Origin of the sequence: Pseudonocardia acidicola (assembly GCF_012911935.1) — a bacterium.
In the GTDB taxonomy this organism is placed as follows: Bacteria; Actinomycetota; Actinomycetes; order Mycobacteriales; family Pseudonocardiaceae; genus Pseudonocardia; species Pseudonocardia acidicola.
The window spans coordinates 1-57,671 of the sequence record NZ_JAAXLA010000032.1 but is presented as its reverse complement, the minus strand read 5'-3'; the positions used below and the strand labels follow the sequence as shown (position 1 = coordinate 57,671).

Annotated in this window: 49 protein-coding genes and 1 riboswitch (1 of these 50 running past the window's edge); of the genes, 21 read left to right on the top strand and 28 right to left on the bottom strand. The window is 72.9% G+C overall.

Annotated features, from left to right (window positions below; translation table 11 throughout):
• Positions 1 to 583, bottom strand: partial view of a CapA family protein gene (locus HF526_RS17940; protein ID WP_169382615.1) — the 5' portion only. The gene continues 383 nt to the left of window position 1, outside the view; the window shows 583 of its 966 coding nt (coding positions 1-583); it begins with the start codon at positions 581 to 583; its stop codon lies beyond the left edge, outside the window.
• Between the two features lie 366 nt (positions 584 to 949).
• On the opposite strand from HF526_RS17940, the gene rpoZ reads away from it, so the two are divergent.
• Positions 950 to 1,222 (top strand): DNA-directed RNA polymerase subunit omega, encoded by a 273-nt coding sequence (gene rpoZ / locus HF526_RS17935; RefSeq protein ID WP_169382643.1) that lies wholly within the window; start codon positions 950 to 952, stop codon positions 1,220 to 1,222.
• Positions 1,223 to 1,850: 628 nt separating this feature from the next.
• Here the strand turns inward: rpoZ and HF526_RS17930 are convergent.
• Together HF526_RS17930 and HF526_RS17925 are read right to left on the bottom strand one after the other, a co-directional pair.
• Positions 1,851 to 2,540 carry a hypothetical protein gene (locus HF526_RS17930; RefSeq protein ID WP_169382614.1) on the bottom strand — a complete coding sequence of 230 codons (690 nt, stop codon included), beginning with the start codon at positions 2,538 to 2,540 and terminating at the stop codon, positions 1,851 to 1,853.
• Between the two features lie 213 nt (positions 2,541 to 2,753).
• The gene (locus HF526_RS17925) at positions 2,754 to 3,614 is read right to left on the bottom strand and encodes an NmrA family NAD(P)-binding protein (RefSeq protein ID WP_169382613.1); all 861 of its coding nucleotides are present in this window, start codon (positions 3,612 to 3,614) and stop codon (positions 2,754 to 2,756) included.
• A 369-nt stretch (positions 3,615 to 3,983) separates the two neighbouring features.
• Here HF526_RS17925 and HF526_RS17920 point away from each other — a divergent pair, with 369 nt between their 5' ends.
• A complete protein-coding gene (locus HF526_RS17920) occupies positions 3,984 to 4,814 on the top strand; it encodes an IclR family transcriptional regulator domain-containing protein (protein WP_169382612.1) in 831 nt (276 codons plus the stop codon).
• 9 nt (positions 4,815 to 4,823) lie between these two features.
• Here the strand turns inward: HF526_RS17920 and HF526_RS17915 are convergent, their stop codons facing one another.
• The 6 genes from HF526_RS17915 to HF526_RS17895 all read right to left on the bottom strand — a co-directional run bounded on the left by HF526_RS17915 (position 4,824) and on the right by HF526_RS17895 (position 11,802).
• Entirely contained in the window at positions 4,824 to 6,542 is a 1,719-nt protein-coding gene (locus HF526_RS17915; RefSeq protein WP_169382611.1) for a PHA/PHB synthase family protein, read from the bottom strand.
• A gap of 114 nt (positions 6,543 to 6,656) precedes the next feature.
• Positions 6,657 to 7,763: an NAD(P)/FAD-dependent oxidoreductase gene (locus HF526_RS17910; protein ID WP_211177408.1), complete on the bottom strand. Its 1,107-nt coding sequence runs from the start codon at positions 7,761 to 7,763 to the stop codon at positions 6,657 to 6,659.
• The gene (locus tag HF526_RS36435; RefSeq protein WP_211177407.1) at positions 7,697 to 8,092 is read right to left on the bottom strand and encodes an FAD-dependent oxidoreductase; all 396 of its coding nucleotides are present in this window, start codon (positions 8,090 to 8,092) and stop codon (positions 7,697 to 7,699) included. The genes HF526_RS17910 and HF526_RS36435 overlap by 67 nt, the downstream gene beginning before the upstream one ends.
• Before the next feature lie 110 nt (positions 8,093 to 8,202).
• Positions 8,203 to 8,475, bottom strand: coding sequence for a hypothetical protein (locus HF526_RS17905; protein ID WP_169382610.1), 273 nt, complete (start codon positions 8,473 to 8,475; stop codon positions 8,203 to 8,205).
• A 575-nt stretch (positions 8,476 to 9,050) separates the two neighbouring features.
• The gene (locus HF526_RS17900) at positions 9,051 to 9,800 is read right to left on the bottom strand and encodes a class I SAM-dependent methyltransferase (protein WP_275404070.1); all 750 of its coding nucleotides are present in this window, start codon (positions 9,798 to 9,800) and stop codon (positions 9,051 to 9,053) included.
• A 616-nt stretch (positions 9,801 to 10,416) separates the two neighbouring features.
• Complete coding sequence (locus HF526_RS17895) at positions 10,417 to 11,802, bottom strand: GAF domain-containing protein (protein ID WP_169382608.1); 1,386 nt, start codon at positions 11,800 to 11,802, stop codon at positions 10,417 to 10,419.
• A 209-nt stretch (positions 11,803 to 12,011) separates the two neighbouring features.
• Here HF526_RS17895 and HF526_RS17890 point away from each other — a divergent pair, with 209 nt between their 5' ends.
• On the top strand, positions 12,012 to 12,491 hold the full coding sequence (locus HF526_RS17890) for a CBS domain-containing protein (RefSeq protein ID WP_169382607.1): 480 nt from the start codon (positions 12,012 to 12,014) through the stop codon (positions 12,489 to 12,491).
• A 124-nt stretch (positions 12,492 to 12,615) separates the two neighbouring features.
• Positions 12,616 to 13,500 carry an alpha/beta fold hydrolase gene (locus tag HF526_RS17885; protein ID WP_169382606.1) on the top strand — a complete coding sequence of 295 codons (885 nt, stop codon included), beginning with the start codon at positions 12,616 to 12,618 and terminating at the stop codon, positions 13,498 to 13,500.
• A 93-nt stretch (positions 13,501 to 13,593) separates the two neighbouring features.
• Here HF526_RS17885 and HF526_RS17880 read toward each other — a convergent pair whose 3' ends face one another.
• Entirely contained in the window at positions 13,594 to 13,962 is a 369-nt protein-coding gene (locus tag HF526_RS17880) for a hypothetical protein (RefSeq protein WP_169382605.1), read from the bottom strand.
• Positions 13,963 to 14,810: 848 nt separating this feature from the next.
• Between HF526_RS17880 and HF526_RS17875 the strand changes: the two genes are divergently transcribed.
• The gene (locus HF526_RS17875) at positions 14,811 to 15,212 is read left to right on the top strand and encodes an anti-sigma factor antagonist (RefSeq protein ID WP_169382604.1); all 402 of its coding nucleotides are present in this window, start codon (positions 14,811 to 14,813) and stop codon (positions 15,210 to 15,212) included.
• Between the two features lie 103 nt (positions 15,213 to 15,315).
• Here HF526_RS17875 and HF526_RS17870 read toward each other — a convergent pair whose 3' ends face one another.
• The gene (locus HF526_RS17870) at positions 15,316 to 15,504 is read right to left on the bottom strand and encodes a DUF6131 family protein (protein WP_169382577.1); all 189 of its coding nucleotides are present in this window, start codon (positions 15,502 to 15,504) and stop codon (positions 15,316 to 15,318) included.
• 613 nt (positions 15,505 to 16,117) lie between these two features.
• Complete coding sequence (locus HF526_RS17865; RefSeq protein WP_169382603.1) at positions 16,118 to 17,830, bottom strand: PucR family transcriptional regulator; 1,713 nt, start codon at positions 17,828 to 17,830, stop codon at positions 16,118 to 16,120.
• A 268-nt stretch (positions 17,831 to 18,098) separates the two neighbouring features.
• On the opposite strand from HF526_RS17865, the gene HF526_RS17860 reads away from it, so the two are divergent.
• The 5 genes from HF526_RS17860 to ctaD all read left to right on the top strand — a co-directional run bounded on the left by HF526_RS17860 (position 18,099) and on the right by ctaD (position 23,234).
• Positions 18,099 to 18,887 carry a PAS domain-containing protein gene (locus tag HF526_RS17860; protein WP_169382602.1) on the top strand — a complete coding sequence of 263 codons (789 nt, stop codon included), beginning with the start codon at positions 18,099 to 18,101 and terminating at the stop codon, positions 18,885 to 18,887.
• Positions 18,888 to 19,035: 148 nt separating this feature from the next.
• Positions 19,036 to 20,103 (top strand): DUF6292 family protein, encoded by a 1,068-nt coding sequence (locus tag HF526_RS17855; RefSeq protein WP_169382601.1) that lies wholly within the window; start codon positions 19,036 to 19,038, stop codon positions 20,101 to 20,103.
• Between the two features lie 87 nt (positions 20,104 to 20,190).
• A complete protein-coding gene (locus tag HF526_RS17850; protein WP_169382600.1) occupies positions 20,191 to 20,886 on the top strand; it encodes an MEDS domain-containing protein in 696 nt (231 codons plus the stop codon).
• 1 nt (position 20,887) lies between these two features.
• Positions 20,888 to 21,256, top strand: a complete 369-nt coding sequence (gene trxA / locus HF526_RS17845) for a thioredoxin (RefSeq protein ID WP_169382599.1) — start codon at positions 20,888 to 20,890, stop codon at positions 21,254 to 21,256.
• Between the two features lie 211 nt (positions 21,257 to 21,467).
• Complete coding sequence (gene ctaD / locus HF526_RS17840; protein ID WP_169382598.1) at positions 21,468 to 23,234, top strand: aa3-type cytochrome oxidase subunit I; 1,767 nt, start codon at positions 21,468 to 21,470, stop codon at positions 23,232 to 23,234.
• Between the two features lie 10 nt (positions 23,235 to 23,244).
• Here ctaD and HF526_RS17835 read toward each other — a convergent pair whose 3' ends face one another.
• Positions 23,245 to 23,577, bottom strand: a complete 333-nt coding sequence (locus HF526_RS17835) for a cupin domain-containing protein (protein ID WP_169382597.1) — start codon at positions 23,575 to 23,577, stop codon at positions 23,245 to 23,247.
• A 532-nt stretch (positions 23,578 to 24,109) separates the two neighbouring features.
• Here HF526_RS17835 and fdh point away from each other — a divergent pair.
• The 3 genes from fdh (at position 24,110) to nrfD (ending at position 29,465) form a co-directional block, all read left to right on the top strand.
• A complete protein-coding gene (fdh, locus tag HF526_RS17825) occupies positions 24,110 to 27,409 on the top strand; it encodes a formate dehydrogenase (protein ID WP_211177406.1) in 3,300 nt (1,099 codons plus the stop codon).
• On the top strand, positions 27,406 to 28,443 hold the full coding sequence (locus HF526_RS17820; RefSeq protein ID WP_169382595.1) for a 4Fe-4S dicluster domain-containing protein: 1,038 nt from the start codon (positions 27,406 to 27,408) through the stop codon (positions 28,441 to 28,443). Before fdh ends, HF526_RS17820 begins: the two co-directional genes overlap by 4 nt.
• Positions 28,444 to 28,523: 80 nt before the next feature.
• A complete protein-coding gene (nrfD, locus tag HF526_RS17815) occupies positions 28,524 to 29,465 on the top strand; it encodes an NrfD/PsrC family molybdoenzyme membrane anchor subunit (protein ID WP_239028820.1) in 942 nt (313 codons plus the stop codon).
• A gap of 155 nt (positions 29,466 to 29,620) precedes the next feature.
• Here nrfD and HF526_RS17810 read toward each other — a convergent pair whose 3' ends face one another.
• The 3 genes from HF526_RS17810 to HF526_RS17800 form a co-directional block, all read right to left on the bottom strand.
• Positions 29,621 to 31,132 carry an ABC transporter substrate-binding protein gene (locus HF526_RS17810; RefSeq protein WP_338051549.1) on the bottom strand — a complete coding sequence of 504 codons (1,512 nt, stop codon included), beginning with the start codon at positions 31,130 to 31,132 and terminating at the stop codon, positions 29,621 to 29,623.
• A 127-nt stretch (positions 31,133 to 31,259) separates the two neighbouring features.
• Complete coding sequence (locus HF526_RS17805; RefSeq protein ID WP_211177405.1) at positions 31,260 to 31,769, bottom strand: universal stress protein; 510 nt, start codon at positions 31,767 to 31,769, stop codon at positions 31,260 to 31,262.
• Between the two features lie 5 nt (positions 31,770 to 31,774).
• Positions 31,775 to 33,010, bottom strand: coding sequence for an SLC13 family permease (locus HF526_RS17800; protein WP_338051553.1), 1,236 nt, complete (start codon positions 33,008 to 33,010; stop codon positions 31,775 to 31,777).
• Between the two features lie 304 nt (positions 33,011 to 33,314).
• Between HF526_RS17800 and HF526_RS36430 the strand changes: the two genes are divergently transcribed.
• Positions 33,315 to 33,449 (top strand): sortase family protein, encoded by a 135-nt coding sequence (locus HF526_RS36430; protein WP_275404067.1) that lies wholly within the window; start codon positions 33,315 to 33,317, stop codon positions 33,447 to 33,449.
• 83 nt (positions 33,450 to 33,532) lie between these two features.
• Positions 33,533 to 34,654, top strand: a complete 1,122-nt coding sequence (nicT, locus tag HF526_RS17795) for a Nickel transporter NicT (protein WP_169382593.1) — start codon at positions 33,533 to 33,535, stop codon at positions 34,652 to 34,654.
• A gap of 3 nt (positions 34,655 to 34,657) precedes the next feature.
• Here the strand turns inward: nicT and cobN are convergent, their stop codons facing one another.
• The gene (gene cobN / locus HF526_RS17790) at positions 34,658 to 38,314 is read right to left on the bottom strand and encodes a cobaltochelatase subunit CobN (RefSeq protein ID WP_169382592.1); all 3,657 of its coding nucleotides are present in this window, start codon (positions 38,312 to 38,314) and stop codon (positions 34,658 to 34,660) included.
• Between the two features lie 116 nt (positions 38,315 to 38,430).
• Positions 38,431 to 38,557: riboswitch (cobalamin riboswitch) on the bottom strand.
• A gap of 170 nt (positions 38,558 to 38,727) precedes the next feature.
• Between cobN and cobG the strand changes: the two genes are divergently transcribed.
• From cobG to HF526_RS17775, 3 genes are read left to right on the top strand one after another with little or no spacing between them, the layout of a single operon-like run.
• Positions 38,728 to 39,930 carry a precorrin-3B synthase gene (cobG, locus tag HF526_RS17785; RefSeq protein WP_169382591.1) on the top strand — a complete coding sequence of 401 codons (1,203 nt, stop codon included), beginning with the start codon at positions 38,728 to 38,730 and terminating at the stop codon, positions 39,928 to 39,930.
• A complete protein-coding gene (locus HF526_RS17780; RefSeq protein WP_169382590.1) occupies positions 39,927 to 40,550 on the top strand; it encodes a precorrin-8X methylmutase in 624 nt (207 codons plus the stop codon). The genes cobG and HF526_RS17780 overlap by 4 nt, the downstream gene beginning before the upstream one ends.
• 17 nt (positions 40,551 to 40,567) lie before the next feature.
• Entirely contained in the window at positions 40,568 to 42,121 is a 1,554-nt protein-coding gene (locus HF526_RS17775; protein WP_338051552.1) for a precorrin-2 C(20)-methyltransferase, read from the top strand.
• Between the two features lie 89 nt (positions 42,122 to 42,210).
• Here HF526_RS17775 and HF526_RS17770 read toward each other — a convergent pair whose 3' ends face one another.
• From HF526_RS17770 to HF526_RS17755, 4 genes are all read right to left on the bottom strand, one after another.
• Positions 42,211 to 42,948, bottom strand: a complete 738-nt coding sequence (locus tag HF526_RS17770; protein ID WP_211177412.1) for a cobalt-precorrin-6A reductase — start codon at positions 42,946 to 42,948, stop codon at positions 42,211 to 42,213.
• Positions 42,945 to 43,688 (bottom strand): precorrin-4 C(11)-methyltransferase, encoded by a 744-nt coding sequence (gene cobM, locus HF526_RS17765; RefSeq protein WP_169382588.1) that lies wholly within the window; start codon positions 43,686 to 43,688, stop codon positions 42,945 to 42,947. Before cobM ends, HF526_RS17770 begins: the two co-directional genes overlap by 4 nt.
• Entirely contained in the window at positions 43,685 to 44,902 is a 1,218-nt protein-coding gene (cbiE, locus tag HF526_RS17760) for a precorrin-6y C5,15-methyltransferase (decarboxylating) subunit CbiE (protein WP_169382587.1), read from the bottom strand. The genes cobM and cbiE overlap by 4 nt, the downstream gene beginning before the upstream one ends.
• Before the next feature lie 80 nt (positions 44,903 to 44,982).
• Entirely contained in the window at positions 44,983 to 47,283 is a 2,301-nt protein-coding gene (locus tag HF526_RS17755; protein ID WP_169382586.1) for a molybdopterin-dependent oxidoreductase, read from the bottom strand.
• 115 nt (positions 47,284 to 47,398) lie between these two features.
• On the opposite strand from HF526_RS17755, the gene HF526_RS17750 reads away from it, so the two are divergent.
• From HF526_RS17750 to HF526_RS17740, 3 genes are all read left to right on the top strand, one after another.
• Entirely contained in the window at positions 47,399 to 48,070 is a 672-nt protein-coding gene (locus HF526_RS17750) for a haloacid dehalogenase type II (protein WP_169382585.1), read from the top strand.
• Positions 48,071 to 48,154: 84 nt separating this feature from the next.
• A complete protein-coding gene (locus HF526_RS17745; protein WP_169382584.1) occupies positions 48,155 to 48,871 on the top strand; it encodes an ATP-binding cassette domain-containing protein in 717 nt (238 codons plus the stop codon).
• A 4-nt stretch (positions 48,872 to 48,875) separates the two neighbouring features.
• Complete coding sequence (locus HF526_RS17740; protein ID WP_169382583.1) at positions 48,876 to 50,816, top strand: YhgE/Pip family protein; 1,941 nt, start codon at positions 48,876 to 48,878, stop codon at positions 50,814 to 50,816.
• A 19-nt stretch (positions 50,817 to 50,835) separates the two neighbouring features.
• Here the strand turns inward: HF526_RS17740 and HF526_RS17735 are convergent, their stop codons facing one another.
• From HF526_RS17735 to HF526_RS17705, 7 genes are all read right to left on the bottom strand, one after another.
• Complete coding sequence (locus tag HF526_RS17735) at positions 50,836 to 51,066, bottom strand: hypothetical protein (RefSeq protein ID WP_169382582.1); 231 nt, start codon at positions 51,064 to 51,066, stop codon at positions 50,836 to 50,838.
• Between the two features lie 9 nt (positions 51,067 to 51,075).
• Complete coding sequence (locus tag HF526_RS17730) at positions 51,076 to 51,849, bottom strand: ATP-binding cassette domain-containing protein (RefSeq protein WP_169382581.1); 774 nt, start codon at positions 51,847 to 51,849, stop codon at positions 51,076 to 51,078.
• A complete protein-coding gene (locus HF526_RS17725) occupies positions 51,842 to 52,561 on the bottom strand; it encodes an ABC transporter permease (protein WP_338051547.1) in 720 nt (239 codons plus the stop codon). Before HF526_RS17725 ends, HF526_RS17730 begins: the two co-directional genes overlap by 8 nt.
• Before the next feature lie 65 nt (positions 52,562 to 52,626).
• A complete protein-coding gene (locus tag HF526_RS17720) occupies positions 52,627 to 53,685 on the bottom strand; it encodes an ABC transporter substrate-binding protein (protein ID WP_338051546.1) in 1,059 nt (352 codons plus the stop codon).
• A gap of 162 nt (positions 53,686 to 53,847) precedes the next feature.
• Positions 53,848 to 54,687, bottom strand: a complete 840-nt coding sequence (locus tag HF526_RS36965; protein WP_169382580.1) for an ANTAR domain-containing protein — start codon at positions 54,685 to 54,687, stop codon at positions 53,848 to 53,850.
• Between the two features lie 156 nt (positions 54,688 to 54,843).
• On the bottom strand, positions 54,844 to 55,911 hold the full coding sequence (locus HF526_RS17710) for an Ldh family oxidoreductase (protein WP_169382579.1): 1,068 nt from the start codon (positions 55,909 to 55,911) through the stop codon (positions 54,844 to 54,846).
• A gap of 87 nt (positions 55,912 to 55,998) precedes the next feature.
• Positions 55,999 to 56,892: an alpha/beta fold hydrolase gene (locus HF526_RS17705; protein ID WP_169382578.1), complete on the bottom strand. Its 894-nt coding sequence runs from the start codon at positions 56,890 to 56,892 to the stop codon at positions 55,999 to 56,001.
• Between the last annotated feature and the right edge of the window lie 779 nt (positions 56,893 to 57,671).

The window sequence follows — 57,671 nt, the reverse complement described above, 5'->3', positions numbered from 1 at the left end:
CGGTCACGAAGCTCGGGCCCCAGCGCGGCGCCACCACGACCACATCCGCGCTGATCTCACCGACGATCTTGAGCAGCTCCGCGGGCGGCCCGTCGACCAGGTCGGCGAAGGCGACGCCCGGCCGGTGCGGCCCTGCCGCACCCTGCGCCGGCTCGTCGGTCACCGCGACGACACCCACGCTGACCCCGCCCCGTTCCAGCATCAGCGGCGACCACGCGGCCGCGCCGTCCGCTCCCGCCCCCACCCACGGGATCCCGGCGGCCTCGAGGTAGCGGAAGGTGTCGAGCAAGGCGTCGACACCGAAGTCGAGCATGTGCTTGCTGGCCAGCGTCACGCAGTCCACGCCCAGGTAGCTCAGCACCTCGGCGGCGGCGGGCGGCGCGCAGAACAGGAACGGCGCCTGCGCGTCGGACCTCGGTCTGCCGTGCCCGGAGATGGCACAACCCAGGCTCAGCAGCAGGAGGTCGGCCTCGCGGGCGATCGCGACGACCTCCTCGGCGATCAGAGCGGAGGGAGCCCGCGCCGCGAGCCGCTCCCCTGCCCTGCCACCCAGCACGGTCTCACCGGCCAACGCCAGTTTCATGGCACTGCCTTCATGACACAGCCGTACCGCGACACTGCCGCACCGCGGCCGCTCCCCGGGCGCTACCCGGCGACACGATCCGCGAACGGCATGCCGCTACCTCTCGCACGCCGGCGTTCACGCTGCGCCAGGACACGGACCGCGGAACAGGGGCGTTGGTCCCGGCTGGGCCTGAGAACGGCCTCGGGGCCCGGCGGGGTGGGAGGCAGACCTGGCGCAGGGGCCCCGCTTCGCGATCGGCCGTCCGGGGAAAGCGGGGACTTCCTCCCGGCCGCCCACGACGAAGGTCCCTACGCCCGCCGGGTGTCGGCGGGCAGCGTGGGGCACGAATCCCGACCTCTCCCCACAGGAGTCCGTCCGGTGAGCATGCCGTTGACCGGCGCCGTTGCCGGTTCCGCCCCCGAGGGCATCACCAACCCCCCGATCGACGAACTGCTCGACAGGGTGTCGTCGAAATACGCGCTCGCGATGTTCGCGGCCAAACGGGCGCGTCAGATCACCGACTACTACTCGCAGCTGGGCGAGGGCCTGCTCGAGTACGTCGGACCGCTCATCGAGCCCGGCCCGCGGGAGAAGCCGCTGTCGATCGCGATGCGCGAGATCCAGGGCGGCCTGCTCGACTACACCGCGGGCAGCTAGCCCGGCGGCCGACCCGGTCCTGCTACGTGTCGGTGCGGTGCGCGGCCGGCAGGGCGGATGTCAGGAGGCGTTGCCGCGCGAGACGCTCGACGAGCTCCGGGAGTGCGCCCTCGGGTGAACCGCTGAGATCGTGACGGCAGCCGAAGACGACCCGGCTGACGACGTGTGGCCGCAAACGGCCGTGGAATTCCGCGGTGAGGCGGCCGATGGCTCCGGCGACCGATATGTCGTGTGTCCGGCCGGATGGTGGGGCCAGCGTCATGGGTACCTTTCATGCAGACTGTCACCGAGTGACAGTGACGGCGATGTTCGGGTGCGCGGCTGCACTCGACTCCGCCGTCGGCGTACGGGGCTGCCCGCACTGCCGGAGTGGACTCGCAGCCGGCTTTGCGCCACCGTCGTGCACCGCCCGGTGAGGCGGTAGGGGCGAAGGTCCCGGCGACGCGGGCGTCCGGGGTCCGGACCGTGGCCGGAGCACTGACGACGACACGACCGCCGAGGAGACACTGGGGCGTGCTCATCGTCGTGGTGCTCGTCGTGCTCTTCGTCGTCGTGGGCGGACTCATCGCCTTCGGATGGATCAGCAGCGCCCGACGATCGGGCTAGTACCGTGCCGAGCCCGCCGGCACTAGCCGTCGACACGCTGGTAGTTGTTCTCCAGCTCGTCGAAGACGATGTGCGCGTCGCCGCCTCCGCGTTGCGCACGTACGACGAGGTCCTCGTCGAGCGTGCGCACCCGGTACTGCCATCCTTCGGGCAGTTGCAGGCGTTCCCCCAGCGTGGGCAGTTGCTCGAGGGTCAGGCTCGGATCGACATGCTGAGAACAGCTCTGCATGACATGGACGTTCCCCGTGGGAGCGACCAGTTCATACACCTGCTGCCCGCGGGCGAACACCCATTCCGTGGTCCGCCCGACCGTGAGCTGCGTGTAGGGCGGCCGCTCGCTGCCGAGGAACAGGTCCAGGTCGGGGACGTGGACCGTGGCCACGGTTCGCATGGGGATGTCCCCCACCGGGGTGACCTTGCCCTCGTCGAGAACCTCGGCCGTTGCGCTGTCCATCACAGCGCGGCGCGGACCGTTCATCCACACGGCGTCTCCATGGAACGCGACCTTGAGCACATCGGGGTCCAGGGCCCGGAATCGTGCGTCGAATTGCGTGTCCGACATGTCGTCAGGAAGACCGAGATTGTTGTAGCAGACGCCGATCGCCCCGGCCCCCTGCGCATCCTTGGTGAACACGACGATCTCGGCATGGTGCGTTCCACGGAGATCGTCCGATGTCAGACGGACGGTGCCCTGGCCGGTCGGCGTCGTCATCGCGTTGCCTCGTCTCCGGATCGATCGTGTCGGACGACGCTGACGCCGGACGTCTGGAGGTCCGGCGAGGCGAGAACCGTCCGTGATGTCCGCATCCCGTCTCGGGGCACCCTCGCCCACCGCGGCTCCGGGTACATCACCCCGACCGGATGAGCAGGTGGCGGATCCCGTGCGAACCTCGCACACTCCCCGATCCGGCGACGAGCGCCTCCCTCACGGGCGCGGCTCGTCGTGGAAGACCTGGCGCGCCCAGGTCGCGAAGGAGGTCCAGCCGATGCCGGGCAGCTCGCTGCGCAGGGCCGCGAGGTCGACCTGAAATCCCGGTCCGCGCAGGAACTCCCACATCGCCCGCATGTCGGGGTTGCCGATCGCGCTGATCGGGACCTCTTCGTGGCGGACCTCCCGGCCCAGCGCCGCGGTCAGCGCGGCCGCCATCTCGGTGGCGGTGGGCTCGTCGCCGGCCAGTTCGATCCGCCGGCCGGTGAACTCCGCGGGCGCCGCGAGCACCTGCGCAGCGACGCGTCCCAGATCAGGTCTGGCCAGCTGCTGCAGGCGCCGGTGCGGTGGCAGCGGTAGTGGGAGTACCCCGGCGCGGATCTGCTGCCCGCCGGCGAGGGCGTTGTCGAAGAAGTAGGTCGGCGCGATGATCGTGTACGGGATGGCGCCGGCGGCGAGTTCCCGCTCGATGATCGCCTCGCTCTCGAAGTGCGGCACACCGGTGCCCTGGTCGGCCGCGGCGACGGAGGCGAACACCAGGTGCCCCACGCGCGCCTCGCGGGCTGCGGCGAGGATCGCCCGGCCCTGCGCGACCTCGGCGTCGGGCCCGGACTCGAAGGGCGTGGTGAGCGCGAAGACCCCGGCGACCCCGTGCATGGCCGCGGCGAGCGCCTCCCGGTCGTCGAACGCGCCCGCGACGACCTGCACTCCGCGCCCGCCGATCCGTCGGGCGGAGGCCGAGCCGGGATCGCGGACCACCGCCCGCGCCGACATGCCGTCGGCCAGAACGGCGTTCAGGACCGCACCGCCCTGCCCGCCGGTCGCGCCCAGGACCAGCACGGGCGGCTCCCGGTTCACGATCTCTCCTGGTCAGCGCCGGGCGCGGGCGTGCTCCGGCCGGCGAGGAAGCATCCGACCGGGATGGCATCGGCCCGCCCGCGGCCCGGCCGGATCGGCGGAGGAGCCACCGGCGCGACCGCCGGACCACACATGGCCCAGCCCGGCGGCCGGCATTACTCCGGTACCCGGCCTCGTACCACCGCCGGCAGCAGTGCGGGTGGTGCCGGCGACCCGGCCGGATGGGTGCATGCGAAAAGCGGATCGTGCCCGCCGAATGACGCTCTGGTCCCGCACCCCTCCGTGTGATTACTTGTGTGAGCCCGATCACGCGGCCGCACTGGAGCGACTTCCCTCGCGGCTGCTCCACGCGAGCACAGGAGGGACCGAGTGGCCGGCAACTCCACCGAGTCGGGGCGATCCGTCACCAGCAAGATCACCTCGATCCTCATGACCTTCACCGAGGGCAGCGAGCACTCGCTGACCGAGATCGCCCGCCTCGCCGGGCTCCCCCTCTCCACCGCGCACCGGCTCACCTCGGAACTGGCGTCACGGCGCCTGCTCGAGCGCACCGAGGACGGGCTCTACCGCGCCGGGCTACCGCTGCGGATGATCGGCACCGGCGACCCCTGCCCGCCCAGCGTCGCCGAACGCGCGCCGTGCGTGCTGGAGGACCTCGCCGAGGCCACCCGCAGCCGGGCCCGGCTGGGCGTGCTGCACGAACTGGACGTGGCCTACATCGAGAAGCAGCCCGGGCACCGGCCCGTCTCGGGCTTCACTCCCGCGGCCGTCCTGCCCGCGCACCCCACCGCGCTCGGTCGCGCGCTACTCGCCTTCTCCCCCACCAGCACCGTCGAGATGACGATCATGCGGGGTCTGCGGCCCTACACCCCGCACACCGTGACCTCACCCGACCGCTTCCGGCGCGCGCTGGCGACCACCCGGCTGACCCGCGTCGCGGTCACCCGATGCGAGCCGAACACCGCCGAGGTCGCGATGCCCGTCTTCGGCCCGGGCGGCGAGGTCGTCGCGGCGCTCGAACTGGCGGTGCATGACCTCGGCACGGAGTTGCAGCCGGTGATGGTGGCGCTGTCCATCGCCGCCCGCAGCCTGTCGCGCGAGCTGGCGGGTCCGGCGCGACCGACCCCGACGGCGCCGCACCGATCGTCGCTCCAGCCGGTCGTGCCGCGCCGGCCCGCCGTGCTCGCCGCCAGGGACTGAAGCGGCAGGTCAGGTCCGGACGTAGTCGCCCGGCCCCTCGCCCAGTACCGGGTGCACCCGGCTCCCGATGGGTGGCGGCTCGCCCAGCGGCCCGGAGTGTTCGGCCGACCAGGCGGCCCAGTCCTCCCACCACGACCCGCCCCGCCGCGAGGCCGCGGCGTGCCACTGCGCGGCGCTCGCCGGGGTGTCCTCGGCCAGCAGGTGCCACACCTTCGGCCCCGGCGGGTTGACGATCCCGGCAATGTGCCCGCCGCTGCTCAGCACGAACCGCACCGGGCCGCTCAGCAGACCCGTCGTCTTGTAGGCCGACTCCCACGGGACGATGTGGTCGTTGATCGCGCTCACGACGTAGGTCGGCGACTTGATCACGCTCAGGTCGATCACCTTGCCGGCGATCTCCAGCGTGCCGTCGGCGAGCTTGTTCCGTATGTAGAAGTTCCGCAGGTAGAACGCGTGCATGGCAGCCGGCATCCGGGTGCTGTCGGCGTTCCAGGCGAGGATGTCGAACTTCGGCGGGTCCTGGCCCATCAGCCAGTTGGACACGACGTAGTTGAAGATCAGGTCGTTGGCGCGCAGCACGTCGAAGGTGCCCGCCATCGTCCTGCCCTCGAGCGTGCCCTCCTTGCGCATCTTCCTCTCGAGCCGGTCGACGGTGCGCTGGTCGGTGAAGGCGCCCAGCGCCCCGGGCTCGGCGTAGTCGAGCATCGTGTTGAGCAGCGTGAGGGCGCCGATCCGGCCGTCCCCGGCCTGCGTCAGGTAGGCCGCGGTGATCGCGGTCAGCGCGCCGCCGAGGCACAGCCCGACGATGTCGATCGTCTGGGCGCCGGTGATGTCGGAGATGACGTCGAGCGCCGTCTGCGGGCCGTACACCAGGTAGTCGTCCATCGTGGTGCCGGACATGTCCTTCGACGGGTTCTTGTAGCTGATCGCGAAGACGGTGCGGCCGTGCTGGACCGCCCACTCGATGAAGCTGCGCCCCGGGGCCAGGTCCATCACGTAGTACTTGTTGATCCACGGTGGGCTGCACAGCAGCGGCGCGGCGTGCACCTTCTCCGTCTGCGGCTCGTACTGCAGCAGCTCCATGAGGTCGTTGCGGTACACGACCTTGGACGGCGTGACCGCCAGGTTGCGGCCCACCTCGAAGCCGCTGGTGTCGACCTGCCTGGGGCGGCCGTCGTTGTGCATCAGGTCGTCGACGAAGTGCTGGGCACCCCGGGCGAGGCTCACGCCCAGGGTGTCGAACGCGCGCTTGAGCGCAGCCGGGTTGGACGGCAGGAAGTTCGTCGGGGCGACGGCGTCGAGCAGCAGGTCCAGCGCCATCGCCGCCTTCCTCGCCGTGTCCGCCTCGAGCGCCGCCGACCCCACGACGTCACGGGCGAAGCGGCACGCGGCCAGGTAGGACAGCCGCATCGACCGGAAGACGGGGTTGCCCGTCCAGGCCGGGTCGCTGAACCGCCGATCCTTCGGGTCGACCGGGACCGGCAGCTCGACGTCGCGGCCCAACCACTGCGACGTCACCGCCACGGGGATCCGCGCCAGGTCCGTCGCGAGCTGGAGCGCGGCCCTGGCCAGCACCGTCGGGCTGGTGAGGCTGGACTGCAGGGCTCTGCCCAGTGCGGCGCCGAACCCGGCGGCGTCCAGGTCCTCGAACAGGGCTGACTCCGGTCCCAGCACGCCCGCTGCGCGCTCGGCGACCTCTCGGGGTGTTTCCGGCGACTCCTGGGCCATGCCCCCATCCTGACGCGCGATCGGCCGGCCGCGGCCGTCGTCCCGCTGGCCGGAAGCCCGGACCGTACGGGCCGGCGGCAGCCCACCGCCGATCGCGATCGGCGGGCCGCAGGGTCATCGGCCCGGTTTCCGTCGGCCCGGGCCGACGGGCTGGGAACGGTCCGTGTGCGTGGCGGTGTCGAGGTGCGACGATTCGGCGCGGGGCCGGTCGGGGGTCGCGGGGCCGCCACCCGAGGGCGGTCGTGGATGGTCGAGGGCCTGCTCGTGGGCCTGCTCGAAGGTGATGATCCGGTGGCCGCGGTTGTGCGAGAACCACAGCGCGCGGGCCCAGGTGTAGAGCGTCCCGAGCCGGTTGCCCCAACCGATCAGGTAGGCCACGTGGATGAAGGCCCATATCACGTATCCGACGAAGCCGGTGAACCTGAACCCGAACGCGTCGGCGACAGCGCTGCGGTGGCCGATCGTGGCCATCGACCCCTTGTCGAAATATCTGAAGGGCTCGATCTGCTGGTCGCCCGCCAGCCGGGTCTTGATCACCTTGCCGACGTACCTGCCCTCCTGCATCGCGGGCTGGGCGACCCCGGGCAGGTTGTTCAGCGACACCATGTCACCGATCGCGAAGACCTCCGGATGCCCGGCGAGCGTGCAGTCCGGGTTCACCGGGATCCGGCCCGCCCGGTCGGTCTCCACGCCCACCTGGCCGGCCAGTTGCGCGGCCAGCGGCGAGGCCTGCACCCCGGCCGCCCAGATCCGGGTGCGGGCCCTGATGACCTCCTCGCCGTCGGGTCCCTCGGCCGTCACCGACTCGTCGTCCATGTCCACCGCGAGGGTGTGGAGCCGGATCTCGACACCCATCTGCTCGAGCCGCCGTTGTGTGTACCGCTGCAGCTTCGGGTCGAACGGACCGAGCACGGCTCCGGCCCCCTCCAGCAGCAGGATCCGGGCCTCGGTGGTGTTCACCGATCGGTAGTCCTGGGGCAGCACCGTGTGCGCCAGCTCGGCCACCTGCCCGACGAGCTCGACACCGGTCGGGCCCGCCCCGATCACGACGAACGTCAGCCACTCCGCGCGCTCCTGCGGGTCGGTGGCGAGCTCGGCCATCTCGAAGGCCAGCAGGATCCGGTCGCGCAGGTGCCGCGCGTCCTCCACCGTCTTCATCCCCGGGGCGTACTGCGCGAACTCGTCGTGGCCGAAGTAGGAATGGGTGGCCCCGGTCGCCACGACGAGCGTGTCGTAGGGCAGCTCCAGCGCCCGACCGTCCGGCCCTCGGCGCGAACGACCTTGTTCGCCAGGTCGAGGTCGTGCACGTCGGCGAGCAGCGCCCGCGCGTTCTTCTGCTTCTTGATCACGCTGCGCAGGGCCGGGGCGATCAGCCCGGGCGGCAGGATGCCCGTCGCCACCTGGTAGAGCAACGGCTGGAACAGGTGGTGGTTCGTGCGGTCCACGACGGTGATGTCCACGTCGGCGCGCGCCAGCGCGCGGATGACGTTCAGACCGCCGAACCCACCGCCGACCACCACAACCCGGTGCCGCCGGTCCTCGGTCGTCATCTGGTGACCTCCTGCTCCGGGTCAACGGTCAGGGCCGAGTTCGCGGGCCGCCCATCGCGAAACGGCGCTGTGCGCCGGTGGGACGCGGTCGGGTCGCTGCAGGGCCGCGATCAGCTCTTGAGCTGCTGTTGCAGGGCGCCGAAGACGACCTCGGAGGTCTCGCGGACGAAGTTCGCGTGGGCGGTCGCGAGCGTGCTGACCCATTCCTGCCCGGTGTTCTTCGCCGCCTGCTCCTCCAGGTCGAGCATGTTCCTCAGCATGCGCTCGTAGCCCTCGAGCCAGGCCAGCCCGTTCTTCTTCGCCTGCTCGGCGACGCGTTCGCCGAGCTCTCGGACGCGCTGGGCGGCCGCTTCGATCTCCGCACTGACGTCGGGTGTGGTCATGCGAGTGACTCCTCGGGTCGGGTGCTCTGCTCCTCCGCGGTCGCGGCGGGCGTGCCGGTTGTGCTGCCTCTTCCCGCGCCGTACCTCTGGTCGGTTCCGGCCGACTCGAGGCCGAGTCAAGCACCGCCCACCGGCGGCACGGGCTCGCCCGCGCGGGTTTCCTGCTGAGTGGGAGTGGCCGCCCGGCCGTGGCCACGACCGCGCCGCCGCGGGCACCATGACCTCGTCCCCACCCGGTCGTCGCCGAGCGCGGCACCGGCGAGAAGGGCGCGGATGGCGGGCGGCGGCACGCAGTGGCGGGGACGGTCGGTGATCAGCACGGTCGTCTCGCTGCTCGACGCGTTCACCCCGCCACCCGGCGCTGTCGCTCGGGGACCTGGCCCGGATCACCGGTCTCCCGGTGTCGACGACCTACCGGCGGGCCTCGGAACCGGTGGCGTGGGGCCGCCCGGCGGCGCCGCGGGCGGCGGGCGCGCTCCCGTTGAGCGAGAGCCGTCCCCCGCTGCGCCACCGTCTTCGGGACGAGCGAGGAGGCCTTTCGTGGCGGGTGGAGCGATGCAGTCCGGGCGGTCGGGCTAGCGTCCACCGGAGTGCACGCGCCCGGCGGCCAGGTAGCCGCCGCCCATCGCCACGTCCTGCACGGCGAGTCCCGGCACCCGGTCGGCCAGGTGCGACCACGGCCGGTCGAAGCCGGTGAAGTCGCGCACGAACGGGGCGTGCAGCGCCAGCACGCCGGCGTTCACCGCGACCGCCCAGGCCGGTGCCCACTTGCCACCGCCGGCCGCCACCCAGCCGCCGCGCAGGTGCGCGAGGACGTTGTCCAGCGCGGCGCCGGACTGCAGGACATCGTGCACGGCGCAGAACAGGGCGTGATCGGCGACGGCCGGCAGCTCGGCGTCCTCCACCGCGGACTCGACGAGCACCACGTTGTCCCAGCCGTGTGCGGCCACCCGCTCGGCCGCCACCTCGAGCATGTCCCGCGAGGCGTCCACGCCGATGATCATGCCGCTGGGCCCGATCCGCTCGTGGAGCAGCGCGAAGCACAGGGCGGTGCCGCAGCCGACGTCGAGCACCACGTCGCCGCGTTCCAGCGGGAGAAGATCGACCAGGCGGCGGCGATACTGCGCGAAGGCGGCGGTACGGGAGTCGTAGATCGCGGCGTCGCGCCCGTAGGCGGACAGCATGGACCGGGTGGTCTGGGGCATGTGGCCCCTCTCGGTGGCGCGGGCTGCCCGGCAACGGCGGACAGCGGGCGAACGAGGTACGGACGCGCGCCGCAACGGCGACCGACTCGATGGGCACGGCACGACGGTGTGCCCGGCCATCGTTACGGGCTACGCCCCGGTACGGAAGCCCCGCAGCGCGTGTCCGCGGACAACGCGCGATGGAACTGCTCGAACCGGCGGCGCCACGGCCGTACGCGGCAGCACCGGAACGTGCGGCATGATCCCCGACGCACCGTCGTCACGCGATCCCGGGTAGTTGATACGGCACGCACTCGCTTCGTTACCCTGCGGAATCTCAACCCCGCGGAATTCGACCCGATGAGGACTTCATGGCGCTCGCAGTGGTCCTGGCCAGCATGCCCGACCTTCTACAGCGGACCTTGTCCGAACACGTCCCCGACTCGCAGGGGCGGTGCCGGGAATGCCGAGCACCATCGGGCCATTCGGCGGCCTGGCCGTGCGTCATGCGTCAGACGGCCGAAGAGGCGCAGGACATCCGGGCCGGCGGTCTTCCCGGCGCCCACCGCTCCCGCCGGTGAGCGGTCCGGCGTAGGCCCGCGACCACTGCGGCGTCCCTCTGGCGATGTCGGGACGGTTCGCCGAACCGTTTCCGCGGCGATTCGACGCCGAAACCTCGGTGATACCGCATAACGCGCCGGGCACCCGGCTGGTGCGGGGTCGCGAGCGAGGTGGAGGACGCAGACGTCCACGTGAATCACCCCGTTGTCCGCCCGCGACGGCCGACATCGAAGATCGACGAACCGATACTGCGAGCGATCTGATGCACCTGGTCGGCCTCGCGCAGCAGATCGAGAACGGCGTCGCCGTCGCTGATCCGCGACGCGATGCTGTTCAACGACGTGCTGACGGTCAGCAGTTGGTTCATCACGTCGGGGCTCAGCTCGCGCGCGATGCGATCGCGGTCGGCCTGCAGCAGCCGCAGCTCGTCGTTCAGCCGGGCCCGGGCCAGCTCCAGCGCCAAGCCGGCGTGACCGGCGAAGGCGTCCATCATCTCGACCTCGCCGGAGCTGAACGGGTCGCGCCTGTGAGTCCGGCAGACCAGCAGCACTCCGCGGACCTCGTCACCACCGAGAAGCGGAGCCGCCACGGCCGGCCCGACCGCGGGCGCGCGGACCGCCGTGTTCGACGTGCGCGGATCCGTGGACGCATCGACCACCAGCATGGTGCGCCCGGCCTCCACGGCCAGGCCCGCCACCGTGCGTGCCACCGGGATGACATGGCCCTCCCAGCCTTCCAGAAGGCTGCCCTCGGCCACCGCGAACTGCAGGGTGCCGGCCTGCTCGGTGGGCAGCAGCAGGGCAGCGGCGTCGCTCCCGCTGAGCCGGTAGGCCATCAGCACCAGGCGCTCCAGCACCTCGGACGGTTCACAGCCGCCCAGCAGATCGGTCGTCATCTGGGTGGAGGCCGCCTGCCAGGCCTGGCGGCGCTCGGTCTCGGCGAACAAGGTGGCGTTCTCGATCGCCACGCCCGCGGCCGAGGCCAGCGCCAGCACGAGTTGCTCGTCGTCGTCGTCGAACTCCCCACCCCCATGCTTCTCGGCCAGGTAGAGGTTGCCGAACACCTCCTCGCGGGCCCGGATGGGGACACCGAGGAACGACCGCATCGGCGGATGATGTTCGGGAAAACCCACCGACGCCGGATGATCCGCCAGACTGCGTAACCGCAACGGCCGCGGATCGTCGACCAGCAGGCCCAGCACGCCCTTACCCGCGGGCAACGGCCCGATCCGCTCGACCGTCCCGGCGTCCATCCCGGTGTGGATGAAACGGGTCAGCCGGCCCTGGCTCACCACACCGAGGGCGGCGTAGCGGGCATCGACCAGCTCACCGGCGGCGGTCACGATGTGGGTGAGAACCTCCTCGAGGTCAACCCCGCGCGCCACCTCGTGGTTGGCCCGCAACAGGCCGCGCAGCCGGCCCTGGGCGGCGAGCACCTCCTGGGCACGCTCGATGAGCTGCTCGAGCAACTGGTCCAGCTCGAGCCGGGCTGCCGCGAACGGGCGGTCGGCGGCACCCGCGCGCGGCCCCTGCAGTGATGCCCCGGTCGCATCCATCTGCATCGCCACCAGCCCCCCAGGCATATCGGCATCCGGGCGCAGTCAGGCCTGATCGCGGCAGTCCCTCAGCGTGGGGTCACGTTAAGGCGCCGCGCCCGGCATGAGGAAGCGTTCGGCTGCCGGATACTGCGAGACGCGCCGGGGCGCGGCCGTCGCGAAAGAGGACTTCGGGGCGGGTTCGACAGACCATCAGACCCCTTTCGAGCGCCGGAGCCGGGGTCGAGGCTCGGATGATGACCGAGCACGACAACGAGCGGGCACCGTCCGCCCCGCACACCCGCCTCGCGACCCCACCGCCGACCAGGAACGACGATCCACTGCTGAGCGAGATCATGACCACCCGGCTGGTGGCCATCGTCGCGACGGCACCGCTGTCGACGGCGATGCAGGTGATGGCCTTGGCGGGGGTGCGACACCTCCCCGTCATGGACGGGCACCGGTGCCTCGGATTCGTCATCGAGTCCGATGTGGTGCGCTGCCTCGCCCGCGATCCCGAACCGCGGACCAGCTTCCTACCGGTGCTCGTCGGCCACATCTACCGGCAGACGGACCCGCTGCCTGCCGGGATGCGCCGCTCCCACGCAGCCCGGCGGATGTTCGAGACCGGCCTGGACGCGGTGCTCGTGGCCGATCAGGGCCGCTTGCTCGGGATCGTGACCGCGACCGACCTGATCCGCTCGCTGGCCCGGCAGACACCGGAGGCCCGCGGGTAGCAGTACGGCCGATCGGCCCATCATCGGCCGGCGTGACGATTGGACACGAAACCCCGGGGTAACTTGGGGGAAACAATCCAGCCGGATCGCAGGTCCGAGGGTCCGGTTTCGGTGCGGAGGGCGGATGGACCGAGCGGGCTCGAGTGTGGCGCCGGGCCGGGAACACGTGATCACGCTCCCCGGCCGCGGGCAGACCCGTGTCTGGGACTCTCCCGGCCCGCCGGGCGCAGCCACCCTGGTACTGCTGCACGGGGTCACGCTGACCGCGGCCCTCAACTGGTCCGGCGTCATCCCCGCCCTGCGCCGGCGCTTCCGGGTGCTCACACTCGATCTGCCCGGACACGGCGACGGGCTCCCCGGCTCCCCCCCGTACCGGCTGGAGGACTGCGCCGATGACGTCGCCGGGATCGCGGCCGAGCTCGGCATCGACCGGCTGATCCCGGTCGGGTACTCCATGGGCGGGCTCGTCGCGCAGCTGATGTGGCGCCGGCACCGCGAGCTCACCGCCGGGCTGGTGCTGTGCTGCACCGCCCGCAACGTCTCGGGTTCACCGTGGGAGCGGTCCGCCGCGCTGATGCTGCCGGGCGTCACCGCCGCCGCGGCGTGGATCCCGGCCGTGCACACGCTGGGCGCCGACGTCGTCGGCGCCGGCCTGCTCGACCGGGGCACCGAACCGATGGCTCGGCACTGGGCCCTCGCGCAGATGCGGCGCACCCGGCTTCTCGACGCAATGGCCGCCGTGCAGGCGGTGTGCGGGTTCACCTCACACGAGTGGATCGGTTCGGTGGACGTCCCCACCTCGGTCGTCATCACCCGGCACGATCGGGTCGTGCCGCCGCGCCGGCAGTGGAAGCTGGCCGCCGCGGTGCCCGGCTGCGTCGTCCACGAGATCGACGGCGATCACGGAGTCTTCCTCGGTGCTCCGGCCCGATTCACCGCGGTGCTGCTCCGAGCGTGTGCAGCGGCCGCCGGCAAGGACGCACCATCCCGCAGCGCGTCCTCGGCATAGCGGGCGGGTCCCCGGCGGAGGCGGCGGCCGAACGGCCCGGCCGCGGGCGGCCACCACGAGGAAGGCGATGCGCCGTCCGCCACCGCCGCGCGCTCAGCCGTCCTTGCGTGCCGCGTTCGCCCGCCCGGCGCGGGTCGCCTCCTGTGCTGCGTCGGTCGCCTTCTGCGTTGCCTCCTGGACCGTGTCGGCCGTGTGCCGTGCGGCGCGGCCCATGGCGTCGAGCATCGGAGTGCCGACGGTGAGCAGCGCCTTGGTGAACTCGCGCTGTGCGGTGAGCGCCTCGCTGGCGGCGTCGAACCACACGTCGACCAGGTGATCCGGGCTCGGAACCTCGCCCCGGCCGGCGCCCATCCCCAGGACCGTCTGCACGGTCTCACCCCAGCTCCGCAGCGCGGTCGACATCGCCTCCTGGCCTGTCTTGGCGGCGGAGGTGAAGTGCTCCTGGGATGTCGTCGCGGTCATGACTGGACTCCCCACTGCAGGGTCGTGTGCTGTCGCGGGTCGGGCCGCTGCCGGATCGGGTCGGGATCACCGGCCCCGCCGACGCGGACCCTGCGACCGGCGCGCCGGAGACCTCGACGAAGCTGCAGGGATCTCGGCCACGTCCACCCGTACCCCAGACCGTACGGGCCGGCCGGTCTCGCACAAGCCCGGTGACGACACGTCACGAGAACGCAGCACGCTGTTGCTCCGCCCGCCGCGCGTTCGGGCCTGCGACGTGATCCGGCCGGGGTAGCCATCCGTCGCGACACCGCCGATCGGGCCTGCGGCCGGCGCGCTCGGATCCACGATACCGGCGTTCGGCGGCCGCCGTGCTCGTCCGGGCGGTGGTCGACAACCACCCGGACGAGCGGGCACGGCTGCTGCGCCCGCAACCGAGAGACCGGCGGACCGAGAGTAGGGGCGCCGGCCCGGGACCGGGGCGACGCGAACGTGAACGGCGGCGGTCGAGTCGACACCGGCGGGGCCACGTTCGGGACTGCCGGCCGGACGACCGCTCGGGGGCGGTGGCGGTCATCCGGCCGGCAGCGACACTCCCGTCGGAACCACCACGTTCCGGCGGGAGTCACGCCGGGGAGCGCACCCTGTGCAACGCACGGCCCACCTCCAGGTCACACCCGTTGTTGATCAAGGCGCCGAGCGGTTGCGGAGGGCCGCCCAGCGGCAGGGGCCCTGGCGCCGGATCCAAGCCCTTCCGCGGTGCACACACCCTGCGGACACACCTGGTCCCGCAACCGCTGCGCCGGCATCCGAGCAGGTGGACGGCCCGATTCCCACCGTCCGCCGGGCGCGGTCGCTACCGTGTCCAGGTGAGCTCACACAATGATTCGTCGCGCCCGGCGGAATCGCTCACCGTCACCGTCCGCGTCCGCGAGGACGGCATCTGCGTGGTGACGGTCGCCGGCGCGGTGGATCTGCTCACGGGCCCTCGGCTGCAGGCCGCGGTCAGGGAGGCCCTACTCGGCTCGTCGGCGGTGTCGGTGGTCGATCTGACCGACGTGTCGTTCTTCGGCTCGCACGGGGTGCAGGTGCTGGCCGAGGCCGTTCGCGTGGCTCACCGGCTGCGCGAACCGCTGCGCCTGGTGGTGGACGGCAACCGGCCGGTCATCCGGCCGATCCAGCTGACCGGGTTGGACCGGATGCTCGCGCTGTACCACTCCCTCGACGACGCCATCGCCGGGACCGGGCGGATTCCCCCGGGATCGGCATAGCGCCGAACGGAGTGCCTCCCACGACGACGGAGCGAGCGGCAACGGCGGCACCATGACACCGGGGCCCCGCAGCGCGATGCTGCGGGGCCCCCGGAATCGCCATTCACCAATAGTGGCGGCGAGGGCCGATTGCCCGGCCGACGCCGCCGGCAATGGCCAGAACAGCACCGACAACGAGCAGGATGATGCCCAAGGTCCACAGCAGGGAGATCTTCAGCAAGAACCCGAGAACGAGCAGCACAAGCCCAAGGATGATCATTCGGAACCCTTTCCGGAGGTCGACGGCGAGCACACAGTAGGTGTGTGCCCCGCCGGCTGCCGGATGAAGCACGACAACCGTCCGCGACCGCCCGGGGTCAGGTCCGGGCGGTCCGGGAAACGAGCCCTGATCGCCCGGCCGCCGACCGCCTCCCGGCGGCGCGGAACGGCGCCGTTCCGCAGCCGCCACATGCCCACTGACCTGGCCGGACACGCGACGGTTCCGGTCGCGGCAGGACCCCGGGCCACCGTGACCGAGCACATAGTTTGACATCGGCGTTACCGATTTCCGGGATCGCGATGCGTGCCGATGATCACTCCGTGCGCGTTACGGAATCGAGACCTTTCCCGGACCGTTACTCACCTGACGGGCCATATCCGCCGAATCACCGTCGGCGGGTGGCCTGCAGGCAGCCGGACGGCCAATCCGCGAAGCCGCGCGGGGCGTGATCGCAGAACCGGCCGAATCACGACGCCGAGCTGCACCTGACGGCACAACGATCCCGCTTCATCGAGCACCGAGGCCGCATTCTGCGATACCGCAGACGGCCCGGCCTGTCACGTCTGCCGCGTTCCAGGATCGTCAGCCGGGCGCGGGCCGGCGCCGTCTCCGGGCAGGAGCAGCCGGGCGGCCTGTCTGCCGGTGGTCAGGGCGGTTCTTCGAGCAGCGCCCAGGCGCGGGTCGCCAGGTGCAGATTCAGCCGGTTGTCCGCCTCGTTCACCCGCAGTCCGGTGATCTGACGGATGCGCTTGAGCCGATAACGCAGGGTGCTGCGGTGGACGAGCAACTGCTCTGCCGTCTCGTCGTAGTTGCCCCCGCTCTCCAGGTAGACGGCGAGAGTCCTGACCAGTTCCGTCTCGTGCTCGGCGTCGTAGTCCAGCAGCGTGCCGAGCCACTCGCGGACGAACGTGTCGACGTGCTGGTCGTCCTTCCCGGCGGTGAGGATGCGATAGACACCCAGGTCGTCCCAGACGGTGACACCGTCCGGGTTCCGGGATCTGCGGCGGACCTCCAGGGCGTGCAGGGCCTCCTCCCAGGAGCGGGACGCGTCGCCGGGCTGCTCGTAGCGGCCGCCGACGCCGATCGCCACCCTGGCCGAGCGCAGGTGCTTGCTCACGACGGCGTGCAGTTCCGGCCACGGGGCGGGGTCCACCAGGTGCAGCGGCCGCTGGGCGACGAGCACCACAGTCCGCGCGCGCGTGGTGAGCAGGCATTCCATGCCGAGCGTCGCGGCCGCCCGCTCGGCCGCCCGCACCAGGGCCTGGTCCGCGTCGCGGCCGTCCAGCGCCTGGATGACCACGACGCGGTGCGGGGTGTGCAGGTCGTGGCCCAGCGCCCGGGCTCGGGCAAGGGCACCTCTGCCCTCGTCCTTCGTCACCACCCCGCTGAGCAGGTCGTCGATCAGGTCACGACGCAGCCGCAGCTCCACCTCGGCCAGGTGCCGCTGGTGGGTCAGCTCGGTGCCGAGCGCCACCGCGGCGTGCTCCAGGGCCAGGATCTGGGCGGGCGTGGCCGTCCCGTCCGGGTCGATCAGGGCGATCACCCCGAGCACCTCGCTCCCGGGCTGGGCGAGCGCGACGATCCGGTCCTTCACCCGCACCGGGCGGCCCTCCTGCTGGGCGCGGCGCAGGCTCTCGGACCGGATCCGTCCCGGCGCCTTGGGATAGGGGGTGGGCTCCTCCGGGCCTGCCCACGCCCGCAGGTTCCCGAATGTGTCCTCGACCGCCACCGGCAGCCCGGTGAGCTGGTGTACCGCCCGGGCGAGACCCACCTCGCTGTCGGGGGCGGACACACCGCGGGTGAGGGCCTCGTGGATCCTCGTGCGCTCCTCCAACTCGGAGACGGCGCTGCCCAGCTTCTCGGTGAGCGAGCGGAGTTCCTCCGTCTGCTCCCGCTCCCGGCGACGCAGGCAGGCTGCGGCCAGCGCGGCGCCCGCCTGCTGCGCGAGGACCGTCACCAGCAGTTGCTCATCGGCCGACGGCTCCGCATCCGCGCAGACCACCAGATAGCCGCGCAGCCCGCTCATGCTGGCCAGCGGATACGCCCACCCCCACGATCGACCAGGCACGGTGACCCGGCCCCCGGACCCGGCCAGCATCTCGACCTGGGCGTCGAGTCCCGGGTCGGATGCATCCGAGGTCACCGACGACGCGACGAGCCGCCCGTCGCGTACCAGATAGCTCGCGTGGACCTCGACGCGTCCCAGTGAACCGACCGCGCTGATGGCGATCCGCAGGATCCCCTCGTCCCCGTGGTCCTCGGCCAGCACCATCGACAGGGCGAGGAGGCTGCGGAGCTGCGCCAGCTGTTCGCGGGCCGCAGCAGTGTCCGATGATCCGCTCGGATTAGTAGTGCTCATAGTCGCCGGGAAAGGGCCTTCTGGCCTACTTCTGGCCCGTCTTCATGACCCGACTATATGCCCTGCCGCATCGGCCCCGCGGTGGCCGGACCCGGCGTCGGGACCGAACGAGAACAGCGCACGGTCATCGACCAGGTACTATTTGCTGAGCAGATCGACCCACTCTCGGGACGCCATTTGGGCAAGCGTCGAAAGACGCCTCGCCGGGACGAACAACACAATCGTCGAAGGCGCGCCGAAATCGTCACGAGACGCTGAGGACGCAGTCATGACGTACCCCGCCAACGAGTCAGAGGCATCCGGCCCGGGACGGGCCGGCAGCACCGGGCCGCCGCCCGGCGGCCCGGTGGCGGCCGACCTGACGTTGTTCTGGGAGCGCGCCCCGGCCATGCTGGCCGTGGTGGACTACGACGGATACTTCCAACTGGTCAATCCCGCCTTGCGCGACGCACTCGGCTGGTCCGAGAACGAACTTCGCTCGGTGCCCTCCTGGGTGTTCCTCCATCCCGACGATCAGCACCGCGTGGTCGAGACCACCGAACGGAACCGCCGTGACGACTCCGTCGTGAGTTCCGATCAGGTGATACGGATATTGTGCCGGGACGGCAGTTACCGGTGGAGCCGCTGGAGCTTTCGCTCCGTCTCCAGCCGAGAGATCCACTACTGGGTCGGAAACACGATCGACGACGGCAGCAGACCGGACCCGGGGGCACCGGAACTCGTCGGGACCTGGGACTGGAACATCACCACAAATTCGCTCACCTGGTCCGAAGAGGTCTACCGGATGTTTGGCCTACCACCCGATACGCCGGTGGCATATCCGGATTTCCTCGCGTTCATTCATCCCGAGGACCGGGCCACCGTCGGCGCGGATATTCAGCGAAACCTGGCACCCGGCCAGGAATTCTCCGACGATTTCCGGGTCGTGCGTCCCGATGGACGGGTTCGCTGGGTGCGCTCCACCGGGCGGCTGCTCCCCGGCGAGGCCACCGGCTCCCGGCGCATGGTCGGCATCGCGGTCGACATCACCGAGCGCCGGGAGCGCGGGATGCTCTAGGAACCCCACATCCGGTTGCCCCGGTAGGGCCACCCGGCCGGGGTGGTTTGCCCTGCCAGGCCCGTGTCCTCGCCACTCAGAGGTTCTCAGACTCGCCGTGCCGCGCACCGCGGCATGTCAGGACCCCGACAAGAGAGCCGCCCTTGAGATGTTGCACGACCGCTCCCTGCCCTGCTCGACCCACCCCCCACTCCGCAGGGCCCGGACCCTGGCCCGACGCCTCCCCGGCCTGCTCCACGGCTTCCCCGAACTGATTCTCGGCTCTCCGCGTGAGACCCGGCGCGGCACGGAGGGATACGGCGGTGCCCCGCCGTCGGCCGCCGGCCGCCCGAGCAGATGGTTCGACGTCACCGTCCACCGGCCGACGGGCACCGTCGCGGTCCTGCGGGCCGCCGGCACCCTCGACTCGCACACCGCGCCGCTGCTGGAGGTCGCGGTCGAGGAGCAGGTGTCCACACCGACGCAGGTCGTCGTGGTGGACCTGCGCGACGTCGACTACTTCGGGGGCAGCGGTCTGCGCTGCCTCATGCGGATCCGCGCCCTCGCAGGCGACGCATGGTTGCGTGTGGTGTGCCATCGCCGGCCGGTGGGGCAGGCACTCACGGTGCTGGGCCTCGCCGACGCCCTGGACCTCTACCCCGACCTCGAGCTCGCCCTGGCGGGGCCGGACCACACCGCGCCCACCGGGCCGGTCCGGTTGAGCGGGCTCACCCGCGCGCAACCGCCCGCCACCGCGGAGTCCGCGGCCCTGCTGTCGAACCACGTCCACATCGCGGTCCTGCAGTACCTCGAGGCCGTGGCCGGCGCATTGAACCGCCGCGACGTGGCGGTGTCCGGGGTCGAGACGATCACCGCGTCCGAGGGCCTCTTCGGGGGACGCCTGGGTCTCGGCCGCAACCGGGTGGGCGCGGGTGACACGGACGAGGTCGTCGAACTGCGCTGGGACGAGATCGGGGGCTGGGAGGTCGCCCTGCGCCCGCACCGGGAACGGCCGCGGAAGACCTGGCGGTTCCTGGGCGAGCAGCTCGCGCCCTCCCCGCACCATGTTTCGGCGTTCACCGACGCACTGTTGCGCGGTGCCGACGTCGGGGTCCCCGAGTCCACCCAGTTCCGCTCGCCCGACGAGGACCTGCACGCGCTCGTCGCCCTGCTGGAGACCGCCACGGCGCGACCCGAACCGCTGTATCTGCAGCACGTGGGTTACCCGCCGCGCTGAGGGGCACCCGAACCCGACCCAGATGCGGCCGTGGCGCCCATCCGCCCCGTCTCGCGGCCTGGGGCTCCGAGGCCCGAGGAGACGGCGATGCCCCCAGCGGAAACCTCCAGCCCGTCCGGACCGGTGTGCCCTGCGGCCGGCATCCCGGGACTGGCGATGTACCCCCACGATCACATCTGCGCCTTCGTAGCACGCCCCGGAGAGGCCGACGATCTGATCGCCCTCTACCTGCGCGACGGCCTCGGTGCCGGTCAGCCCTGCCTGTACGTCGCCGCGCCCGCTCGGCGAAGCGCCGTCCTCGCCATGCTGGACGCCGTCGGCGCGGCCGTCCACCGGGACCCGCTGGAGATCGTCGACCTCGAATCGGTCTTCGCCCGGACCGGGACGTTCGACCTCGACGCGAGCTTCGAGTTCTGGGACGCCTGGGTCGGCGGGATCGCCGGTCGCACGAACCGGACCGCGCGGATCGCCGTCGACATGAGTGCGGCGCACCCCCCGATCGAGCCCTCGTTCGTCCGCCACCTGGTGAGCTACGAAACGCGCTTCACCACGTGGGTGAGGTTGCATCCGCTGGTCAGCCTGAGCGTCTACCACCTCGACGAGTTCGGCGTCGGCACGCTGCTGCCCCTGGTCAGGAGCCAGCCCACGGTGTGGCTCAGCGGCGTCGTGGTGGACAACCCGTATCACGTCGACCCGGTCGATCCCGTCGCCGTCGACCGGGGGAACACGACGGCGACCGCGGCTGTTGCGGATATCGGCAAGGATTTCCGACGAAGGGCATGAGATGGCGAGTGTCGAGCTGACCACCGAGAACTTCGACGAGATCGTCGGAGCGCCCGGGACCGTGCTGGTCGACTTCTGGGCGTCGTGGTGCGGGCCCTGCCGCAACTTCGCCCCCGTGTTCGAGGGCGCGTCGGACCGGCACGACGACATCACGTTCGGCAAGGTGGACACCGAGGCGCAGACCGCGTTGGCGCAGGCCTTCGGCATCTCGTCGATTCCGACCCTGATGGCGGTCCGCGACGGCGTCGTCCTCTACGCCGAGGCGGGTGCGCTGCCGGAGAAGGCTCTCGAGGACCTCATCAGCAAGGTGCGCGCGGTGGACATGGACGAGGTGCGCAAGGCCGTCGAGAAGCAGCAGCAGCAGTCGTGAACGGCGCCGCCCGGCGCGGCGGCTGCGGGAGGCCCCGGAGTTGCAGAATGCGACTCCGGGGCCTCTGCCGTGCCGGGTGATGTCCGGCGGCCGACGACGACGTGACAATCGACGAAGCGACAATCGGGGCGCCGTCACCGGCCAGGAGTTGAAAGCCCCGGGAAAAAGGGGCAGCCTCCTGGCACTGCTGTTCGTCGGCTGAGGAGTAGCCATGACGACTGTGCGGCCGGCCCCGATTACGGCGCGCCCCTACCCGGCCCGCCCGAACGCACCGGGAAGCCGATTCACCCGCATGCTGCGAACCACGGACCCGAAGGACATCGCGATCCTGTACCTGGTCACGTCGTTCGGATTCTTCATGGCCGGCGGCCTGATGGCGCTGCTGATGCGCGCCGAACTGGCGCGTCCGGGGCAGCAGTTCCTGTCCAACGAGCAGTACAACCAGCTGTTCACCATGCACGGCACGATCATGCTGCTGCTGTACGCGACGCCGATCCTGTTCGGCTTCGCGAACTACATCGTGCCGCTGCAGATCGGTGCCCCCGACGTCGCGTTCCCGCGGCTGAACGCCTTCTCCTACTGGCTGTTCCTGTTCGGCGGCCTCATCGTGCTCAGCGGGTTCCTCACCCCGGGGGGCGCGGCCGACTTCGGCTGGTTCGCCTACACCCCGCTGTCCGACGTTCGCTTCTCCCCCGGGCCCGGCTCGGACCTCTGGATCGCCGGGCTCATCGTCGCCGGTCTGGGCACGATCCTGGGCGGGGTCAACTTCATCACCACGATCGTCTGTCTGCGCGCGCCCGGCATGACGATGTTCCGAATGCCGATCTTCACGTGGAACATCTTCGTGACCGCGATCCTGATCCTGATCGCGTTCCCGGTGCTGACGGCGGGTCTGTTCGGGCTGCTGGCCGACCGGCACCTCGGCGCGCACGCCTTCGACCCGGCCAACGGCGGCGCGATCCTGTGGCAGCACCTGTTCTGGTTCTTCGGCCACCCCGAGGTCTACATCGTCGCGCTGCCCTTCTTCGGCATCGTCACCGAGGTCTTCCCGGTGTTCTCCCGCAAGCCGCTGTTCGGCTACAAGGGCATGGTGTTCGCGACGATCTCCATCGCCGCGCTGTCGGCCGCGGTCTGGGCCCACCACATGTTCGCCACCGGCGCGGTGCTGCTGGCCTTCTTCTCCCTCACCACCTTCCTGATCGCCATTCCGACGGGCATCAAGTTCGTCAACTGGATCGGCACCATGTGGCGCGGCAAGCTCACCTTCGAGACACCGATGCTGTTCTCGGTGGGCTTCCTGGTCACGTTCCTGCTCGGTGGTCTGACCGGCATCCTGCTGGCCTCGCCGCCGCTGGACTTCCACGTCTCCGACTCCTACTTCGTGGTCGCGCACTTCCACTACGTGCTGTTCGGCACGATCGTGTTCGCCACCTACGCCGGCATCTACTTCTGGTTCCCGAAGATGACCGGCCGGATGATGGACGAGACCCTCGGAAAGATCCACTTCTGGACCACGTTCATCGGCTTCCACCTGACGTTCCTGGTGCAGCACTGGCTGGGCGCCGAGGGCATGCCCCGCCGGTACGTGGACTACCTGCCCACCGACGGCTTCACCACGCTGAACACGATCTCCTCGATCGGCGCGTTCATCCTCGGCGCCTCGACGCTGCCGTTCATCTGGAACGTGTTCACGAGCTACCGCTACGGTCGCGTCGTGACGGTGGACGACCCGTGGGGGCACGGGAACTCGCTGGAGTGGGCCACGTCCTGCCCGCCGCCGCGGCACAACTTCACCGAGCTGCCCCGGATCCGGTCCGAGCGCCCGGCGTTCGACCTGCACTACCCGCACCTGGTCGAGCGGGCTCGCGCCGAGGCCCACGCCGGCACCCGCCGGCACGGCTCCGCGGCGCCGTCCGAGCGGGCCGCCCACGCCGTGGGCCGCGCGCAGATGCCCGACGACGACCCGCGGTCGCGTTAGGCGCGCCCGGTCACCCGTTCTTCGCCACGGTCAGCAGCACGACGGCGTCCTCCATCGCCTGCAGCGAGTGCCGGGCCGGCGGGATGATCAACAGATCGCCCTGCCGGCCCTCCCACGCCTCGTCGCCCGACACCAGGCGGACCCGCCCACGCAGCACGTGCACGGTGGCCTCGCCGGGACTCTCGTGCTCGTGCGGCGAGGTGTCGGCGGTGAGGGCGATGAGCGTCTGCCGCAGCACCTGCTCGTGCCCGCCGAACACGGTGTGGGCGCTGCGGCCGCTCGACGCCGCCGCGGCCTTGGCGGCCTGCTCGCGGGCCAGCGCATCCAGCGAGAGCTTTCGCATGGCGAGAGTGTGGCACCGGTGGACCGTCGACGGCTGAACCATGCACTCGGAACCGGCACCCCCTCCCCCGTGCTCGCTCTCATCCGGCCGACCGGTTCCGCGGCTGCACCCGCGCAGCTGCCCGGCATCGTCGGCGAGCCGGCCCCGCTGCTGGACTCCTACGGCTACATCGCCGTAGGGGCGCTGGTGCTGGTCGAGAGCTCGTCGAGGGACTGCGCCGGCGCTCGTTCTCGTCGCCCTGCCCACCCGGTGGTTGTGGCGGCGCAGCCGCGCCGGATCGCCCGGCTGACCCCCGCGGGCCGGTGGTCCCGCTCCCGCATCCCGGCTAGGTTGGTCAGGTAGCTGCGGTGCCCCCGTACGAAAGCGGACGGACCGAGCTTGTGCGTGAGATCGTCCAGCCCGCGGGTTGCGGCCCGGGACATGCAGCACGCAGCGGGCACGCCGCCGTTTCCCGGCCTGCCGCCGGGGTACTTCGGGTAGCCGCGTGCGGTGCTGCGCGCCGGTCGTGACCCCCTCCCGGACGGAGATGCCCATGGGCGTGCGCGAGTGGATCGAGTCCTGGCCCGTCTGCCGCCAGCTCACCGGTCCCGACCCGCTGGGCCGTGGCACGGCGGCCGAATCGCCCCGGTCGGCGACCGTGCGGGCGCGGATCGCCGAGGCCGACCAGCAGGCGAGCTCCGTGTGCCCGTACTGCGCCGTCGGCTGCGCTCAGCAGGTGTTCGTCTCCGACGGGGAGGTCATCCAGATCGAAGGCCACCCGGACTCCCCCATCTCCCGTGGTCACCTGTGCCCCAAGGGATCGGCGAGCAAGCAGTTGGTCACCGGCCCGCAGCGGGCGCAGAAGGTGCTCCACCGGGCGCCCTACGCCAGCGAGTGGAGCGAGCTCGACCTGACCGCCGCCGTGAGGATGGTGGCCGACCGGGTCCTCGACGCGCGGAACAAGGGCTGGCAGGAGACCGACGAGCAGGGCCTGCGGCTGCACCGGACCATGGGCATCGCCAGCCTCGGCGGCGCCACCCTGGACAACGAGGAGAACTACCTGATCAAGAAGTTGTTCACGGCGCTGGGAGCGCTGCAGATCGAGAACCAGGCCCGTATCTGACACTCCGCCACGGTTCCCGGTCTGGGAGCCTCCTTCGGTCGCGGCGGCGCCACCGACTACCAGCAGGACCTGATCAACTCCGACTGCATCGTGATCATGGGCTCGAACATGGCCGAGGCCCATCCGGTCGGCTTCCAGTGGGCGATGGAGGCCCGGACGCGGGGCACCCCGGTCTTCCACGTCGACCCCCGGTTCACCCGTACCAGCGCGGTCGCGACCGCGCACGTGCCGCTGCGCGCCGGCACCGACATCGCGTTCCTCGGCGGGGTGATCAACTACATTCTGACCAACGAGCTCGACTTCCGGGAGTACGTCCTCGCCTACACGAACGCCCCGTTCCTGATCCGCGAGGACTTCCAGGACACCGAGGACCTCGGCGGGCTGTTCAGCGGCTACGACCCGGAGACCGCGACCTACGACCCGACGACCTGGCACTACGAGGGTGCCGACCCCACCGCCCAGCCCGACCGGGACGAGCAGATCCGGGCCAAGCAGCATGCGACGGCCGACCGGCTCGGCTCGGGTGGCCCCACGCTCAGAGGCGGGGCCGGAGACATCGCCTCGGACCCGACCCTGCAGCACCCGCGCTGCGTCTACCAGATCCTCAAGCGGCATTTCGCCCGCTACACCCCGGAGATGGTCGAGCAGATCTGCGGCACCCCGCGCGAGCAGTTCCTGGACGTCTGCCGGGCGTGGACCGCGAACTCCGGGCGAGAGCGCACGGCGATGCTGGTCTACAGCCTGGGCTGGACCCAGCACAGCGTCGGCGTCCAGTACATCCGGGCCGGGTCGATCATCCAACTGCTCCTGGGCAACATCGGTCGCCCCGGCGGGGGCATCCTGGCCCTGCGCGGGCACGCCAGCATCCAGGGCTCGACGGACATCCCGACCCTGTTCAACCTGCTACCGGGTTACCTGCCGATGCCGGCCGCCGGAGCGCATCCCGACCTGGTGACCTACCTGCGGGATCTGTGCGGGGAGCGGCAGAAGGGATTCTGGTGCAACGCCGACGCCTACACGGTGTCGCTGCTCAAGGAGTACTTCGGCGACGCCGCGACGCCGGAGAACGGCTTCTGCTTCGACCACCTGCCGCGGATCAACGGCGACCACGGGACCTACCGCACCGCCCTGGACATGGTCGACGGGAAGGTCTTCGGCTACTTCCTGCTCGGTCAGAACCCGGCGGTCGGTTCGGCGCACGGCCGGCTGCAGCGGCTGGCGATGGCGAACCTGGACTGGCTGGTCGTCCGTGACCTCACCATGATCGAGAGCGCGACGTTCTGGAAGGACGCGCCGGAGGTGGAGTCCGGCGAGATCGTCACGCAGCTGTGCCGGACCGAGGTCTTCTTCTTCCCGGCCGCCGCACACACCGAGAAGGAAGGCACGTTCACCAACACCCAGCGGCTGCTGCAGTGGCGCGACAAAGCGGTGGAACCGATCGGTGACCAGCGCTCCGACCTGTGGTTCATGTACCACCTGGGCCGGCTGCTCAAGGAGCGGGTGGCCGGTTCGTCCGACCCGCGCGACCAGGCACTGCTCGACCTCGCCTGGGACTATGAGGTGACCGGCGACGGCGAGTGGCCCGAACCGTCCGCAGCCGACGTGCTGCGCCGGATCAGCGGTCAGGACCTCACCACCGGCCGGCCGCTCGACGACTATCTCGGGCTCAAGGCCGACGGCAGCACCTCGGCCGGATGTTGGATCTACAGCGGGGTCTACGCCGACGACGTCAACCAGGCGGCCCGCCGCAAACCACGCCAGGAGCAGCAGTTCTACGCGCCGGAGTGGGGCTGGGCCTGGCCGATGAACCGGCGCATCCTCTACAACCGGGCTTCGGCCGATCCGCAGGGCCGGCCCTGGAGCGATCGCAAGAAGCTCATCTGGTGGGACGAGGATCGGGGCGAGTGGACCGGCTACGACGTGCCCGACTTCGAGGTCACCAAACCGCCGGGGTACCGGCCGCCGCCGGGCGCGTTCGGGCCCCGAGCCCTGCACGGCGACGACGCATTCATCATGCAGGCCGACGGCAAGGGCTGGCTGTTCGCGCCCCGCGGCCTGGTCGACGGCCCGTTGCCGACGCACTACGAGCCGCATGAGTCGCCGATCCGCAACCCGCTCTATCCGCAGCAGGGCAACCCGACGCGGATCGTCTACGGCCGGCCCGACAACCCGTCCAACCCGTCCCCGCCGGAACCGCACAGCGACGTCTTCCCGTACGTGCTCACGGCGTCGCGGTTCACCGAACACCACACCGCCGGCGGCATGAGCCGGACGCTGCCCTACCTGTCGGAGCTGCAGCCGGAGCTCACCGTCGAGGTCTCTCCCGAGCTCGCCGCCGAGCGCGGGCTGACGCACCTGGGCTGGGCGCACATCGTCACGAGCCGGACCGCGGTGGAGGCCCGGGTCATGATCACCGACCGGCTGGCGCCGCTGCGGGTGGACGGCCGCGTCGTGCACCAGATCTGGATGCCCTGGCACTTCGGGCCCACCGGGTTGGTCCGCGGCGACGTCTTCAACGACCTGCTGGGGATGACTCTCGACCCGAACGTGTTCATCCAGGAGAGCAAGGTCAGCACCTGTGACATCCAGCCCGGCCGCCGCCCGCGCGGCCCCGCGCTGCTGTCCTACGTCGCCGCCTATCAGGAACGGGCCGGCATCTCCCCCCGGACGGGCACCCGCGTCGGCACCACGTCCGGCGTCACTCACATCGAACAGGGGGTACGACCGTGACGCGCACGAACAGCCTGTCCGGCCCGCTCGACGACGTCGCGGCCGACGCCGGGCACCTGCAGCACCCGCCCCGGATGGGGTTCTTCACCGACACGTCGGTCTGCATCGGCTGCAAGGCCTGCGAGGTGGCCTGCAAGGAGTGGAACCTCGTCCCCGAGGACGGTCTCGACCTGCTCGGGATGTCCTACGACAACTCCGGGATGCTCGGGGCGAACACCTGGCGGCACGTGGCGTTCGTCGAACAGCCCGTCCCGCTGAGCGGCCAGCGCACCGGGCTGGCCGGGCTGCCGACCGGCCCGTCGTCGGCGGCGGCCACGGCCGAAGTGGTGGCCGAGCGGCTGCGGCACGCCGAACGCGGCGGCGCGGAGCTGGGGACCACTCCGCTGCAGGTGCCGCAGGGTCCGCAGGACCTCGGCATGCCCGGGTTCTCCCCGCCCGGGGACGGTCACGGCGCCGAGAGCCGCACCGACTTCCGCTGGCTGATGGAGTCGGACGTGTGCAAGCACTGCACGCACGCCGGCTGCCTGGACGTGTGTCCCACCGGCGCGCTGTTCCGCACCGAGTTCGGCACCGTCGTCGTCCAGCAGGACATCTGCAACGGCTGCGGCTACTGCGTGTCGGGCTGCCCGTACGGCGTGATCGACCGCAGCCCGCTGGACGGCAAGGCACACAAGTGCACGCTGTGCTACGACCGGCTCAAGGACGGGCTCGAACCCGCCTGCGCGAAGGCCTGCCCCACCCAGTCCATCCAGTTCGGGGTGCTCGACGAGCTGCGCGAGCGCGCATCGGTGCGCGTCGAGCAGCTGCGCGAGGAGGGCGTCGAGGAGGCACGGCTCTACGGCGCCAGCCGCTACGACGGCGTCGGTGGCACCGGCGCGATGTTCCTCCTGCTCGACGACCCCGAGGTCTACGGCCTGCCGCCGGACCCGGTGGTCCCCACCCGCGACGCCGTCGCGATGTGGCGCAGCGCCGGGCTCGCGGCCGCCGCCTTCCTCACCGCCGCGGTCGGCGCGTTCCTGGGGAGCCGGCGATGAGCGGGCCCGGGACCGATCCGGCGGGGCTGGTGGTGCAGGGCCGCGACGGCCAGCGCCGCGACGGCCACCGCGAGCTGTCGATGGTGCCGCGCGCGGACTTCCGCTCCTACTACGGACGGCCGGTGCTCAAGACCCCGGTGTGGGAGTGGATGATCCCGGCGTACTTCTTCACCGGCGGGCTCGCCGCCGGGTCCGCGGTGCTCGCCGCCGGCGCGGACCTCACCGGCAGGCCCGCGCTGCGCCGTGGCACCCGCCTCGGGGCGCTGGGCGCGCTGCTCGCGAGCGTGGTGTTCCTGATCGCCGACCTCGGGCGGCCCGAGCGGTTCCACTACATGCTGCGGGTGGCCAAGCCGACCTCCCCGATGAGCGTCGGCACCTGGATCCTGACCGCCTTCGGCCCGGGCGCCGCGGCGGCGGCGATCGCCGAGCTGCTGCCGGCGCGCCGCCGGGCGACGCTGCTCGGCCGGTTGCTGCGCGCCCTGGCCCGGCCCGCGGGGCTGTCCTCGGCCGCCGCCGCCCCGGGCGTCTGCTCCTACACCGCCGTTCTGCTCTCGCACACCGCGGCGCCGGCCTGGCACGAGGCACAGCGCGAGCTGCCGTTCGTGTTCACCGGCTCCGCCGCGGCGAGTTCCGGAGGGCTCGGCATGGTGTGCGCCCCGGTGGCCGAGGCGGCCCCGGCGCGCTGGTTCGCCGCCGCCGGCGCGCTGGGTGAGCTGGCGGCGTCGACGGTGCTGGAGCAGCGGCTGAGCCCGGTCGTGCGCGAGGCGTACACGACGGGCCGGGCGCACCGGCTGCGCGGGTGGTCGGCGGGGCTGACCGCGGCCGGGCTGGTGGGCACCCTGCTCGCCGGGCACCGGAGCCGGACCGTCGCCGTGGCCTCAGGGGCGGCCCTGATGGCGGGCAGCGTGCTGCAACGGTTCGGCGTCTACGAGGCGGGGGTGGAGTCCACCAGGGACCCGCGCTACGTCGTCGTGCCGCAGCGGGCGCGTCTGGCCGAACAGCGGAGCGTGTCGTCGTCCTGACGATGCAACGTGCTGCAACCCTTGAGCTGCGCGCCGTCGCCCGCGTGAACTGATCCCGCTACGCAGCACCTGCGCGGCGCGGCGCGGCGGTGATCCCACGCCGACCACCGGAGGGGCCGCCCGAGGAAGGGGCGGGCGGCCCCTCCTGCCTGCGGTCACCTGAGCACTGCGGTGTCGAAGCGCGCCCAGCCGACCGCGTTGGGCACCGCGGACACGATCCCGGACACCGTCGCCGCGACACCCACCAGCCGGTCGCTGAAGCCCCACACCAGCGTGCCGGACACGTCCCGGGTGAGTTCTTGCAGCTCGACGAGGCGTGCGGCCCGGCCCGCCGGGTCCGGGCTGCGCAGCGCCGCGGCGAACAGGTCGTCGGCGTACCGGGAGCGGTAGCGCGTGTAGTTGCCGCTGCGGCCGCCGACGACCCGGGTACTCAGGTAGGTGGTCAGCGGCAACGCGCCGGAGCGCACGTGCCCGGCGACACCGCCGGCCAGCACGTCCGCGAAGTGCGTCTCCGCGGGCCCGACCCGCGGCACCACGGTCAGCCCCACCTCGGCCAGCTGCTCGGCGAGCAGCGCGGTCGCCGGGTCGAACGCGGGGTCGGCCGCGCTGGTGTCGAGCTCGAAGCGGAGCCCCTGGGCGCCCGCCTCACGGACCAGCGCGCGGGCGGCGTCGACGTCGCGGGTGCGCTGCGGGATGGCCGCCGCGTAGTGCTGCAGGCCCTTGCCGAACAGGTCGTTGCCCACCTCGCCGCGGCCGTTCAGCGCCACCCGTACCAGCGCCTCCCGGTCCACGCCGGCGAGCACCGCCCGCACCAGCCGAGGGTCGTCGAACGGCGGTCGGTCCCGCTTGAGCGCGACGGCCTGCATCCCGGAGCGCGGCGCCACCAGCAGCCGGGTCCGGTCGCTGCCCTCGACCTGCCGCGCGCTCACCGCGCTGAGGTCGTGGGCGTAGTGGACCTGCCCGGACAGCAGCGCGCCGAGCCGGGCGCTCTCCTCGGTGATCGGGACGAACTCGAGCTCGTCGAGCTGCGGGGCGCCGTTCCAGTGGCCGTCGAACCGGGCGAACACGGCGGGCCCGCCCGGGGTGAACGACGCGAACCGGAACGGCCCGGTGCCCACCGGCGCGGCGAAGCCGGTCGTCCCGGCCCGGACGATCTCGGTCGCGGGGGCGCCCCACGCGGTCGGGAACTCGAAGTTGGGCGCAGCCAGCACCAGTTCCAGCTCGCGCTCCCCCAGCGCCCCGCTGTGCGCCGGGTCCAGCCCGGCGAACAGCGGGGCCGCGATGAGTTTCTGCGCGACGATCCGCCGGTAGCTGTAGAGCACGTCCTCGGCGGTCAGCGGTGTGCCGTCGTGCCATCGGGCGGCGCGCAACCGGATCCGCCAGCGGGTCCCGGTGGCATCGGACTCCCAGGACTCGGCGAGCCGGGGGACGACGCTCATGTCGTCGGCGTAACCGGTCAGGGTGTCGAACAGCGCCTTGGCGCGGGCCTGGTCGACGAAGAGGTTGGCGGTGTGCGGGTCGAGCGATTCCCGGGCCCCGGCGGTGGAGAAGGCGGCGCGCAACCGGCCACCGGTGCCCCCGCCGCCCGCGCACCCGGCCAGCGGTGCGGCCGCTGCGGTCGCGACCGCGGCGGAGAGCAGGGTGCGGCGGCTGAGTCTCCCGGTCACGGCGACTCCTTCGGTTTGGTCGGGCCGGCAGGGACGTTATGTCCGATCCACCTCCGAACGCAAGAACATCTGATCAATCATGCAGGTATCGGCATCCGCGGCCGCCCGTTGTGACCACCACGGGAGATCAGGGTCCCGGCCGATGCGGAGGCGGGGGTGGTGGAAGTGAATCGATCCCCGGGGCGGGTCCGGGCCAGACGAGCAGGACGGGACAGGGTGCGTGGTCGACGACGAAGCGGGTCGGGGGCGCGAGGCTGCGCGGGCCGAGCCGGCCGCCGTGGCCGTCGCGGGCGCAGATGAGCAGGTCGGCGCCGTGAGCCGCCTGCACGACCTGGTGTTCGACGCGGCCGTGGCGGTGCAGGCGGGTGCTGGCGCGGGCGAGCCGGTGGGCTGCGGCGTCGAGCAGTTCGGCGGCGGCCGCCGCCGACAGCGCTTCCAGATCCCTGCTGGGGTCGTCGCGTGCACGGAGGCCACGGCCGAGCAGACCGGCGAACGCGCCGTGGACGACCTCGGCGGCCTCGTCGCCGGTGACGTGGAGCAGGACGACCTGCGCGTCGGCGGGGGCCCAGGTGGCGGCGGCGTCGACGCAGGCGGGCCACGTGCTCTCGGTCACCCAGACGATCACGGTCGCGGTCACGACGGTCAGCCTCCGGTTGCGGCGAGCATCGCCCACAGGGCCACGGTGGCGGCGATGAGCGTGCTGGGCACGGTGAGCAGCCCGAGCCGGGTGAACTCGCCCAGCGCCGGGTCGGTGTCGTGTTCGCGCAGGATGCGCCGCCACAGCAGCGTGGCCAGCGACCCGACGTAGGTCAGGTTCGGGCCCAGGTTGACCCCGATCAGGACCGCGAGCACCGGTCCGGGCCCGCCGGCGGCGACGAGGGGCAGCAGCGCCAGCACGGCGGGGAGATTGTTGATCAGGTTGGCCAGCAGCGCCGCGACCGCGGCCACCGACAGCAGCGCGGGCAGGCCGGCGCCCTGGGGCAGCAGATGCCCCAGGACGGCACCGAGCCCGTTGTCCACCACCGCCTTGACCACCACCCCCAGCGCGAGCACGAACAGGCAGAACAGCGGGCCGGCGGCGCCGGCGAGTTCGCGCACGGTGGTGCGCTTCTGCGACAGCGCGCGGGCCGCGAGCACCAGCGCGCCGCCCAGCGCGGCCCAGGCAGGGCTGGCCCCGGCGAACGAGGTCACGACGAACCCGGCGAGGGTGAACGCCAGCACGACGAGGGTGAACGCAGGCACCGCGGGCCGCCCGGACAACTCGGTCGCCTGGGCGCCGGCGGCCAGGTCGGCGGCGAAGAACCAGCGGAACGCCGCGTACTCGATCGCGATGGCGACCAGCCAGGGCAGCGCCATCAGCGCGGCGAACCGGGCGAAGGACACCCCGGCGGCGGTGAAGGCGAGCAGATTGGTCAGATTGGACACCGGCAGCAGCAGTGACGCCGAGTTGGCCAGGTGGGTGCAGGCGTACACGTACGGCTTGGCGCGCACGCCGACCCGGACGGCGGTGGCGAACACGACCGGGGTCAGCAGCACCACCGTGGCGTCCAGACTGAGCACGGCGGTGATCAGCGAGGCCACGACGAACACCCCGGCCAGCAGCCGCACCGGCCGTCCCCGGCCGGCCCGCGCCACGGCGTCCCCGGCGGCGGTGAACAGCCCCTCGTCGTCGCACAACCGGGCCAGCACCAGCAAGACGGCCAGGAACCCCACCACCGGCAGCAGGCGCGAGGTCTGTGCCCAGGCATCCGACGGCGAGACCGCACCGAACGCCACGAGCAGCACCGCCGCGGGCACCGCTGCCACCGCCTCGGGCCAGCCCCGCGGCCGCGCGACGGCGAACGCCAGGACCACCAGCAGCAGCCCGACGGACACGATCTCGGCGACGACGCTACTCAGGACAAGCTCCCACCACGCGGTGACGAACGGCCGTCCGCCCCAGGATGCGCCGGCGTCCGGCCACTCCGACGAGGGTGCACCCGATGAGGACGGGCGGCACGACGGGCCCCGACGCCGGGCGGGTTTCCGCAGGCCGGTGTGCCGGCACGAGCCGGCGCGGCGGATCAGGAGATGACGTCGGCAGCGCCACCCGCGCAGGTCCCCGGGAACCGGCAGCGGCGCCGACGGCAGCGAGCCCGCCCAGGCGCTGCGCAGCTACCCGAAGGCCGAGCTACCGGCCGAGGTGTTCGACACCGACCGGAGCCCGCGGCTCGTCCTCATCACCTGTGGCGGGCCCTTCGGCCACCTGACCCGGGAGTATGCGGACAACATCGTCGCCTACGCCGTCCCGGCCCCGCCGTCGGCCGAGAGGGCATGAACCGAGCGGGCAGGAACCGGACTATTCGGGGTGATCTACGTGTGCCCTTTCGCTGACCTGAATACCTGAGCAATCATCAGGGCATGCTCGATGCCGTCGGCTCCCCACGTCGGATCCGCTTCGACCGGACGGACTGGTTCCACATCGCCGGGATGGCCGGTTTCGTCCTCCTGCTCACCGTGACCGGCTGGCTGGTGCTCGTCGGAGTGGTGGCGCCGGGCCACTTCTCGCTGGGCGACCAGGGGACGTTCGGCGTCGGCATCGGCCTGACCGCCTACCTGCTCGGCATGCGGCACGCTTTCGACGCCGACCACATCGCCGCGATCGACAACACCACCCGCAAGCTCGTCGGCGAGGGGAAACGGGCCCGCGGCGTCGGGTTCTGGTTCTCCCTCGGACACTCCAGCGTCGTGTTCCTGCTGTGCCTGCTGCTCTCCCTGGGCATCCGCACGCTGGTCGGGGACCTGGGCGGCGACTCGTCCTCGGTGAAGCAGACCCTGGGGTTCGTCGGCACCCTCGTGGGCGGCGGGTTCCTCGTCCTGATCGGGCTGCTCAACCTGCTGGCGCTGATCGGGGTCACCCGGGTGTTCGCCCGGATGCGCACCGAGCCCCTCGACGACGACGAACTGGAGCGCCACCTCAACTCCCGCGGGTTCCTGGCCCGCATCCTGAACCGGGTGATGCGGGTCGTCGGCAAGCCGTGGCACATGTTCCCGGTCGGGTTCGTGTTCGGCCTCGGGTTCGACACCGCGAGCGAGGTGGCGCTGCTCGTGCTCGCCGGTGGCGCCGCCGCGTTCAACCTTCCCTGGTACGCGATCCTGGTGATCCCGGTGCTGTTCGCGGCCGGGATGAGCCTGTTCGACACCGCCGACGGCGTGTTCATGTCCGCGGCCTACGGCTGGGCGTTCCTCAAGCCCGTCCGCAAGGTCTTCTACAACCTGACGATCACGGCGCTGTCGGTGATGGTCGCGCTCGTCATCGGGATGATCGAACTGCTGCAGTTGCTCGGCGCCCAACTCGGCGTCGACAGCGGGCTCCTGGGCTTCGTGCAGTCGCTGAACCTCGAGTACGTCGGCTACGTCATCGTCGGACTGTTCGTCGCGACCTGGCTGGCCGCGCTGGCCGTGTGGCGCTTCGGGCGCATCGAGGAGCGCTGGTCCGCCGCCCCGGCCCCGGCCGGGGCGACGGCCTCGGCCGGGGACTAGCGGCTACTCGCCCTCCAGATCGCCCTCGGTCTCCAGGTAGGCCGCCCGTAGCGCGTCCAGCGTGGCCGGCTCGGGCGCCTCCCACATGCCGCGGTCGACGGCCTCCAGCAGGCGCTCGGCCATGCCGTGCAGCGCCCACGGGTTCGACTCGGCGAGGAACTTGCGGTTGTCCGGGTCGAGCACGTACTCCGCGGTGAGCCGCTCGTACATCCAGTCGGCGACCACGCCGGTCGTGGCGTCGTAGCCGAACAGGTAGTCGACCGTCGCGGCCATCTCGAACGCGCCCTTGTACCCGTGCCGGCGCATCGCCTCGATCCAGCGCGGGTTGACCACGCGGGCGCGGAACACCCGGGCGGTCTCCTCGGTGAGCGTCCGGGTGCGGACGGACTCCGGCCGCGTCGAGTCGCCGATGTAGGCCGCGGGTGCGCGCCCGGTGAGCGCGCGGACGGTCGCGACCATGCCGCCGTGATACTGGTAGTAGTCGTCGGAGTCGGCGATGTCGTGCTCGCGGGTGTCGGTGTTCTTGGCCGCGACGGCGATCCGCCGGTAGGCGGTCTCCATGTCCTCCCGCGCCGGCGCGCCGTCCAGGCCGCGGCCGTAGGCGTAGCCACCCCAGGTGGTGTAGACCTCGGCCAGGTCCGCGTCGTCGCGCCAGTTGCGGGAGTCCACGAGTTGCAGCAGACCCGCGCCGTAGGTGCCGGGCTTGGAGCCGAAGATCCGGGTGGTGGCCCGGCGGGGGTCGCCGTGCCGGGCCCGGTCGGCCGTGACGTGGGCGCGGACGAAGTTCTGCTCGGCGGGCTCGTCGAGGTTCGCCACCAACTGCACGGCGTCGTCCAGCAGGGCGAGCACGTGCGGGAACGCGTCGCGGAAGAACCCGGAGATGCGGACCGTGACGTCGATCCGGGGCCGGCCGAGCTCGGCGAGGTCGACCACCTCGAGCCGCACCACGCGCCGGGACATCTCGTCCCACACCGGGCGCACTCCGAGCAGCGCGAACACCTCGGCGACGTCGTCGCCGCAGGTGCGCATGGCGCTCGTGCCCCACACCGACAGCCCCACCGAGCGCGGCCAGTCACCGTGATCGGCCCGGTAGCGGGCGACCAGCGACTCGGCCATCGCCTGCCCGGTCTCCCAGGCCAGCCGCGACGGCACCGCCTTGGGGTCGACGGAGTAGAAGTTCCGCCCGGTCGGCAGCACGTTGATCAGCCCGCGCAGCGGCGACCCGGACGGCCCGGCCGGGATGAACCCCCCGTCCAGCGCGTGCAACACCCGGTCGATCTCGGCCGAGGTCCCCGCCAGCCGCGGCACCACCTCCTCGGCCGCGAACCGCAGAACCCGCTCCACCTCTCCCCCGCGAGTCGGCACTTCCGGTACCGCGAGTCGGCACTTTTCGGCGTCCGAGTCGGCGATCTCGGTCGAGCCCAGACGGGCCGCGACGATCGCCGGCGCGGCGTCCGGGTCCCACCCGGCAACGTCCATGTCCGCGACGAGCGCGTGCGCGAGCGCCTCCACCTCGTCGACACGGGCCTTGGTCTCCGAGCCGTCCTCGGTCAGCCCCAGCGCCTCGCGCAGCCCGGGCACGCTCTGCTCGCCGCCCCACATCTGCCGGGCGCGCAGCATGGCCAGCACCAGATCCACCCGCGCCTCGCCGGCGGGCGCGGCACCGAGCACGTGCAGACCGTCGCGGATCTGCACGTCCTTGATCTCGCACAGCCAGCCGTCGACGTGCAGCAGGAAGTCGTCGAACTCGGCCTCGTGCGGGCGCTCGGTGAGCCCGAGGTCGTGGTCGAGCTTGGCGGCCTGCATCAGCGTCCAGATCTGCTGGCGGATCGCGGGCAGCTTGGCCGGGTCCAGCGCGGAGATGGTGGAGTGCTCGTCGAGCAACTGCTCGAGCCGGGAGATGTCGCCGTAGCTCTCCGCCCGGGCCATCGGCGGGATGAGGTGGTCGACCAGCGTGGCGTGCGCGCGGCGCTTGGCCTGGGTGCCCTCGCCCGGGTCGTTGACCAGGAACGGGTAGATCAACGGCAGCTCACCGAGCGCGGCGTCGGTCCCGCAGGACGCGGACATCCCCAGCGTCTTGCCGGGCAGCCACTCCAGGTTGCCGTGCTTGCCGATGTGCACCACCGCGTCCGCACCGAACCCGCCGTCGTTCACCGGCGCGGCGAGCCAGCGGTAGGCGGCGAGATAGTGGTGCGACGGCGGCAGGTCCGGGTCGTGGTAGATCGCGATCGGGTTCTCGCCGAACCCGCGGGGCGGCTGCACCATGAGCACGACGTTGCCGGCGCGCAGGGCGGCGATGACGATCTCGCCCTCCGGGTCGGCGCTGCGGTCGACGTAGAGCTCGCCGGGCGCGGCGCCCCAGTGTTCCTCGACGGCCCCCCGCAGGTCGGCGGGCAACGTCGCGAACCACTGCCGGTAGCGGCCCGCGGAGATCCGGACCGGGTTGCCCTCCAGCTGCTCCTCGGAGAGCCAGTCGGGGTCCTGCCCGCCCGCCGCGATGAGCGCGTGGATGAGTGCGTCGCCGTCCTGGGCATCCACGCCCGGCAGCTCGCCGATCTCATAGCCCGTCGCCTGCATCGCCCGGAGCAGGGCGACGGCGCTGGCCGGGGTGTCCAGGCCGACGGCGTTGCCGATGCGGGCGTGCTTGGTCGGGTACGCGGACAGCATCAGCACGACCCGCCGGTCGGCGGGCGGGATGTGCCGCAGCCGGGCGTGCCGGACGGCGATCCCGGCGACCCGGGCGGCCCGCTCCGGGTCGGGGACGTAGACCGACAGGCCGTCGGCGTCGATCTCCTTGAACGAGAACGGCACCGTGATCAGCCGGCCGTCGAACTCCGGGACCGCGACCTGGGTGGCGACGTCGAGAGGGGTGAGTCCGTCGTCGTTGCCCTCCCACTGCGCGCGGCTGCTGGTCAGGCACAGCCCTTGCAGGATCGGGACGTCGAGCGCGGCCAGCTCGGCGACGTCCCAGGCCTCGTCGTCGCCACCGGCGGACGCCGACGCGGGCCTGGTGCCCCCGGCGGCCAGCACGGTGACGACCATGGCGTCGGCCTCGCCCAGCCGTTCGAGCAGCTCCGGCGGGGCCTGGCGCAGCGACGCGCAGTACACCGGCAGCGGGCGACCGCCGGCGCCCTCGATCGCGCAGCAGAGCGCCTCGACGTAGGCGGTGTTGCCGGCGAGCTGCTGGGCGCGGTAGTACAGCACCGCCACCGTGGGCCCGTCCACCGCACGGGCGGCCCGTTCCAGGACCCCCCAGCTCGGCAGCTCGGCCGGCGGGGCGAATCCCTCGCCGGTGAGCAGGATCGTGTCGGAGAGGAACGCGTGCAGCGACGCGAGGTTGTCCGCGCCGCCCTGGGCCAGATAGGTGTGCGCCTCGGCGGCGACGCCCGCGGGGACCGTGGACAGCGCCATCATCTCCGCGTCCGGGGCCTGCTCCCCGCCCAGCGCGACCAGCGGGATCCCGGACGCCAGCAGCGCGTCGAGGCCGTCCTCCCAGTACCGGCGGCCGCCGAGCACCCGGACCACGACGACGTCGACGCCCTCGAGCAGGCCGGGCAGGTCCGCCATCGGGATCCGCGTGGGGTTGCCGAGCCGGTAGCCGGCGCCCGACGCGCGGGCCGACAGCAGGTCGGTGTCCGAGGTGGAGAGCAGCAGGATCACCGGGACGACCCCCGGCGCAGGGCTCGACGCACAGCAGCGCGCATGACCGACCTTCCTCGGGATCCTCGTCCCGGGTCGTGGTGGCGGGCGACGGGGTCGCTCGCAGGCGGGCGGGGCAGTGTCCTGGCTCCCGGATCGATGCTCGCCCCGGCCTTCCAGGCGCGTCACGCGCCCGTGGCCGTCGACGGGGTCCGCTCCCCGGTGACAGTGGCGGGACCGCGCCGGACTCGCACCGGCTTCCTGGCACCGCTCGCCGTGTGAACTTGTGGGCCCACCACTGTCCGCAACGCGCGGGCGGCCCGTCAAGCCCGGACCCCCTCGGAGTGATCATCGGCTCGCGGCGGGGGTGCGTGACGACGGCCACCTGCCGTCGGGCGGGGTCCACCGGGCCGGCCGGTGTTTACAGTGAGCCCGTGCCCGCCCCCGTCCGTGCCCGAGCCGACACGTGCCCCGGAGTCTTCGCCCCGCACGACGCCGCCGACGGCGCGTTGGCCCGGGTCCGGTTGCCCGGCGGCCTGGTGACGGACGTGCAGCTGCGCGTGCTCGCCGGGTGCGCCGACGAGCTGGGTGACGGCGCCGTGCACCTGACCTCGCGAGGGAACCTGCAGCTCAGAGGCTTGGACCGGGACGATCCGGCGCTGGCCGAGCGGTTGACCGCGGCCGGGTTGCTGCCGGCCCCCGGCCACGAACGGATGCGCAACATCCTCGCCTCGCCGCTGAGCGGCTACCGCGGCGGACGTGCCGATGTCCGGGGCCTCGCCCAGGCTCTCGACCGGGCGCTCTGTGCCCGCCCGGCGCTGGCCGGGTTGCCCGGCCGGTTCCTGTTCGCCCTCGACGACGGGCGCGGCGACGTCGCCGCCGAGGAGCCCGACCTGTGCTGGCGAGCGGTCGACGCGACCACCGGCACGCTGCTCGTCGCCGGTGCTCCCAGCGGCGTGCAGGTACCGGCCGCGGGCGCGGTCGACGTGCTGCTGGCCGCGGCCGAGGCGTTCCTCGCGCTGCGGGCCGCCGACGGTGATCCGGTGTGGCGGGTCCGCGAGCTGGCCGACGCGCCCGCCCGGATCACCGCCCGGCTGCCCGGTGGACACCGTGCCGCTCCGCGCGGCGCGGCCGACCGGGCGCCGTCCCCGGCGCGGCTGCCGGTGGGTCCCGTCGTGCAGGACGACGGCGGCCGCGCCGTCGGCGTCGCCCCGCTGCTCGGGGAGCTCGCCACCGCCCAGCTGCGGCTGCTCGCCGATCTCGCCCCGCGCGCCGTCGTCACCCCGTGGCGCACGATCCTGCTGCCCGACCTGCCGGGTCCCACCGCTGACGCGCTGCGCCGGCTGCGCGCGGCCGGCCTGGTCGTCGACGCGGACGCGCCCGCGCTCGGCGTCAGCGCGTGCGCGGGCCGGCCCGGCTGCGCCAAGGCGCTGGCCGACGTGCGTGCCGACACCCGGGCGGCGCTCGATGCGGGCCTGCCGGGCGGGCTGCGCGCCCATGTCGTCGGCTGCGCGCGCCGCTGCGGCGCGCCGAACGGCCCGCACACCGACGCCGTCGCCGAGACGGACGGGTACCGCGTCGACGGCACCTGGGTACCGGCCGACCGGCTGGTCGCAGCACTGAGGGGAAGCGCGTGAGCACGTACATCCGCGACGGCGCGGAGATCTACCGGCAGTCGTTCGCGACCATCCGGGCCGAGGCCGACCTGTCGGATCTACCCGCGGACGTCGCCTACGTCGCCGTGCGGATGATCCATGCCTGCGGGCAGGTCGACCTCGCCGCCGACATCGGCCACTCCCCCGGGGTGGCCGCGGCGGCGCGCGCGGCGTTGCGGGCGGGTGCCCCGATCCTGTGCGACGCGATGATGGTCGCCTCCGGTATCACCCGGGCCCGGCTGCCCCGCGACAACGAGGTGATCTGCACGCTGCGCGACCCGCGGGTGCCCGATCTGGCCGCCCAGCTGAGCAACACCCGCTCGGCGGCGGCGCTGGAGCTGTGGCGCGAGCACCTCGACGGCGCCGTGGTCGCCGTCGGCAACGCCCCGACCGCGCTGTTCCACCTGCTCGACATGATCGACGCCGGGGCGCCGCGGCCGGCCGCGATCCTGGGCATCCCGGTCGGGTTCATCGGCGCGGCGGAGTCGAAGCAGGCCCTCGCCGCACGAACCGACCTGGAGTACCTCGTCGTGCACGGCCGCCGCGGCGGCAGCGCGATCACCGCCGCCGCGGTCAACGCGCTGGCCAGCGAGCAGGAGTGAACAGCGCAGTGAGCACAGTGACGGGAACCCTGTACGGCGTCGGCCTGGGCCCCGGCGACCCGGAACTGACCACGATCAAAGCGGCCCGGCTGATCGGCGCCGCCGACGTCATCGCCTACCACTGCGCGCGGCACGGGCGCAGCATCGCCCGCCGGATCGCCGAACCGCACCTGCGCGGCGACCAGATCGAGGAGCCGCTGGTCTACCCGGTCACCACCGAGACCACCGACCACCCCGGCGGCTACCAGGGCGCGATCGACGAGTTCTACGCCGCGGCGGCGCAGCGGCTCGCCGCGCACCTCGACGCCGGCCGCGACGTCGTGCTGCTCGCCGAGGGCGACCCGCTGTTCTACGGCTCCTACATGCACATGCACAAGCGCCTCGCGCACCGCTACCGCACCGAGGTGGTGCCCGGGGTGACCTCGATCAGCGCGGCGTCGGCGGCGCTGGGCACGCCGCTGGTGGAGCGCGACGAGATCCTCACCGTGCTCCCCGGGACGCTGCCGCGCGAGGTGCTCGCCGAGCGGCTCGCCGGCACCGACTCCGCGGCGGTGATGAAGCTGGGCCGCACCTTCGGGAACGTCCGGGGCGCGTTCGCCGACGCCGGGCGCCTCGACGAGGCCTTCTACGTCGAGCGCGCGACGATGGACGGCCAGCGCACCGGCACGCTCGCCGACATCGACCCCGACTCGGTGCCCTACTTCGCGATCGCGCTGCTGCCCGGGCAGGTCGCCGCATCGGTCCCGGGGTCGGACGACCCGGTCGCCAAGTCGTCCGCGGACGACGCCGAGGCAGCGAGCACCGGGGCGCCGACCACCGGGACCGGCGAGGTCGTCGTCGTCGGTACCGGGCCGGCGGGCCGGGACTGGCTGACCCCGCAGGTCGCCGCCGCCCTGGCCGCCGCCGACGACCTGGTCGGCTACGGCCCGTACCTGGACCGGGTGCCGCCCAACCCGCGCCAGCGCCGGCACCCGTCGGACAACCGGGTCGAGGCGCAGCGCGCCGCGCACGCGCTCGACCTGGCCGCGGCCGGACGCTCGGTCGCCGTCGTCTCCGCGGGCGACCCGGGGGTGTTCGCGATGGCCGCCGCGGTGCTGGAGGTGGCCAGCGAGCCGAAGTACCTCGACGTCCCGGTCCGGGTGCTGCCCGGGCTCACCGCGGCCCAGGCCGTCGCCGCGTCGGTCGGCGCCCCGCTGGGCCACGACTACGCGATGATCTCGCTGTCCGACCGGCTCAAGCCGTGGCAGGTCGTGGCCGACCGGCTGGCCGCGGCGGCCCGCGCCGACCTGGCGATCGCGATCTACAACCCGCGTTCGAAGGCCCGGCCGTGGCAGGTCGGCGCGGCCCGGGACGTGCTGCTGGAGCACCGCTCGCCGGACACGCCGGTGGTGCTGGGCCGCGACGTCGGGGGCGCGGGCGAGCGGGTGCGGATCGTCCGGCTCGCCGACCTGGACCCCGAGGACGTCGACATGCGGACCCTGCTGATCATCGGGTCCTCGACGACCCGGGTGGTGCAGCGCGGCGACCGCACCGCGGTCTTCACTCCCCGCCACTACCGCCAACCCTCCTGACTGTCCGCGAGTCGGCAGTTTCGGGAGGGTGAGTCGCCCTTCTCTCCCGAAACTGCCGACTCACCCTCCAGTACCTGCCGACTCGCGGGTCAGGGGTGGCGGACGACCCAGTCGGCCGCTGCGGCGACCGTCGGCACGACGGTCACGCCCGCCGGCAGCGGCGGGCGGGACTGGATCACGACCGGGATGCCGAGCTCACGGGCGGCGACGAGCTTGGCGGCGGTCATGTCGCCGCCGCTGTCCTTGGTCACCAGCACGTCGATCCGGTGCTCGCGCAGCAGCGTCCGCTCGCCGTCCACGGTGAACGGGCCGCGATCGAGCAGCACGTGCATCCGTTGCGGCGCAGGTGGTTCGGGTGCGTCGACCGAGCGGACCAGGAACCACAGATCGAGGTCGGCGAACGACGCCAGGTCCTGCCGGCCGGTGGTGAGGAAGATCCGCTCGCCGAGCGAGGGCAGCAGCGCGGCGGCCTCGGGCAACGTGTCGGCCCACCGCCAGTCGTCCCCCGGCCCGGCCGTCCAGCCCGGACGCCGCAGCACCAGCAGCGCGACCCCGGCCCGCGCGGTCGCCGCCGCCGCGTTCGCGCTCATCCGGGCCGCGAACGGGTGGGTCGCGTCGACGACGGCGTCGACCGCCTTGTCACGCAGCCACCCGGCGAGCCCGTCGACGCCGCCGAACCCGCCGATGCGCACCTCACCCGGCGGCAGCGACGGCGTCCGCACCCGCCCGGCCAGCGAGGACGTCACATGCAGACCCGGCCGGTCGACCAGCACCGCGGCCAGCCGCCGCGCCTCCCGCGTCCCGCCGAGGATCAGCACCCGGCTCAGGACCGGCACCGCGTGTCGGAGTAGAGGTGGCTGTCCGGGAAGTGCTCGGCGGCCAGGGCCGGGCCGACGATCACCACCGCGGTGCGCTGGATGCCCGCCTCGTGCACCGCCCCGGCGATGTCGTCGAGGCGGCCGCGCAGCACGATCTCGTGCTCCCGGCTGGCATGCGCGACCACCGCCGCCGGGCAGTCCGGCCCGTAGTTCGGCACCAGCTCCTTCACCAGCTCGTCGATGCGGTGCACCGCCAGGTGCAGCACGAGCGTCCCACCGGCGGTGCCGAGCGCGCCCAGGCTCTCCCCCTGCGGCATCGGGGTGGCGCGGGCCGCGATCCGGGTGAGGGTCACGGTCTGCGCGACCGTCGGCACGGTCAGCTCGCGGCGCAACGCCGCCGCCGCCGCCGCGTAGGCCGGCACCCCGGGGCACACGTCGTAGGGCACGCCCGCGGCGTCGAGCCGGCGCATCTGCTCGGCCATCGCGCTGAACACCGACGGATCACCGGACGCCAGCCGGGCGACGTCGAGGCCGTGGGAGTGCGCCCGCACCATCTCCTCGACGATCTCGGCGAGTGTCAGCAACGCGGTGTCGATCTTCTGCGCGCCCGGCGGGCAGTACTCGAGCATCTCCGGCGGCACCAGGCTGCCCGCGTACAGACACACCGGCGAGGACGCGATGAGATCGCGCCCGCGGATCGTCAGCAGGTCGACCGCCCCCGGACCCGCACCGATGAAATGAACCGTCACTTCTCCACCGTCCAGATCGTCACCGGCATCGCCGGCCGCCACCCCGTGAACCCGCCCACCGGCGAGGCCCGCTGCACGGCCACCCGCACCAGCGAGCCACCCCACCGGGCATACCCCGCCGCGAGCACCGCCTCGGCCTCCAGCGTCACCGCGTTGGCCACCAGCCGCCCGCCCGCGGGCAACGCGTCCCAGCAGGCCTCGAGCACGCCCTCGCGGGTCACCCCGCCGCCGATGAAGATCGTGTCCGGGACCGGCAGCCCGGCCAGCGCGGCCGGCGCCCGGCCGGTGACGACCTGCAGCCCCGGCACGCCCAGCGCGTCGGCGTTGGCCGCGATGCCCGCGGCCCGGCCGGGATCCGACTCGATCGCCACCGCCCGGCACGACGGGTGCGCGCGCATCCACTCGATCGCGATGCTGCCCGCGCCGGCGCCCACGTCCCAGAGCAGCTGCCCCGGCCGCGGCGCCAGGTGCGCGAGCGTGACCGCGCGGACCTCCCGCTTGGTCAGCTGCCCGTCGTGGTCGTAGGCGTCGTCGGGCAGGCCGGGCACCTCGCCGAGCGAGCGGGTCCCGGGGGCGGCGCGGCACGCGACCGCGACGACGTTGAGCGGGTCGCCCGGCGGGTGCGGCCAATCGGCCGCGGTCCCCTCGAGGCGACGCTCCGCCGGCCCCCCGAGCTGCTCCAGCACGGTCAGCCGGCTCGGGCCGTAGCCGTCGACGGCCAGCAGCGACGCGATCTGCCTCGGCGAGTCCGCCCCACTGCTGAGCACCAGCACCCGGCGGCCCGGGGCCAGGACGCGGCGCAGCCGGGACGGCGGGCGGCCCACCACGCTGACCACCTCGACCCCGTCGAGCGCCCAGCCCAGCCGCGCGCACGCCAGCGACACCGACGACGGGTGCGGCAGCACCCGCAGCCGCTCCGGTCCGAGCATCCGGGCCAGCGTCGCGCCGAGCCCGAAGAACATCGGGTCCCCGCTGGCCAGCGCGCAGACCCGGCGTCCGGCGTGCCGCTCCACGATCCCCGGCAGCGCCGGTACCAGCGGCGACGGCCAGACGACCCGCTCACCACGGGCGTGCCCGGCGACCAGGTCGAGCTGGCGCCCGCTGCCCAGCAGCACGTCGGCGCCCGCGATCGCCTCCCGCGCGGCGGCGGACAGCCCGTCCCAGCCGTCGGCACCGATGCCGACCACCACCACCGGCGTACCGCGCTCGTCCATCCCCCACCTCTCGCCCGGCGAAGCCCCGGTGCACGCTAATCGCCCGAGCGCCGCTGCGGTGCCGCGATGAGACGTCCCACTCACCCGCCGGGGCGCGCCACCGGGACCGGCGGGTCGAACGCGCGGACCGGCGGCAGCGGGCCGTCGAACCGCTCGACCTCGACCACGGTGTGCTGCCCGGTGCAGCCCTGCGCCAGCGCCGAGGTGCCGACGTCGCGGGTGAGCACGTTCGGATTGCCGTGCACACACAGCGGCGCGTCCTGGCTCGCGTCGAGCGGGTCGTACCAGGCACCGGTGGGCAGCTGCACGACCCCGGCGCGCACGCCGTCGGTGACCCGGGCCGCGGCCAGGCACGCGCCGCGGGCGTTGACCAGCCGGACGACGTCGCCGTCGGCGATGCCGCGGGCCGCGGCGTCGCCGGGATGCAGCCGGCACACCTCCCGATCGCGGATCTTGTTCGCGGCGCTGTGCGCGCCGAAGTCGAACTGGGAGTGCAGCCGGGTCGCGGGCTGGTTGGCCACCAGCCGCAACGGGTACCGCGCGGTCGGGACGTCGGCCGGCGGCAGCCAGGCCGGATGCCCGGGGCAGTCGGGGTAGTCGAAGCCGGCGATGGTCGCGGAGAAGATCTCGATGCGGCCGCTCGGGGTGGGCAGCGCCGCCCCGTCCGGGTCGTCGCGGAAGGCGCGCAGGATCCCGCCGTCGTCGTCACCGACCGGCAGCCGCAGCTGTCCCGCGGCCCAGAACTCCTCGAAGTCCGGAGCCGGCGATCCCAGGTCCGCCAACGCCTTCTGGGTGCGGGAGTACAGGTGCGCCAGCCAGCCGCGCACGTCGCGGCCCTCGGTGAACGCCTCCTCGGCGCCCAGCCGGCGGGCGAGCGCGGTGAAGATCGCGTAGTCGTCGCGGGCCTGCCCGAACGGCTCGGCGAGCCGGTGCATGGCGATCATCAACGGATCGGTGCCCGCGGCGGCGATGTCCTCGCGCTCCAAGGTGGTGGTGGCGGGCAACACGATGTCGGCGTGCCGGGCGGTCGCGGTCCAGGCCGGCTCGTGCACGACGAACGTGTCGACCCGGCCGAGCGCGCGGCGCAGCCGGTCGAGGTCCTGGTGGTGGTGGAACGGGTTGCCCCCGACCCAGTAGAGCAACCGGGTGTCGGGGTAGGTGTGCCGGCGGCCGTCGTAGTCGAACTCAGCGCCCGGATTCAGCAGCATGTCCGCGATCCGGGCCACCGGGATGAACGCGCGCACCCCGTTGACGCCCTGGCGCAGGGTGGGCACCGGGACCGCGTTGCGGGCGCGGCCGTAGTGCGCGAGCGAGCCGAGGGCGTAGTTGTAGCCGCCGCCGGGCAGCCCGATCTGGCCGAGCATCGCGGCCAGCACCACACCCATCCAGACCGGCTGCTCGCCGTGCTCGGCCCGCTGCAGCGACTGCGCGACGGTGACCAGGGTGCGCCCGGACGCGATCCTCCGGGCCAGCGCGACGATCTCGGCGGCGTCCAGGCCGGTGATCCCCGCCGCCCACGCGGCGTCCTTGGCCACCCCGTCGGAGCGGCCCAGCAGGTAGCGCTCGAACGTCGGCCAGCCCACGCAGTACCGGTCCAGGAACGCCCGGTCGTGCCGTCCCTCGACGGCGAGGGTGTGCGCCAGCGCGAGCATCAGCGCGGTGTCGGTGCCGGGCACCAGCGGCAGCCACTGGGCGCCGATGTCCGGCGGCAGGTCGTCGCGCAACGGCCCGACCAGCACGAACCGGGTGCCGCGGGCGGCGGCTGCGCGCATCGCGCCGTGCTCGACATGCCGGCTGACCCCGCCGGCGCCGACCGCGGAGTTCTTCACCGCCATCCCGCCGAACGCCAGCACGGTGTCGGTGTGCGCCGCGACCTGCTCCCAGGTGATGTTGCGGCGCACCACCGCCTCGAACGGGCCGAGCACCCGCGGCAGGATCACCTCGGCGGCACCGGCGCTGTAGGTGTTCACCGAGTACGCGTAGCCGCCGATCGCGGCGTTGAGGAACCGGTGCAACTGGCCCTGCGCGTGGTGGAACCGCCCGGCGCTGGCCCAGCCGTAGGAGCCGCCGAACACCGCCGCCGGGCCGTGCTCGTCGCGCACCCGGGCGAGCTCGGCCGCCAGCCGGTCGAGCACCTCGTCCCAGCCGACCTCGACGAACCCGTCGCGGCCGCGCCGGTCGTCCGGGCCCGGGCCGCGCTCCAGCCAGCCCCGGCGCACCATCGGCGCCGCCACCCGGGCGGGATGCGCGACCGCCGCCGGCAGGTTGCCGAGCACCGGGGACGGGTCCGGATCATCCGGGTGCGGACGGACCGTCAGCGTTCCGTCGCGCCAGTGCCCGGAGAACGCGCCCCAGTGCGAGCTGTGCGGCAGGTCGGTCATCGGCGCTCCTCACGATGCGTCCGGGCGCCCCACGGTAACCGGCGGCACCCGCCGGGCCGCGGGATTTCGCCTCCGTGGACCCGCGCCGCACGGCCGCAGCTGCGACGATCACGCCATGAGCCGACCGTCCGTGATCGTGTTCGACGTCAACGAGACCCTGTCCGACCTCACACCGCTGGCCGACCGCTTCACCGACGTCGGCGCCCCGCGCCACCTGGCGCCGCTGTGGTTCGCCTCGGTGCTGCGCGACGGCATCGCGCTGGCCGCCCTCGGCGATTTCGCCACCTTCGCCACCCTCGGCCGCGAGGTCGGCCGGTCGCTGCTCACCACCGTCGAGCTCGTCGAGGATGTCGACGCGGCCGTCGAGCACGTGATGGAGGGTTTCCTCGCGCTGCCCGTGCACCCCGACATCCCCGACGGCGTGCGCACGCTGCGGGCGGCCGGCCTGCGCCTGGTGACCCTGAGCAACGGCGCCGGCGCGGTCGCGGAGCGGCTCCTCGGCGCCGCCGGCCTGCGCGCGGAGTTCGAGCACGTGCTCTCGGTCGAGGACGTCGGCATCTGGAAGCCGTCGGAGCGGGTCTACCGGCACGCGGCGACGACGTGCGGCACCGACCCGGCGGACATGGTGATGGTCGCGGTGCACCCGTGGGACCTGAACGGCGCCGCCCACGCCGGGATGCGCACGGCCTGGATCAACCGGTCCGGTGGGGTCTACCCCGGTTACCTCCCGTCGCCGACCTACACGGTGACCGGGCTGCCCGAGCTCGCCGCGGCGCTCGCCGGCTGACGCCGGCAGGGACGTGGCGCAGATCATCCGGGCGCGCCGGTTCCGCGCTCCACAACGGACACTGCGCGGTGGCAGGTTGAGCGCATGCCCGAGCCAGACCCCGAGCCGGCGGCCGGCGAGGACACCTTCGGGGCACGGGCGGCCCCGCCCGTGCCCGCGCTCCGCACCGAGGGCCTCGGGCTGCGGACCCGGCACGGCTGGGTCTTCACCGATGTCACCGTCGAGCTCCCCGCCGGCGGGCTGCTCAGCGTGCACGGACCGGCGGGCAGCGGCCGGTCGATGCTGTTACTGGCCCTGGCCGGGCGGGCCGCGACGACGGCCGGGCGGCTGACCGTCGACGGTGCCGAGCGGCCGGCCGCGATCCGGCGGCGGGTCGCGGTGGCCCGGATCGGCGGCGCGGTCGACCTCGAGCCCGGGCTGCGGGTGGCCGATCACATCCGCGAGCGGCGGCTGCTGACCGGCGCCCCCGTGACCGACCTCGACGAGGCCGTCGCGGTGCTCGGTCTGACGCTGCCGCGCACGGACCGCGTCGGCGATCTGCTCGCCGTCGACGCGGTGCTGTTCGCGGTCGCGCTGGCCACCATGGGCCGCCCGGCCCTGATCGTCGTCGACGACGTCGAGGCCGGGCTTCCGGCCGCCGACCGGGACCGGGTCATCGGGGCTCTGTTCCGGCTGACCGACAGCGGGATCGCGGTCGCGACGGCAGGGGTGGACCCCGTCGCGGCCGCGGACGCCGTCGTCGCCCTGGACGGGGCCGCCGCCGAGCTCGGGTCCGTCCACGGATGGCAGGAGAGGGGCTGAGCAGGTGCGGATCCTGGGGCTGGCGGTGCTGGAGCTGCGGCGTCTCCGCACCCCGCTGCAACGTGCCGCGCTGGTCTTCGCGGTGTGCGTGCCGCTGCTCTACGGGGCGCTCTACCTGTGGTCCAACTGGGACCCCTACAACCGGCTGAACACGATCCCGGTCGCGGTGGTGAACGCCGACCAGCCGGTCACCGCCGGCGGCAAGCAGGTGGACGCGGGCGGGCTGTTCGTCGCCGAGCTGCGCAAGGACCCGATCTTCGACTGGCGATTCGTCGACGCCGCCGAGGCCGACCGCGGCGTGCGCTCCGGCGACTACTACTTCGAGATCACGGTGCCTGCGGACTTCAGCGCGAAGCTCGCCAGTGGCGCGACCGGCACGCCGCAGCGGGCGTCGATGCAGATCGTGCTCGACGACGCCAACGGCTATGTCGTCGGGAAGATGGCCCAGACCGTCCAGTCCGAGCTGCAGAACAAGATCGATGCGGCGGCGGTGAGCGCCTACTTCCGGTCCGTGTTCGGCAACCTCGACCGGTTGCGCGCCGGCATCGCCGACGCGAGCACCGGGGCCGCGCAACTGCGCGACGGCGCCGGCCAGGCCGGGCAGGGCAGCGCCGCGCTTCTCACCGGGCTCACCCGGCTCTCGGCCGGCGCCGACCAGCTCGCGCCCGGGGCCCGCCAGGTCGCCGACGGCGTCGGGCAGCTCGCGGGCGTCGTCGTCCCGACGGCGAACCGGGTCGCCGACGCGATCCCGTCGGTGACTACCACCGCCGCGCAGGCCGCCGGCACCGCCGCCGACCTGACCTCGACGGCGGCGGCCGCAGCGGCGGCGGTCGGCGGGGACGCCGGCTCGGTGACCGCGGAGCTCGAACAGCTCGGCCGGGACCGGCCCGGCATCGCCACCGATCCCGCCTACCAGCGCGCGCTCGCCGCCGCCCGGACCGCGTCCAGCCGCACCGGCGAGGTCTCGGCGCAGGCCGCGCAGCTGCGCGACACCACGGCCACGGTGGCCCAGGGAGCGCAGGGCCTCGCCGCCGACGCCCCGCGGCTCGCCGCCTCGGTGCGCCGGGCCGCGACGGACGTCCAGCGGCTCTCCGACGGCGCCACCGCGGTCGCCGACGGGGCCGCCCGGCTGGACGGCGGCCTCGGCGGCGCGCTGGCCGGTGCACGCCGGCTGGACACCGGCGTCGGGCAGCTCGCCGACGGCGCCGGCCGGCTCGCCACCGGCCTTTCCGCGACCCCGGGCGAGCTGCCGGTGCTCGGCCCCGAAGCCGAGCAGAGCAACGCGGCCACGCTCGCGTCGCCGGTCGGCATCGGGGTGACCAACCTCAACCCGGCCGGCGTCTACGGCCGCGGCATCGCACCGCTGTTCTTCTCCATCGCGCTGTGGGTGTTCGGCATCGTCGCGTTCCTGCTGCTGACGCCGCTGTCCGCGCGGGCCAGGGCGAGCACGCTGGGCAACGTGCCGGTCGCGCTGGCCGGTTACCTGCCTCCGCTCGCCGGCGCGCTGGTCGCGGCCGGGCTGCTGTTCGCCGTGGTGGACGCCGGCCTCGGGCTCGACCCGGTGCAGGGCTGGGCCACGGTGGGGCTGCTCGCGCTGGGCGCGGCGACGTTCATGGCGATCGCACACCTGCTGCGGGTCTGGCTGGACGGCCTGGCCGGCGCCGTCATCCTCGTCCTGCTGGTCCTGCAGCTCACCACGTGCGGTGGCGTCTACCCGGTGCAGACCCTGCCGGCGCCGTTGCGGATGCTGCACCCGCTGCTGCCGATGAGCTACCTGGTCGACGGGCTGCGGGTGACGATCAGCGGCGGCAGCGGGGCGCACCTGCTGCGCGATGCGCTGGTGCTGCTGGGGTTCCTGCTCGTCACGTCGGGGCTCACCGTCGCCGGGGTCGCCCGCAAGCGGCGCTGGTCGCTCACCGAACTGAAACCGGGGTGGGCGCTGTGAACCGGCGCCGGGACCGCTGTCAGGGAGCCTGCAGGTGGTGGTAGTGCTTGGGACGCAACCGCATCGCATGCACGACGGTGCGCTTCTCGGTACCGCCGTCGACCACGATCTCGAGCAGGTCGCGGTTGGGCCCCAGGCCGATCAGCAGGGTGCGTTCACCCTGGACGACGGTGCGCAACGGCGCGGCGAGCACGCCGCGGATCTCCTCCTCGGAGATCCCGTGCTTGCGGGCGCCCCGGGAGATCTGCACGCCGCCAGGTTACGACGCCGGCGCGACCCGGCCCGGCGCCGGCGCACCGGGCTCCCGCAGCGCCGCCAACAGCTCGGCCTCGACCTCGGCGAACCGCGGCCAGGTCAGCATCCCCACCTCGCGGGGCCGCGGCAGGTCGACGGTGACCTCGTGCCGCACGGTGGCCGGCCGCGGGCCGAGCACCACCACCCGGTCGGAGAGGAACACCGCCTCCCGGATGTCGTGGGTGATCAGCAGGACGGTCCAGCCGAACCGGGCGCGGACGCCCTCCAGCCACTCCTGCATCCCGGTGCGGGTGAGCGAGTCCAGCGCGCCGAACGGCTCGTCGAGCAGCAGCACGTCACGGTCCTGCACCACGGTGCGCAGCAGGGCGGCCCGCTGCCGCATCCCGCCGGACAGCTCGTAGGGGTGCGCCCCCTCGAAGCCTGCCAGCCCGAACGCCGCGAACAGCGGGCGAGCCTTCTCCCGGGCCGCGCGCCGGCGCATCCCGGCGACCTCCAGGCCGAGGGTCGTGTTGTCCAGGATCGTGCGCCACGGGAACAGCAGATCCTTCTGCGGCATGTAGCCGAAGGTGGTGCCGTCGGCCGGGGCGCCGTCGACGAGCACCCGCCCGGCGTCGGGGACGACCAGCCCCGCGAGCACGTTGAAGATCGTGCTCTTGCCGCAGCCGCTGGGCCCGATGATCGAGACGAACTGGCCGGGGCCCGCGCGCAGCGACACGTCGGCGAGCACCGGCAGCTCGCCGTAGGCCTTGGCCAGGCCCTCCACCCGCACCTCACGCACGCCGGCGCTCCTTGCCGTGCCACGGGATCACGAGCCGCTGCACCAGGTAGGTCAGCCCGAACAGGGCGACGCTGATCACGGCCGCGACCACGACGGCGGCGAGCACCAGATCGGTGCGGAAGGAGTTCTTCTGCAGGTTCATGAAGATGCCCAGCCCGGCCGTCGCCCCGACGTACTCGGCGAAGATCGCCCCGGTGACGGCGTAGGTGATCCCGATGCGCAGCGCGGTGAAGAAGTACGGCAACGCGGCCGGCAGCCGCACGTAACGGAACTCCTTCAGCCGGCCACCGCCCATGCTGCGCAACAGGTTCGTGGCCTCCCGATCGGTGGAGGCGAAGCCCTCGATCAGACCGATCGCGATCGGGAAGAACGTCACCAGGGCGATCACGACGACCTTGGGCAGCAACCCGAAGCCGAACCAGATGATCAGCAGCGGGGCGATCGCGATGATCGGCAGCGTCTGCGAGCCGACGAGCAACGGCACCAGGGCGCGGCGCAGCCACGGCGAGAAGTCGACCGCGATCGCGAGCATCCACCCCAGCACCAGCGACACCGCGAAACCGACCGCCGTCACCTGCAACGTCGGCACCGTGTTCGCCCACAGCGCGTCCCGGAACGCCCATCCCTGCTCCCCCACCCGAAGCGGCGAGGGCAGCACCTGCGGTGCGACGTCGCGGTCGGTCACGTACCACTGCCACGCGGCCAGCAGCACGACCACGATGATCAACGGCGGGGCGACGCGGCCGAGCAGCCGGCGCCCCTGCGAACGCGGCGACCTCAGGATGACGCCGCCAGGTACTTGTCGGTGAACCAGGTGGAGAAGTCCGGCCGCGACGTCAGCGGCTTCCCGGCGGAGTCGACGAGCGTGCCGGTGTCGTACAGGAACCCGGAGAACCCGGACCACTGCTGCAGCGTCTGGGTGCCGACCTTGCCGCTTGCGTCCTTCAGGTAACCGGCCGCGAGCATCTGCTGGCTGCGGGAGACGAGCTCGGGGTTGGTGAACGCGCCCGGGTTGGCGGCCTCCAGGTCCTTCGCGCCGCGGGCCGGGTCGTCGGCGGCGAGCTGGTAGCCGCGCTGGGCCGCCTGGACGAACGCCGCGGCCTCCTTCGGGTGGGCGGCGAGCCACGGGGAGTTGCCGATGAGCAGGACGCTGTAGGCGTCCGGGAAGCCGTAGTCGGTGTACTTGAACGTCTTGAGCGGCTCGTTCTGCATCTGGGCCTCGATGCCCTCCCAGGCGACGAACGGCTCGGTGAAGTCGACCTGGCCCGCGTAGAGCGCCTGGTAGGCCGACGACCCGAGGATCACGGTCTTGAAGTCACCCTTGCCACCCGCATCCTTGATCACCGTCTGCATCTTGGGCTGCTCGCCGGGGTTGCCGAACCCGCCGTAGGTCTTGCCGTCGAGATCGGCGGGGCTGCGGATGTCGGACCGGTCCGCCTTCACCGCGATCTCGGTCCCCCAGTGCTGCAGGATCGCCATCACCGACGTGATGTCGGCACCGGCGGCCTTGGAGTAGCTGAACGAGTCCTGGAAGCTGATCCCGAACTCGGCCGCCCCGGAACCGACCAGCGTGTCCGGCGAGGTGCTGTTGTAGGGCAGGAACTCGACGTTCAGCCCGGCGTCGCGGAACCAGCCCTCCTGCTGGGCGACGAACAGGCCGGTGTGGTTGGTGTTCGGGGTCCAGTCCAGGGCGACCCGGATCGTCGCGGGGCCACCCGATCCCGCCGGGCCGCCGGTCCCCCCGGCACAACCGGTGAGCAGCAGGGCGAGGATCGCCAGCAGGCCGGCGATGCGGCCTGCCCGGGGTGGTGAGCTCATCAGGCCGTGCGCAGACACGAGGTCCTCCCTACGCCGGTGCTAACCGGGTCAGGTGCGAACGGTCGACGGCCGGTCCTGCCGCCCTCTCAGCCTCGGTACGTGAGTGCTCCCGCGGGTCGGGCCGACCTTACGCGCGCCGCGGTCGGTACGCCATCAGCGGTCCCGGGCGGGCGCCCGCGATCACGAGATGTCGGCGCGGCGGTGCCGGGCGATCCGCTGGGTGGCCGAGGTGGGCCCCTGGTCGAGGCGCTGACCGGGCCGTTCCGCATGCCGGGCCGGTCGGATGTCGGGGCGCTGCTCCGGCAGCCGCGACGGCCCGTCGGTCCCGGCCACCACCGAGGCCGCCATCTCGGCGATGTCCGTGCCGGCGTTGCGGGCCTGGCTGCGCAGGAACCGGGCCGCCTCCTCGACGTCGGTCCGGTAGCGCTCGGCGAGGATGCCGGTGGCCTGCTCGATGGGGGTCGCGGACTCGAGCTGTGCGGTCAGCCGGGCGGCGGCACCGGAGAGCTGCCGGAACGAGCGGGTGTCCATGAGCCGGGAGGCGAGGATGTCGATCAGCGGCCGGACGGCGTCGGCGTGCCCACCGGCGACCGGCTGGTAGAGCGAGCCGAGCAGCTGCATCCCGCCTGCGGGGCGGCCGTCGATCATCAGCGGCACCACGACGGAGCTGATCAGCCCGGTCTCGGCGGCCGCGGCGGCGAGTTCGGGCGGCCCGATGCGGGTGATGTCGAGCGTGACCACGACCCGGCCGGATCGGATCGCGCTCGGCAGCGGCCCGTTGCCGGTGCGGTGCTGCGCGTCGCCCAGCCGCGCGGCGCCGGTGTCGGAGGCGAACACGCCGTTCGACATCGGATCGGGCGGCTCCGCGACGACGATCACCGCGCCGGACACCCCCAGCGCCACCGGCAGCGCGGTGCAGACTCCGGCCAGCATGGCGCCGACGTCCAGATTCGCGGCCGGGGTGCGGCCGACCTGGAGGGCGAGGCCGACGAGCGCGGAGTCCGCCGAGTGCACAGCCACCGTCCTTCCCGGCGCGCGCGGGAAGGCTCGCGGCGCCGTCGTGTGTGGCGGAAGTCAACCACCGTCCGATCCGGACTCGACACGGACGATCACGATCTAGCCCGAACGGGGGCCGCTAAGATCCCGCCCCCGTCGTCCGGACGGTGGACACGCTCGCTACGGAAACGACACCATTCGGACACCACTGATCTCGTCGGCGATCTCCCGCGCCCGCTGCCAGGTCCCGGGGTCCACGGGCACGCCCTCGGCGAGGTTGCGTGCCCGCGTCGCCCGGGCCCGGTCCCCCGGCACCGTCACGCCCGCGTGACCCGGCGCCGCCGGCAACCCGCGCAACTCCCCGAGGAAGGCCTGCAGCGGGGCCGGGTCGCCTGCACCGAACGCGGCCGGATCGAGCGCGATCACCACGTCACCCTTGGTGCACGGATCGGTGGTGTCGAGCGTGCCCCGCACGTCACGGCCCAGCGCCGTCCCGGTCACCGTGGCCACCAGCGCCTCCAGCACCAGCGACAGCGCATAGCCCTTCGGGCCCCCGAACGGGCTGATCGCCCCGTCCAGCGCCGCGGTGGCGTCCGTGGTCGGGCGGCCCTCGGCGTCGACGACGGCGCCCTCGGGCAGCGCCACCCCCCGGGCCGCGTGGTCGAGTACCTTGCCCCGGGAGATCTGCCCGGTGGCCATGTCGAGCACGATCGGCTCGTCGCCGGTGGGGATCGCGGCGGCGAGCGGGTTGGTGCCCAGCATCGCGGGGGCCGCGCCCCACGGGTGCACGAGCGCCTCGCTCGTCGTGGTGGCCAGCCCGATCACCCCACGCCCGGCCATCCGCTCGACGTAGGGCGCGAGCATGCCCAGGTGCCCGGCGCCGCGGATCGCCGCGACCGCCACCCCCGTCTCCCCGACCCGGTCCAGCAGCGCGTCGACCGCACGGTGGGCGGTGGGCGGGCCCAACCCACCGCGGCCGTCGACGACGAGCACCGACGGCATCCGCCAGCTGAGCTCCGGCTGCGCGTCCGGCGTGATCAGCCCGGCCCGGACCCGGCCGACGAGCACGTCGAGGCGGCGCAGCCCGTGCGAGGCGTGCCCGCGCAGGTCGCCCTCCAGCAGCATGTCGGCCTGCTCGCGGGCGGCCGCCGGTGGCGTCCCGAGGCGCTCGAGCACGCCTGTGGTCAGCCGCCGGTGCTCCTCGGCGGGGACGCGGTGCACGGCACCTTCGACCACGGCTCGGCTCACGGGGTCTCCTCTCTGCCGCCGGGCCGCGCCGCCGACCGGCGCCGCCCCGGGAGCGCGTGCTCCCGGGGCAGCGTAGGCGGGCGCCCCTCAGGTGCCGGCGAGGAAGCCGAGGATCCGCTTGTTGACGTCGGTCGGCCGCTCCACCATCAGGAAGTGGCCGACGCCCTCGATCAGCTCCGCCTGCGACCCCGGTCCGCAGTGCCGTGGCACCTGATCAACCTGGCCCTGGTCCAAGCCGTGGCAGCCGTCCTGGGTGCCGTGCAGGTAGAGGGTCGGCTGCGTGAGGTCGTACCCCCAGGCAGCCCGCTGCTCGTCCATCCAGTCCGGGGATCCGAACCGGGTGGGATCGAACTGGCCCCAGTAGTAGGCGAGCGCGGCCTGCAGGTACTTCGGGTCGCGCACGCACTCCTTCATCCGCGGCAGCTCCTCGGACGCGTCGTAACCCGGGGACCAGTCCGCCCAGATGTGGTCGATGAACGCGAAGTCGTCCGCCGAGACGACGTCCTCGATCACGTGCTGCATCTGGAAGTACCAGAAGTAGAAGGAACGCTTGATCTGCTCGTACCGGCCCAGGTTCACGCCGAAGATGTCGAACGGCGGGATGTTCATGATCACGCACCGGCGCCAGCGGTCGGGCTCCTTGCCTGCGGCGCCCCAGGCAGCGACCGCGCCCCAGTCGTGGGCGATGAGGATCGCGTCGTCACCGCCGCCGAGCGCCTCGTGCAGCGCGATCTGGTCGGCGACCATCATGCTGGTGTGCATGTGGTGTCGGTCGGCCGGTAGCTCGGTCGGCGCGAACCCGCGGTTGAACGGGGCCACGGCGCGGTATCCGGCGTCCGCCAGCGCGGGCAGCAGGAAGCGGTAGGACCACGGCGAGTCCGGGAAGCCGTGGAAGCACAGCGCCAGCGGCCCCTCTCCCATCGCCAGGTACTCGAATCGCAGCTGGTTGGCCCTGACCGAACCCCGCTCGATCTCTGGCATGTCGGTGTCTCCTTCGTCTGCCTGCGGTTCGGGAGCGACGAAGGCATCCGCCCGGGCGGCATCGGCGTGCGGAGCAGCGGACCCCTCGGCCCGGCCGGGACGGACCGGACCACTCCACGATGGACCCGCTCAGGACGTCCCCATACCGCGAGTCGCGCTATTTTCCCCGCGAGTCGCCCCTTTCAGTACCGCGAGTCGCCCGTTTCGGGGGCGCAAGTCGCGAGGTCGTCGTCTGCGGCCTCAGAGCCTGGTCCCCTCGCGGCGACACCCTTCGCACGTGACCGGTCCCTGCGTAGGCGGGCCCGCAATGGTGACGGTCCGGACGCACGCCGGTGGAGCCGGGACGGTAGCGCTCGAGCTGCAGGGGTGCAGGGGGCGCCGTTCGCCGTGGCTGCGACCGGCCACCTCCGCTGCGGCGCGTGTGTGCGACCTCCCGAACCACCGGGGCGGCGGGCCCGGTGCTGACGCCTGACGACCACGAGCTCCTCGTCGTCCCTGACGGACATGAGGCCGTGCTCGCCGCGGGGGGAGCTCCTTGCACATCCCCGCGTCACGGGATTGCGCCGCACGCGGACCTCGTGGGTCTGCTGCCGCGGAGAAGTGCCCTCGCTCACCGAGGAGGGCGACTCGGCCGCGGTACTACCGCGACGCGCGCGGGCCGTCACCGCGACTCGCGGCCGGACATACCGCGACTCGCGCGCGGAGAAGCCGCGACTCGCGCTCCCGGAAGGGGCGACTCGCGGTACTGAAAAGGGCGACTCGCGGGGAGGGGTGGGTGG

Bases quoted from the DNA above. Each gene is read 5' to 3' on its own strand.
- HF526_RS17755 (WP_169382586.1), bottom strand. From the start codon at position 47,283: ATGACCGACCTGCCGCACAGCTCGCACTGGGGCGCGTTCTCCGGGCAC.
- HF526_RS17750 (WP_169382585.1), top strand. From the start codon at position 47,399: ATGAGCCGACCGTCCGTGATCGTGTTCGACGTCAACGAGACCCTGTCC.
- HF526_RS17880 (WP_169382605.1), bottom strand. From the start codon at position 13,962: ATGACCGCGACGACATCCCAGGAGCACTTCACCTCCGCCGCCAAGACA.
- HF526_RS17865 (WP_169382603.1), bottom strand. From the start codon at position 17,830: ATGAGCACTACTAATCCGAGCGGATCATCGGACACTGCTGCGGCCCGC.
- ctaD (WP_169382598.1), top strand. From the start codon at position 21,468: ATGACGACTGTGCGGCCGGCCCCGATTACGGCGCGCCCCTACCCGGCC.
- rpoZ (WP_169382643.1), top strand. From the start codon at position 950: ATGCCGTTGACCGGCGCCGTTGCCGGTTCCGCCCCCGAGGGCATCACC.
- HF526_RS17895 (WP_169382608.1), bottom strand. From the start codon at position 11,802: ATGCCTGGGGGGCTGGTGGCGATGCAGATGGATGCGACCGGGGCATCA.
- HF526_RS17850 (WP_169382600.1), top strand. From the start codon at position 20,191: ATGCCCCCAGCGGAAACCTCCAGCCCGTCCGGACCGGTGTGCCCTGCG.
- HF526_RS17905 (WP_169382610.1), bottom strand. From the start codon at position 8,475: ATGACCACACCCGACGTCAGTGCGGAGATCGAAGCGGCCGCCCAGCGC.
- cbiE (WP_169382587.1), bottom strand. From the start codon at position 44,902: ATGGACGAGCGCGGTACGCCGGTGGTGGTGGTCGGCATCGGTGCCGAC.
- HF526_RS17915 (WP_169382611.1), bottom strand. From the start codon at position 6,542: ATGGCCCAGGAGTCGCCGGAAACACCCCGAGAGGTCGCCGAGCGCGCA.
- HF526_RS17835 (WP_169382597.1), bottom strand. From the start codon at position 23,577: ATGCGAAAGCTCTCGCTGGATGCGCTGGCCCGCGAGCAGGCCGCCAAG.
- HF526_RS17855 (WP_169382601.1), top strand. From the start codon at position 19,036: ATGTTGCACGACCGCTCCCTGCCCTGCTCGACCCACCCCCCACTCCGC.
- HF526_RS17890 (WP_169382607.1), top strand. From the start codon at position 12,012: ATGACCGAGCACGACAACGAGCGGGCACCGTCCGCCCCGCACACCCGC.
- HF526_RS17705 (WP_169382578.1), bottom strand. From the start codon at position 56,892: ATGCCAGAGATCGAGCGGGGTTCGGTCAGGGCCAACCAGCTGCGATTC.
- nrfD (WP_239028820.1), top strand. From the start codon at position 28,524: ATGGTGCCGCGCGCGGACTTCCGCTCCTACTACGGACGGCCGGTGCTC.
- HF526_RS17860 (WP_169382602.1), top strand. From the start codon at position 18,099: ATGACGTACCCCGCCAACGAGTCAGAGGCATCCGGCCCGGGACGGGCC.
- HF526_RS17745 (WP_169382584.1), top strand. From the start codon at position 48,155: ATGCCCGAGCCAGACCCCGAGCCGGCGGCCGGCGAGGACACCTTCGGG.
- HF526_RS17930 (WP_169382614.1), bottom strand. From the start codon at position 2,540: ATGACGACGCCGACCGGCCAGGGCACCGTCCGTCTGACATCGGACGAT.
- HF526_RS17900 (WP_275404070.1), bottom strand. From the start codon at position 9,800: ATGGCCGGGCACACCGTCGTGCCGTGCCCATCGAGTCGGTCGCCGTTG.
- nicT (WP_169382593.1), top strand. From the start codon at position 33,533: ATGCTCGATGCCGTCGGCTCCCCACGTCGGATCCGCTTCGACCGGACG.
- trxA (WP_169382599.1), top strand. From the start codon at position 20,888: ATGGCGAGTGTCGAGCTGACCACCGAGAACTTCGACGAGATCGTCGGA.
- HF526_RS17885 (WP_169382606.1), top strand. From the start codon at position 12,616: ATGGACCGAGCGGGCTCGAGTGTGGCGCCGGGCCGGGAACACGTGATC.
- HF526_RS36435 (WP_211177407.1), bottom strand. From the start codon at position 8,092: ATGACGACCGAGGACCGGCGGCACCGGGTTGTGGTGGTCGGCGGTGGG.